The 56849-nt window shown below is 59.5% G+C and carries 53 protein-coding genes, 1 tRNA gene and 1 pseudogene (1 of these 55 running past the window's edge); 26 read left to right on the top strand and 29 right to left on the bottom strand.

The genetic code is table 11. The features are described from left to right. On the bottom strand, positions 1-212 hold the 5' portion of the coding sequence (locus MHK09_RS08655) for a hypothetical protein (RefSeq protein WP_250413270.1). The gene continues 1156 nt to the left of window position 1, outside the view; 212 of the gene's 1368 nt are visible here — the first part of the coding sequence; it begins with the start codon at positions 210-212; its stop codon lies beyond the left edge, outside the window. A gap of 92 nt (positions 213-304) precedes the next feature. On the opposite strand from MHK09_RS08655, the gene MHK09_RS08650 reads away from it, so the two are divergent. Next, positions 305-2113, top strand: a complete 1809-nt coding sequence (locus tag MHK09_RS08650) for an ABC-F family ATP-binding cassette domain-containing protein (RefSeq protein ID WP_250413268.1) — start codon at positions 305-307, stop codon at positions 2111-2113. Continuing rightward, a complete protein-coding gene (locus MHK09_RS08645) occupies positions 2080-3813 on the top strand; it encodes an alpha/beta hydrolase (RefSeq protein ID WP_250413266.1) in 1734 nt (577 codons plus the stop codon). The genes MHK09_RS08650 and MHK09_RS08645 overlap by 34 nt, the downstream gene beginning before the upstream one ends. 4 nt (positions 3814-3817) lie before the next feature. Here MHK09_RS08645 and MHK09_RS08640 read toward each other — a convergent pair whose 3' ends face one another. Further along, complete coding sequence (locus MHK09_RS08640; RefSeq protein ID WP_250413264.1) at positions 3818-4732, bottom strand: AEC family transporter; 915 nt, start codon at positions 4730-4732, stop codon at positions 3818-3820. A gap of 165 nt (positions 4733-4897) precedes the next feature. On the opposite strand from MHK09_RS08640, the gene MHK09_RS08635 reads away from it, so the two are divergent. Next, complete coding sequence (locus MHK09_RS08635; RefSeq protein WP_250413262.1) at positions 4898-5488, top strand: hypothetical protein; 591 nt, start codon at positions 4898-4900, stop codon at positions 5486-5488. Positions 5489-5576: 88 nt separating this feature from the next. Then, the gene (locus tag MHK09_RS08630) at positions 5577-5900 is read left to right on the top strand and encodes a putative quinol monooxygenase (protein ID WP_005323747.1); all 324 of its coding nucleotides are present in this window, start codon (positions 5577-5579) and stop codon (positions 5898-5900) included. A gap of 191 nt (positions 5901-6091) precedes the next feature. Here MHK09_RS08630 and MHK09_RS08625 read toward each other — a convergent pair whose 3' ends face one another. Together MHK09_RS08625 and MHK09_RS08620 are read right to left on the bottom strand one after the other, a co-directional pair. Beyond that, positions 6092-9844, bottom strand: a complete 3753-nt coding sequence (locus MHK09_RS08625; protein WP_250413260.1) for an acyltransferase family protein — start codon at positions 9842-9844, stop codon at positions 6092-6094. Between the two features lie 120 nt (positions 9845-9964). Continuing rightward, positions 9965-10807 carry an HAD family hydrolase gene (locus MHK09_RS08620; RefSeq protein WP_179386249.1) on the bottom strand — a complete coding sequence of 281 codons (843 nt, stop codon included), beginning with the start codon at positions 10805-10807 and terminating at the stop codon, positions 9965-9967. Between the two features lie 24 nt (positions 10808-10831). Between MHK09_RS08620 and MHK09_RS08615 the strand changes: the two genes are divergently transcribed. Next, on the top strand, positions 10832-11875 hold the full coding sequence (locus MHK09_RS08615; RefSeq protein ID WP_250413259.1) for a 3-hydroxyisobutyryl-CoA hydrolase: 1044 nt from the start codon (positions 10832-10834) through the stop codon (positions 11873-11875). On the opposite strand, the gene MHK09_RS08610 is transcribed toward MHK09_RS08615, so the two are convergent. Genes MHK09_RS08610 through MHK09_RS08600 form a run of 3 tightly spaced genes read right to left on the bottom strand, consistent with a single transcriptional unit; the run spans position 11852 to position 16043 of the window. Next, positions 11852-13030: a DUF6882 domain-containing protein gene (locus MHK09_RS08610; protein ID WP_250413258.1), complete on the bottom strand. Its 1179-nt coding sequence runs from the start codon at positions 13028-13030 to the stop codon at positions 11852-11854. The genes MHK09_RS08615 and MHK09_RS08610 overlap by 24 nt on opposite strands. Positions 13031-13072: 42 nt before the next feature. Then, a complete protein-coding gene (locus tag MHK09_RS08605) occupies positions 13073-13672 on the bottom strand; it encodes a TetR/AcrR family transcriptional regulator (RefSeq protein WP_250413257.1) in 600 nt (199 codons plus the stop codon). Then, positions 13665-16043 carry an MMPL family transporter gene (locus MHK09_RS08600; RefSeq protein ID WP_250413256.1) on the bottom strand — a complete coding sequence of 793 codons (2379 nt, stop codon included), beginning with the start codon at positions 16041-16043 and terminating at the stop codon, positions 13665-13667. Before MHK09_RS08600 ends, MHK09_RS08605 begins: the two co-directional genes overlap by 8 nt. A gap of 236 nt (positions 16044-16279) precedes the next feature. Here MHK09_RS08600 and MHK09_RS08595 point away from each other — a divergent pair, with 236 nt between their 5' ends. Beyond that, on the top strand, positions 16280-16933 hold the full coding sequence (locus tag MHK09_RS08595; protein WP_204609722.1) for a hypothetical protein: 654 nt from the start codon (positions 16280-16282) through the stop codon (positions 16931-16933). Here MHK09_RS08595 and MHK09_RS08590 read toward each other — a convergent pair. Continuing rightward, the gene (locus tag MHK09_RS08590; protein ID WP_250413255.1) at positions 16930-17469 is read right to left on the bottom strand and encodes a gamma carbonic anhydrase family protein; all 540 of its coding nucleotides are present in this window, start codon (positions 17467-17469) and stop codon (positions 16930-16932) included. The two genes, MHK09_RS08595 and MHK09_RS08590, sit on opposite strands and share 4 nt — an antisense overlap. Before the next feature lie 18 nt (positions 17470-17487). Further along, positions 17488-17865 (bottom strand): hypothetical protein, encoded by a 378-nt coding sequence (locus MHK09_RS08585; RefSeq protein WP_250413254.1) that lies wholly within the window; start codon positions 17863-17865, stop codon positions 17488-17490. 228 nt (positions 17866-18093) lie between these two features. Between MHK09_RS08585 and MHK09_RS11880 the strand changes: the two are divergent. The 3 genes and pseudogenes from MHK09_RS11880 to MHK09_RS11815 all read left to right on the top strand — a co-directional run. Next, positions 18094-18944 (top strand): annotated as a pseudogene (locus MHK09_RS11880) (IS1634 family transposase); the annotation flags it as partial. Between the two features lie 229 nt (positions 18945-19173). Next, complete coding sequence (locus MHK09_RS08575; RefSeq protein ID WP_250413252.1) at positions 19174-19560, top strand: hypothetical protein; 387 nt, start codon at positions 19174-19176, stop codon at positions 19558-19560. Between the two features lie 105 nt (positions 19561-19665). Further along, positions 19666-19797, top strand: coding sequence for a shikimate kinase (locus tag MHK09_RS11815; protein WP_366511721.1), 132 nt, complete (start codon positions 19666-19668; stop codon positions 19795-19797). A 57-nt stretch (positions 19798-19854) separates the two neighbouring features. Here the strand turns inward: MHK09_RS11815 and MHK09_RS11810 are convergent, their stop codons facing one another. Continuing rightward, positions 19855-20013: a hypothetical protein gene (locus MHK09_RS11810; protein ID WP_366511720.1), complete on the bottom strand. Its 159-nt coding sequence runs from the start codon at positions 20011-20013 to the stop codon at positions 19855-19857. Here MHK09_RS11810 and MHK09_RS11805 point away from each other — a divergent pair. Next, on the top strand, positions 20012-20146 hold the full coding sequence (locus tag MHK09_RS11805) for a carbohydrate kinase (RefSeq protein ID WP_005323710.1): 135 nt from the start codon (positions 20012-20014) through the stop codon (positions 20144-20146). The genes MHK09_RS11810 and MHK09_RS11805 overlap by 2 nt on opposite strands. A 197-nt stretch (positions 20147-20343) precedes the next feature. Here MHK09_RS11805 and MHK09_RS08565 read toward each other — a convergent pair whose 3' ends face one another. Next, a complete protein-coding gene (locus MHK09_RS08565) occupies positions 20344-20685 on the bottom strand; it encodes a hypothetical protein (RefSeq protein ID WP_150851700.1) in 342 nt (113 codons plus the stop codon). A gap of 25 nt (positions 20686-20710) precedes the next feature. Here MHK09_RS08565 and MHK09_RS08560 point away from each other — a divergent pair, with 25 nt between their 5' ends. Together MHK09_RS08560 and MHK09_RS08555 are read left to right on the top strand one after the other, a co-directional pair. Then, positions 20711-21580 carry a patatin-like phospholipase family protein gene (locus MHK09_RS08560; protein WP_005323708.1) on the top strand — a complete coding sequence of 290 codons (870 nt, stop codon included), beginning with the start codon at positions 20711-20713 and terminating at the stop codon, positions 21578-21580. Between the two features lie 152 nt (positions 21581-21732). Beyond that, a complete protein-coding gene (locus MHK09_RS08555) occupies positions 21733-23298 on the top strand; it encodes an aspartate-alanine antiporter-like transporter (RefSeq protein WP_005323707.1) in 1566 nt (521 codons plus the stop codon). Positions 23299-23370: 72 nt separating this feature from the next. Here the strand turns inward: MHK09_RS08555 and MHK09_RS08550 are convergent, their stop codons facing one another. Both MHK09_RS08550 and MHK09_RS08545 read right to left on the bottom strand, forming a co-directional pair. Continuing rightward, positions 23371-25005 (bottom strand): peptide chain release factor 3, encoded by a 1635-nt coding sequence (locus MHK09_RS08550; protein ID WP_179386259.1) that lies wholly within the window; start codon positions 25003-25005, stop codon positions 23371-23373. A gap of 24 nt (positions 25006-25029) precedes the next feature. Further along, positions 25030-25866 carry an SDR family NAD(P)-dependent oxidoreductase gene (locus MHK09_RS08545; protein WP_005323705.1) on the bottom strand — a complete coding sequence of 279 codons (837 nt, stop codon included), beginning with the start codon at positions 25864-25866 and terminating at the stop codon, positions 25030-25032. Between the two features lie 80 nt (positions 25867-25946). Here MHK09_RS08545 and MHK09_RS08540 point away from each other — a divergent pair, with 80 nt between their 5' ends. After that, positions 25947-27299: a TrkH family potassium uptake protein gene (locus MHK09_RS08540; protein WP_250413251.1), complete on the top strand. Its 1353-nt coding sequence runs from the start codon at positions 25947-25949 to the stop codon at positions 27297-27299. Then, the gene (locus MHK09_RS08535; protein WP_239277808.1) at positions 27292-27984 is read left to right on the top strand and encodes a potassium channel family protein; all 693 of its coding nucleotides are present in this window, start codon (positions 27292-27294) and stop codon (positions 27982-27984) included. The genes MHK09_RS08540 and MHK09_RS08535 overlap by 8 nt, the downstream gene beginning before the upstream one ends. Here the strand turns inward: MHK09_RS08535 and pth (MHK09_RS08530) are convergent. Next, the gene (gene pth, locus MHK09_RS08530) at positions 27981-28628 is read right to left on the bottom strand and encodes an aminoacyl-tRNA hydrolase (protein WP_250413249.1); all 648 of its coding nucleotides are present in this window, start codon (positions 28626-28628) and stop codon (positions 27981-27983) included. The two genes, MHK09_RS08535 and pth (MHK09_RS08530), sit on opposite strands and share 4 nt — an antisense overlap. Before the next feature lie 35 nt (positions 28629-28663). Between pth (MHK09_RS08530) and MHK09_RS08525 the strand changes: the two genes are divergently transcribed. Beyond that, on the top strand, positions 28664-29647 hold the full coding sequence (locus tag MHK09_RS08525) for a nitronate monooxygenase (RefSeq protein WP_250413247.1): 984 nt from the start codon (positions 28664-28666) through the stop codon (positions 29645-29647). Between the two features lie 64 nt (positions 29648-29711). Next, a complete protein-coding gene (locus tag MHK09_RS08520) occupies positions 29712-31166 on the top strand; it encodes a glyceraldehyde-3-phosphate dehydrogenase (RefSeq protein ID WP_436232110.1) in 1455 nt (484 codons plus the stop codon). A gap of 134 nt (positions 31167-31300) precedes the next feature. On the opposite strand, the gene MHK09_RS08515 is transcribed toward MHK09_RS08520, so the two are convergent. The 11 genes from MHK09_RS08515 to MHK09_RS08465 all read right to left on the bottom strand — a co-directional run bounded on the left by MHK09_RS08515 (position 31301) and on the right by MHK09_RS08465 (position 42494). Beyond that, a complete protein-coding gene (locus tag MHK09_RS08515) occupies positions 31301-32701 on the bottom strand; it encodes an ABC-2 family transporter permease (RefSeq protein WP_250413245.1) in 1401 nt (466 codons plus the stop codon). An 82-nt stretch (positions 32702-32783) separates the two neighbouring features. Continuing rightward, complete coding sequence (locus tag MHK09_RS08510) at positions 32784-33497, bottom strand: ATP-binding cassette domain-containing protein (RefSeq protein ID WP_250413244.1); 714 nt, start codon at positions 33495-33497, stop codon at positions 32784-32786. 86 nt (positions 33498-33583) lie between these two features. Next, complete coding sequence (locus tag MHK09_RS08505; protein ID WP_250409534.1) at positions 33584-34243, bottom strand: response regulator; 660 nt, start codon at positions 34241-34243, stop codon at positions 33584-33586. Between the two features lie 10 nt (positions 34244-34253). Next, complete coding sequence (locus MHK09_RS08500) at positions 34254-35414, bottom strand: sensor histidine kinase (protein ID WP_250413243.1); 1161 nt, start codon at positions 35412-35414, stop codon at positions 34254-34256. 29 nt (positions 35415-35443) lie between these two features. After that, entirely contained in the window at positions 35444-36331 is an 888-nt protein-coding gene (gene ppk2, locus MHK09_RS08495) for a polyphosphate kinase 2 (protein WP_005329034.1), read from the bottom strand. A 76-nt stretch (positions 36332-36407) separates the two neighbouring features. Beyond that, positions 36408-37268, bottom strand: a complete 861-nt coding sequence (locus MHK09_RS08490) for a fumarylacetoacetate hydrolase family protein (RefSeq protein WP_250413241.1) — start codon at positions 37266-37268, stop codon at positions 36408-36410. Positions 37269-37273: 5 nt separating this feature from the next. Then, positions 37274-37804 (bottom strand): aminoacyl-tRNA hydrolase, encoded by a 531-nt coding sequence (gene pth / locus MHK09_RS08485; RefSeq protein ID WP_250413239.1) that lies wholly within the window; start codon positions 37802-37804, stop codon positions 37274-37276. 92 nt (positions 37805-37896) lie between these two features. After that, positions 37897-38550: a 50S ribosomal protein L25/general stress protein Ctc gene (locus MHK09_RS08480; RefSeq protein WP_179386272.1), complete on the bottom strand. Its 654-nt coding sequence runs from the start codon at positions 38548-38550 to the stop codon at positions 37897-37899. A 243-nt stretch (positions 38551-38793) separates the two neighbouring features. Next, positions 38794-39768: a ribose-phosphate diphosphokinase gene (locus tag MHK09_RS08475; RefSeq protein WP_005323655.1), complete on the bottom strand. Its 975-nt coding sequence runs from the start codon at positions 39766-39768 to the stop codon at positions 38794-38796. Positions 39769-39783: 15 nt separating this feature from the next. Next, positions 39784-41229, bottom strand: a complete 1446-nt coding sequence (gene glmU / locus MHK09_RS08470) for a bifunctional UDP-N-acetylglucosamine diphosphorylase/glucosamine-1-phosphate N-acetyltransferase GlmU (protein ID WP_366511719.1) — start codon at positions 41227-41229, stop codon at positions 39784-39786. A 68-nt stretch (positions 41230-41297) separates the two neighbouring features. Further along, positions 41298-42494, bottom strand: coding sequence for an MFS transporter (locus MHK09_RS08465; RefSeq protein ID WP_250413237.1), 1197 nt, complete (start codon positions 42492-42494; stop codon positions 41298-41300). Positions 42495-42616: 122 nt separating this feature from the next. On the opposite strand from MHK09_RS08465, the gene MHK09_RS08460 reads away from it, so the two are divergent. The 3 genes from MHK09_RS08460 to mfd all read left to right on the top strand — a co-directional run bounded on the left by MHK09_RS08460 (position 42617) and on the right by mfd (position 47737). After that, positions 42617-43333 (top strand): trimeric intracellular cation channel family protein, encoded by a 717-nt coding sequence (locus MHK09_RS08460; protein WP_250413235.1) that lies wholly within the window; start codon positions 42617-42619, stop codon positions 43331-43333. A gap of 159 nt (positions 43334-43492) precedes the next feature. Next, positions 43493-44098, top strand: a complete 606-nt coding sequence (locus MHK09_RS08455; RefSeq protein ID WP_040425065.1) for a TetR/AcrR family transcriptional regulator — start codon at positions 43493-43495, stop codon at positions 44096-44098. Further along, positions 44099-47737, top strand: coding sequence for a transcription-repair coupling factor (gene mfd, locus MHK09_RS08450; protein WP_250413233.1), 3639 nt, complete (start codon positions 44099-44101; stop codon positions 47735-47737). On the opposite strand, the gene MHK09_RS08445 is transcribed toward mfd, so the two are convergent. Then, positions 47738-49213, bottom strand: a complete 1476-nt coding sequence (locus tag MHK09_RS08445) for an amino acid permease (RefSeq protein ID WP_250413232.1) — start codon at positions 49211-49213, stop codon at positions 47738-47740. A 57-nt stretch (positions 49214-49270) separates the two neighbouring features. On the opposite strand from MHK09_RS08445, the gene MHK09_RS08440 reads away from it, so the two are divergent. The 3 genes from MHK09_RS08440 (at position 49271) to eno (ending at position 51998) form a co-directional block, all read left to right on the top strand. Further along, positions 49271-49858 carry a MazG nucleotide pyrophosphohydrolase domain-containing protein gene (locus MHK09_RS08440; protein ID WP_198492789.1) on the top strand — a complete coding sequence of 196 codons (588 nt, stop codon included), beginning with the start codon at positions 49271-49273 and terminating at the stop codon, positions 49856-49858. 11 nt (positions 49859-49869) lie between these two features. After that, the gene (locus MHK09_RS08435) at positions 49870-50631 is read left to right on the top strand and encodes a lytic transglycosylase domain-containing protein (RefSeq protein WP_005323641.1); all 762 of its coding nucleotides are present in this window, start codon (positions 49870-49872) and stop codon (positions 50629-50631) included. 89 nt (positions 50632-50720) lie between these two features. Continuing rightward, complete coding sequence (gene eno / locus MHK09_RS08430) at positions 50721-51998, top strand: phosphopyruvate hydratase (RefSeq protein ID WP_005323640.1); 1278 nt, start codon at positions 50721-50723, stop codon at positions 51996-51998. On the opposite strand, the gene MHK09_RS08425 is transcribed toward eno, so the two are convergent. From MHK09_RS08425 to MHK09_RS08415, 3 genes are all read right to left on the bottom strand, one after another. After that, the gene (locus tag MHK09_RS08425) at positions 51988-53163 is read right to left on the bottom strand and encodes an HNH endonuclease signature motif containing protein (protein ID WP_250413230.1); all 1176 of its coding nucleotides are present in this window, start codon (positions 53161-53163) and stop codon (positions 51988-51990) included. The two genes, eno and MHK09_RS08425, sit on opposite strands and share 11 nt — an antisense overlap. 114 nt (positions 53164-53277) lie before the next feature. Continuing rightward, the gene (locus MHK09_RS08420; protein ID WP_250413229.1) at positions 53278-53862 is read right to left on the bottom strand and encodes a hypothetical protein; all 585 of its coding nucleotides are present in this window, start codon (positions 53860-53862) and stop codon (positions 53278-53280) included. Positions 53863-53897: 35 nt separating this feature from the next. Further along, on the bottom strand, positions 53898-54428 hold the full coding sequence (locus MHK09_RS08415; RefSeq protein WP_250413227.1) for a ribonuclease: 531 nt from the start codon (positions 54426-54428) through the stop codon (positions 53898-53900). A gap of 98 nt (positions 54429-54526) precedes the next feature. On the opposite strand from MHK09_RS08415, the gene MHK09_RS08410 reads away from it, so the two are divergent. The 4 genes from MHK09_RS08410 (at position 54527) to MHK09_RS08395 (ending at position 56737) form a co-directional block, all read left to right on the top strand. Next, complete coding sequence (locus MHK09_RS08410; protein WP_150850942.1) at positions 54527-55087, top strand: FtsB family cell division protein; 561 nt, start codon at positions 54527-54529, stop codon at positions 55085-55087. Between the two features lie 8 nt (positions 55088-55095). Next, complete coding sequence (locus MHK09_RS08405; protein ID WP_198492793.1) at positions 55096-55644, top strand: DUF501 domain-containing protein; 549 nt, start codon at positions 55096-55098, stop codon at positions 55642-55644. A 10-nt stretch (positions 55645-55654) separates the two neighbouring features. Continuing rightward, positions 55655-56620 carry a Ppx/GppA phosphatase family protein gene (locus tag MHK09_RS08400; RefSeq protein WP_200436290.1) on the top strand — a complete coding sequence of 322 codons (966 nt, stop codon included), beginning with the start codon at positions 55655-55657 and terminating at the stop codon, positions 56618-56620. 40 nt (positions 56621-56660) lie between these two features. Next, a tRNA-Leu gene (locus MHK09_RS08395) sits at positions 56661-56737 on the top strand. The last annotated feature ends 112 nt before the right edge of the window (positions 56738-56849 follow it).

Raw genomic sequence — 56849 nt, 5'->3', positions numbered from 1 at the left:
GCTTCGAAACCTTCGTGCGAGTGTCCGGCGTGGTCATGGCCGTGCTCATGCTCATGGTCATGGGCGTGCTCGTGAGCGTGGTCCTCCTCGCTGTGGGCGTGGTCGTGGGAGTGCAGGGAGTCCTTTTCCTCCTCGGTGGGGGCGGAACAGGAGGCAATGGCTACTGCCGCGGCAGAGAGCACCGCGCAGAGAGAAAGTGTGTAGTGCTTCATACATAGTCACACTATTGGACGTGAAAATCAAGAGCAATAGTTTGGAGAAATGCGGGGGTATGTGCAGGGAGGTATTAAGATGGACACTCGTTATGGCAAACCTGATTAACCTCGAGCAAGTCAGCAAAACTTATGGATTAAAAACCCTGCTAGACGGGGTATCCCTAGGTGTGCAAAGCGGCGATCGCATCGGCATCGTCGGCGTTAATGGCGGTGGCAAAACCACCTTGCTGGAGGTGCTCACCGGCATCGAGCCGCCCGACGCCGGCCGCGTATCCCATACCTCTGATCTGCGCATGGCTGTGGTCACGCAGCGCTTTGACCTGCCCGATGAGCTGACCATCGCGCAGGTGATTATTGAGCCGCTGGAATTGGAAACCTATGAGTGGGCCTCCAATGCCAAGGTGCGCGATGTCTTGGGCGGGCTTGGCATCGTGGATTTGGGACTGGAGACCCCGGTGGGTTCGCTCTCCGGTGGCGAGCGTCGCCGCGTGAACCTGGCCGCCGCGCTGGTGCAGGATTTGGACCTCGTGGTGCTCGACGAGCCGACCAACCACCTCGACGTGGAAGGCGTGCAGTGGCTCGCAGATCACCTGCTCAAGCGCAACCTGGCCGTGGTCGTGGTTACTCACGATCGCTGGTTCCTCGATACCGTGGCCACGTGGACCTGGGAGGTCCACGATGGCGTGGTCGATACCTACGAGGGCGGCTACAACGATTGGACTTTTGCCCGCGCCGAGCGTGCCCGCCAGGCCGATGCCATGGAACAGCGCCGCAAGAACCTCGCCCGCAAGGAACTGGCTTGGCTGCGCCGCGGCGCACCGGCGCGTACCTCCAAGCCGCGCTACCGCATCGAGGCCGCCGAGGCGCTGATCTCTGACGTCCCGGAGCCACGCAATAAGGTCGAGCTCATGGCCTTTTCCAAGCAGCGCCAAGGTCGCGTGGTTATCGAGCTAGAGGATGCCACCGTGCAGTCCCCGGACGGTCGCACCTTGGTAGATCACCTCACTTGGCGCCTAGCCCCCGGCGAGCGCATCGGTTTGGTGGGTGTTAATGGCTCCGGCAAGACCACCCTGCTGCGCACCCTGGCTGGCGAGTACGAGCTGGCGGCCGGCAAGCGCATCGAGGGCCAAACCGTGCGCCTCGGTTGGCTGCGCCAGGAACTCGATGACCTAGATCCGGAGCGCCGGCTTATCGACGCCGTCGAGGACGTCGCCACCTACGTCCAACTCGGCAAAAAGGAACTTTCCGCCTCCCAGCTGGCCGAGCGCCTAGGATTTTCCGCCAAGCGTCAGCGCACCCCGGTAGGCGACCTTTCTGGTGGCGAGCGCCGCCGCTTGCAGCTCACCCGCGTACTGATGGCCGAGCCCAATGTATTGCTGCTGGACGAGCCCACCAACGATCTCGATATTGATACCCTGCAGGAACTGGAGTCCCTCCTGGACTCCTGGCCAGGCACCCTGGTGGTCATTTCGCACGATCGCTACCTCATTGAGCGCATCGCGGATAACACCTACGCGCTCTTTGGCGATGGCAAGCTCACCAACCTTCCCGGCGGCATCGACGAGTACCTGCGCAAGCGCGCCGCACTTGAGGCCCAGCAGAGCTCCGGTGTGCTTAACCTGGGAGAAAAGAAGGCAGACAACGCTGCACCGAAGCCAGAAAAGAAGCTCTCGTCCCAGCAAGAGCGCGAAATCACCAAGAAAATGAACGCCCTCGAGCGCAAGATGCAGAAGCTGGAAAAGGCGGCCGCGCAGATTAATGAAAAGATGGCCACCGCCGCGGAAAAGGTTGATACCCAGGCCTTGACCGAATTGGATGGAGAACTAAAGGAAAACCGCAGCGCCTACGAGGAATTGGAGATGGAATGGCTGGAGTTGGGGGAGAAGCTCGAAGGGTAGAAGCCCGCATCGCCGATATTGTCAGCCACCTCGACCTGTGGGGCATTATCGGCGCCGCAGCGCTATTTACCCTGGGGCTTACCCCATCCATTCTGCCGCGCGATTGGCTCTACCAAGGGCTCGTTTCCGGCATTGCCGCAGGGCTCGGCTATACGCTGGGCATCGCCCTCAAGCTCGTGTGGTACCGGCTGGTGGTGCGCTATGTGGCGCCTCGGCATGCCTGGCTTGATGCCACCACGTGGCCAGCTCGGCGCTACCGCCTAGCCTCCCGCATCGCCACCGCCGCTTTTGTGGTGTGGATGATAGGCTTCGCGATCTTTGCCGTGCGGTGGCAGCGCCAACTTGCAGACGCCCTGTCCGCACCGGCACCCACCATTGCCAGCTATGTGCTGGTGGTTCCGTTGGCGCTTGCGGTATTTACCGCCTTCCTTTTCATCCTGCGCGTGCTGCGCTTTTGCGTGCGCTGGCTTTCTAGTCACTTCCCCCAGCGCTTCCGCGCCGCCTACCGCGTTGTGGGTGCGGTAATCATCGTGGCCTTGGTGGGTACGTACACCGTGGAAAACCTCATCCCCGGCGCCATTGTGGGTGTGGGCGAGAGAATCTTTACCGCCCAAAATGCCGAGCCCGATCCCGCAACGCAGCGTCCCACGTCTGCTGAGCGCAGTGGCTCCCCAGACTCCCGCGTGGACTGGAATGGGGTGGGGCTGCAGGGCTCACGTTTCCTCTCCTCCGGTGCGCACCGCGCGGAATTGGAAGAGGTAACCGGAAAGCCCGCCAAGGAACCCATCCGCGCCTATGCCGGCCTGGGCAATCGCGCCTCCAATGAGGAGCGAGCGCAGCTGCTTATCGACGAACTCGAGCGCACCCACGCCCAAGACCGCAAGGCCCTGCTTCTCATTATGACCACCGGAACGGGATGGGTGTCGTCCTATTCCGCCCAGGCCTTCGAGCTGCTCTACGGCGGCGACACCGCCATCGCGGCCGCCCAATACTCCGCCATGCCCTCAGCCCTGCATTTCCTGTCCGGCGGTGGTCAGGTAGAACGCGCCGGGCAGGAGTTCATCAATCCCATCGTGGACTGGTGGAACGGACTGCCGGAGGAGAAGCGCCCGAAGCTCTACCTGTACGGCGAATCCTTGGGCACCACGGGCATTGAAGCGGCCTTTTCCGGGGTGCGCGATATCGCCAATTCCGTTGACGGAATCCTACTTACCGGCCCGCCGCACTTCAATCGCCTGCGCACCCAGTTTGTGGAGCGCCGCGACCCTGGCTCTTCTGAAATTTCCCCTGAATACGCCGGCGGCCTCGTCGTGCGCTTTGCCAACGATGACGCGCAGGTGCGCCAATGGGGCACGGTGCCAGAAGAGGAGTGGGGACGCACCCGTATGCTCTATATCCAACACCCCTCGGATCCGGTGGCCTGGTGGTCCCCACAGATGGCCTTTAAGGAGCCGGATTGGATGCGCGAGCGGACACCGTATTCTGCCAAGCGCGTGATGCAGTGGATGCCTATCATCTCCTCCCTCCAAGTAGCCGCCGATCTGCCCGGCGCAAAGGACGTACCCGATGGACACGGTCATAACTACGGGGCATCGGTGCTCGACGGCTTTGCCGCCATCGCTGGTCCAGACGTGGCAGGAGCCATTGACCCCGATGAGCTGCAGCGCGAATTTGCCGCGCTCGACGTCGGCATCTACTAGGTGTTTAGCCAAATAAGGCAGCGATGACCAGCATCGCAGGAAGCGATAGGAAGGTAGTGAGAAAGACCGTATCGCGTGCCACGGTTTCTCCTACTTCATAGGTAGCGGCATAGTTATACACATTCTGCGCCGTGGGCAAGGCCGCCAGAATTAATGCCGCGTATAGCTCCGCCCCGTCTAGGCCCAGCGCTGCGCCCACGGCCAGCGCGACAGCGGGCATGCCCACCAACTTCAACACCGTCGCGGTTAGGGTGGGCAGACGGTCCTCCTCCAACAGCCCGTCGCCCTTTAACGAGGCACCAAAGCTCATCAGGATCATAGGAATGGAAGCGCCACCTAGTATCTCCAGCGGCTTCATCACCACATCCGGTACCTGCCACTGCGCCGCGGAGACAATAAATCCCGCCACCGCAGCCAACACCACCGGCGCGGTAACCCCCGAGACCACGGAGCTCCAGATCGATCGCAGGATCGTACCCTGCGCATTGAGCCCCGCAATGATAAACGGGGAGAGCACCGCCATCTGGAGAACCAAGGCTGGGATGACGTAGGTGGCATCACCGATGACATAGGTGGCAATGGGCAGGCCAATATTGACCGAGTTGTAATAGCTCGCCGCCGCGGCACCCGCCATGGTTTCGGCGCCGCTGCGTGGAAAGAGTAGCCGGCTGCACAGCCAGTACACGGCCATGGTGGCGACGGACGCGGCGGCGATCACGGCCACCACTGGGGACGCAAACGCGGAGGTATCGGATGTAGCCACGCTGGAAAAGATGAGCGCCGGCGTGGCCGCCCAGAAGGCCGTGCGATTGAATTGCAAGCGCGCCTCGCCCTTGCCAATAACGCCCCTGTGGGCCAGCACAAACCCGACGCCGATGACTACGAAAATGATCGCAAACCCGGTCAATACGTCCAGCAACAGTCAACAACCTTTCGCAGTACTCCAAAAATGCGCGGTGAGGATATTGTCCCACCATCCGTATTTCCTCAAGAACACGGGGACCATAACAAAGTTGTATCGAATTTCCTGCGCAGCCCGGAAACTCCTTCCAGACTGCCGGCCACTTATGGCACGGTGGAGGGCATGAAGCTTTCTTATCGTGCAACCGTAGCCGCCCTGTCCACCGCTCTTGTCATTACTGGTACTTCCACCGTGGCCTCTGCTCAGCCGGCCTTGCCGCCGCAGATTCAGCAGGCTTCTTCGCAGGCTCAGCAGCTTTCTTCTGATCCTTTAGCCGCTGTGAAGGATTTCCGCCTCACCTTGCCACCGCAGGCTTATGAGCTGGCCGAGAAGTACAATATCTCGCTGCCAGAATTCCTGGCCAAGCCAGTGGGCCACGCGCCCAAGGTCGCTGGTGAGTTGGGGGCCGCTACCGCCGCCCACCTCGAGAAGGCTGGGCACCGCAAGGACGCCCACGCCACCGCCATCGCCCAAGAATGGGCCAACCAGGGTGCCGCCGGCAAGCTCGACTACAAGGGCGGGGTAGCCCACGGCCTGAATCACAAGGACGAAGGACAGGGTTCTGTTCACCGCCTCACCGAGCAGCAAGCGCAAGAGCGCCTGAACTGGTTCAACCGCGATGTTCCGGTTAACGCTGGTTCCCAGCACGGCTTTGGCGTAGCAACGGCTTATGACGGAACCTACATCTACGTTGCGGAGTTCTTCCTCAACTAAACCGCATTCCACTAGCCCCGATTTCACCGCATCCGTGGCCTCCATCTGCGACGATGAAGAAGCTGCACGGTGCCGGTAGAATCGGGGCATGATTTTGATCAACGTACAGTTCCACGTCAAGCCCGAGTACGCAGAGACCTTCCTCGATGAAATCAATTGGTACACCGAGGCCTGCAATGCAGAGCCGGGCTGCATCGACTTCAAGTGGTTCCGCGATCCAGAAGATCGCCAGCGCTTCTTGCTGCTGGAGTCCTACGCAGACGGCAAGGACGTAGAGCATGTCCAGAGCGAGCACTTCCAGCGCTCCTGCGAGGAATTCCCGAAGTACCTCGTGGAAACTCCGGACATCATTAACGTTCACATCGAAGGCCGCACCGGCTGGGACAAGATGGGCGAGTTCTCCGTCGATTAATCCCAACGAATAAAGCTCGCCCTCTACCGCGATGTAGAGGGCGAGCTTTTTCTATGCCTAGGCGCACCAGCGCCCTTCGCGCTCACAGCGGATGCTACTGCCAGCGGAGCACACCTTCCGGTGAGCGCGAAGGGAGGGGAGGGGAGGGAGCTAAGCGCTTTCCGACGCCCCTCCTCGCGCCCGCCTGCGCTCTATTGCGGCACGCACTGCGAAGACACGGTCTTGTCGCCATTCGAGTACTGCTTTAGCGCATCGTAGAAAGCATCCGAGTACTCGCCAGCGCGTTCCGGAATCGGGTGAACACCATCGGAATAGAGGATTGCGGGGTCGCTCTGTGCATGTCCGCACCAGTCCGCGACATATACGTTGTCGTATTCCTTGGCTGCGTCGAGGACATCCTGTTGGGACTGGGCCATCCATTCGCGGTCACCATAGGGGACAGCCATGACAACGGTGTGGTCTTCGCCGATGATGTCTAGAGCTTCCTTGATCTGGTCCGGGAAGGCAGGGCCGTTAGTACCAAACCCGAGGAAGACGGTATCGCGCAGCTGGCCGGAATCCTTGAGCTGCTGCAGAATCTGGATACCCGCAGTGTAGTGGCGGGATACATCTGCATCGACGTAAATCTGCGGGAAGCGCTGCTTGAGGGCGCCACTAGAACCCAGCATCACGGAGTCGCCGACAGCGGTGATGTCTTTGCCCTGCGGCATCGGGCGGGTCTTCTTATCCTTCGCGGCAGCCTTATCGTCGTTGTCCTCAGCAGGCGGCTGTGGGGCAGCATCATTCGGCTGCGCCGGGGCATTATTGCTGCTCTGGTTCTGCTGCTGGAGCTGCTCCAGCTGCTGCTCCAACTCGGTCTTATCGCTGGAATTAACAACGCCGTAGACCACGCCGGCTACAGAGGCAATGACCAAGAACGGAACTACTGGCCACATGGTCTTGCCAAAGCCATCGCGCAATTCGCTAAATCCTGGGCGGGAGGACCAGTAGGTCTTCCACGTCTTCTTATAGCCGCCGCGGCGGAAAGGATTCTCAATGAACTGATAGGAAATCTCGGACAGAAGCAGTGAAATAGGCACGGCTACAAGGCCCAGGATCCAGGATTTATCGGAGTTCTGGTTGCCCTCGAAAAGCGCCTTGAGCATCATGATGACCGGCCAGTGCCAGAGATACAGCGAGAAGGATCGCTGGCCAAACCAGCGCATGACCTTGGTCCTAAAGAGCGGGGTCATCGGGCCGTATTCGCGAACCACGCCCCACACCATCAGGACACCAAGCACGCTGGTGAGGAAGAGCCCACCCCGGTAGGTGATCTCCGCGTCATCCGGCATGAGGAATAGCTGGGCACCGTAGCCGATGAGCGCCAAAGTGCCGATGATTCCGGCGATGCGCGATTCGGCTTTGCCTGCCGCCGCCCACGAGTCCGCCTGTGGATCGGACTTGGTAGAAGTCATCAGCAAAGACAGCACGGCGCCAGTGAGCAGGCCGAAAGCATGGGTATCGGTGCCGTAGTAGACGCGCGTCGGGTCTTCACCCGGCACGTAAAGAAGCGCCATGGCCACGGCGGAACCGATAGCTAAGACTGCGGCTACGAGGATGGGAAGCCGGCGCGGGTTACGGCGAGAAATCAGGAAAACGCCAGTGATAAGAAGCGGCCAGATGACATAGAACTGCTCCTCCACGGCCAACGACCAATAGTGGGCAAAGACCTGAATCTCATTGTCCGCAAAGTAGGACTGGGAGGTGGCGATCTGGGTCCAGTTATTGACAAAGAACAGAGTTCCCAAGAACTGCTGGCGCAAGCCGACCGCGAGGTCCCCGCCTATCCATGCCACCAAAGCGGTACACATGACCAAGACGGATACTGCGGCCGGTAGGATGCGTCGGAATCGGCGCACCCAGAAGTCCTTCAGGCTGATTGTGCCGGAGGTGCGGAATTCGCGCACCAGCAACGAGGTGATGAGGAATCCAGAAAGGACGAAGAAGAGGTCAACGCCCAAGTAACCACCGGGAAGCAGGGAAGGGAAGAAGTGGTACAACACCACGGCAATAACCGCGAGGCCGCGCAGTCCATCCAGCCCCTTGACCTGGCGCAGGCGGGCGTGGCGCTTCTTCTTAACGACCTTGCTCTCAGGCGGCGTAGCCAGCGCTTCAGGGTCCTTGGCCTGCTTTTGTAGCGGATACTTAGACTTAGTATCTACCTGCGTGCTCGAGGCATTCTGCGATGCTGGCTTCTGCGCAGCTTGTTGTGGCCGGCGCGGTGCCGCCTGAGCCTGTGGCTTTTCGGGCGCTTGCTGTGGAGATTTAGACGGCTGTGCCTTATTCCGCTTCTGCTCAGCAGCGGCAGCGGCGGCGGCTGTACCTGCTCCAGCTGCTACAGCGCCTGTAGCAGCGGACTTTCCCTTCTGCGCAGGCGGCGTCTTTGGAGCTGCTTGAGGCTCGGCCTTGTTTGGCTGGGGCGAATCAGGCTGTGGCTTTACCTTAGGCTTCTGGGCAGCTCGCGACGGCTTTTGCTGCGCTGTGGAAGGAGTGCCCACCTGTTGTGATTTGCGGGCCAATCCGCGACTAATATCGGAGGGCTTAACCTGGGGGCGGCGCTTTGTTGCCTTCTTGGTCTTGTTCTGCGGCGTCGCTTCCTTTGCCTTCGGCTGTGGCTGTTGCGTCTTCGCCTCTTGCTTGGGCAGGTTGCCCTTAGAGGGTGCGCCTTGCTGCGATTTCGGCTGGACTACCTTGTTTCCGTCCTGGGTAGTCTTGTTCTGCGTCGACCGAGCTTTCTGCTGAGAAGCATCGGCTGCAGTCTTTGGCGAAGCTACCTTCGGCGTGGGGGCAGTGGTGCCCTTCTTCGGCTTTGGAGCGCTAGGCGCCGAGGCCTGTGGGCCAGCCTTTTGCTTTGCAGTTTCCGGAGTACGCGCTGAGCCCTGGCCCTTCTGCGGTTGTGAAGGCTTAGACGGCTGCGCATTTTTCTTCGGCGCAGGTTGCGGCTGTGGTTGCTTCTTTGCCGAGTTTGCCGGTACGCGCTTGGGAGAGTCAGGCTTCTGCGCTTGCTGCTGGCCGGTGGCCGGCTTCGAATTAGCCGGCTGGGATTTCTGCGGCTTGGCCGGTTGCGGGGAAGCCTTCTTCGCGCTGGAAGAAGACGATGGTTTGGGTGTCTGCTTCGGCTTCTGGGTAGTGGGTTGAGCCTGAGGTGCGGGCTTTACCGCGTCTTTCTGAGAGGGTTGGGTGACAGGCTTCGCGGCCGGCTTCGGGGAATTACTGCGGGTAGATGGAGTCTTTGGGGAGGACTTAGACGGGGTAGTACTAAAGCTTGCACCGCGGCGCGGTCGCTGAACCGGTTCGTGCGCTTTGCGCTGCGGCTTCTTGTCCTGAGCGGGGGAGTCTTGTTGCTTTTTAGCAGCTGCTTTGGGGGAGGGCTCTGCCTTGTTTTGTTGTGCGGCGGTTGGCTTAGCGGAAGATTCTTGGGCTGCAGGCTTGGCTTTCGGCGCCTTGGCGGCAGGCGATGGCGAGGTCGACTTAGGCTGCTGCGGCTTTGCGGAAGTGGCCTTGCTTGCCTGTGGCTTTTCGGTGCTGGGGTGAGTGGTGTCCTTAGCCGCGGGCTTGGCGGCAGGCTTCGCATCCTTAGGCTTAGCAGCAGCAGGCTTGGATTCGGAAGCCTGTGCAGGCTTTGCCGGGGTGGGCTTGCGCGCAGGTGCCTGCTTAGCCTGGTTCTTGGTCTCGCTGTCCTTAGCGGTGCGGTCCTGAGGCTTGCCCTTCGGCTCGGTGGATTGTGCACCCGTGGTGGATTCGGTGTTGGCTGATTTCTGGGGCGCAGAATCCTTTTTATTAGGGGTCTGGGGCGCACTGGTAGAGCCAGCTTTGGGCTGTACTGGCTGATAGACCGGTGTGCGTGGTTCGTTCGAACGCCCAGGTTTCTTCTTCCCCAGCAGTGAGCGCAAAATTTGCTTCACAAAAACTCCCAAAGCACTACGTATATTTTCTAAACGGACTATTTTAGCCTGCGCACCAGCACTTCTCCCCATGCGGGGGAGTTATGGTGCGGCGCGCGGGGCGGAGGCGAAAATTCGAGTCTAGGACTCTTCGCTGTCAAAAAGCTGACGCAGAACTGTCATGACCCCATATTCGGTATTGGGTGGGGCAATGTGATCGGCGATTTCCTTCAACTTTGGGTGCGCATTTTCCATTGCGATGGCGGTGCCCGCCTCGCGGAGGAGCTCGTAGTCATTGAGGAAATCGCCAAAGGCGGCGGTGCGAGAAATGGGAACCGAAAGGAGCTCGGCCATGGTGTGTAGTGCTACGCCCTTGTTGACGCCAGCGGCCATGACATCGAGCCATACGGCACCAGAGATGGCGATATTGTGTTCCGGTACGGCCGCAAGGAGGGGCTGGTGGAGGTGTTTTTCACTGCCGTCGGCGCAGTAAGCGGCGATTTTGATGATGTCTGCATCCAGTAGCGCATCGAGGTCATCTACCCATTCCACTGACCTGTAGTACTTGGCAATTTCAGCACGGGCCTGTTCATTGGCGCCTTTGTGTACATAGGCGGTATCCGGCGTGCATAGCACTACGGTATGCGGGGTCTCGACGGAATGGAGTGCGGCCACGGCGGAGCGCACAGCTGCGTTGGGCAGGGTAGTGGCGCTGATGACGCGATTATCGTGCACGACCACGGATCCGTTTTCGGCGATGAAGGTGTCTTCGTGCGGAAACATCTCTTGTAGGGTGGCGAGCTGGCGGCCCGAGGCGGGTACTAGGATGACGCCGAGCTGGTGGGCACGGGTGCTGATCGCGGCGAAATCTGGTGGAAGCTGGCCGTTGCCGTCCAGTAGGGTGCCGTCCATATCCAGGGCGATGAGCTGTGGGAGCAAAATTCCGAACCTATCTGTGAATTGGCTGATGGTGGATAGGTGCATGCGTTTTGTGTCACACTAGGGGTTATGACTAATACTGCACCTATCGTTTCCTCAATCCGTAACCATACCGGAGTCATTGAGCTCAACCGCCCCAAGGCTCTCAATTCCCTCACCCCGGAAATGATCCACCTCATTGCGGAGTCGCTGGCGCAGTGGCGCGACAACGATGTGGTGGAACAGGTGTTGTTTACCTCGACTAGTCCCAAGGCATATTGCGCCGGCGGCGATGTTCGCTACGCCCGCGAAGGGGTCAAGGAGGGCAAGGTGGATGAGGTCGATGCTTTCTTCGCCACCGAATACACGTTGAACGGTGATATCGCGGAGTATCCCAAGCCCATCGTTGCGCTCATTGATGGCATCGCTATGGGAGGTGGTCTGGGCATTTCTGCCCATGGGTCCCACCGCGTGGTTACGGAGAAAACCTTTGCCTCCATGCCAGAGATGAATATTGGCTACGTCACCGACGTAGGCATGGCCTATGCCGCCCAGCGTGCGGTGGGAACGCGCGGGAAGGCCTCGGCCGAGCTGGCGAAATTCTGGGGGATTACCGGCTACCGCATGTATGCCGCAGACCTTGTGTGGAGCGGGCTGGCCACCCACTATGTCGCGGACGGCGAGGCCTTTGCAAGTGCGGTTATTGAGCAGGGACTAGCCACGGCGCTAGCCCAGCACGCCACCGCACCTGGCGGCGAGGCCCCCTTGGCCGAGCTTATCGACGCCATCGAGGACGCCTTTTCCCACAACACCTGGCAAGACATTTCTGCGGCCCTGGAAAAGTACCCAGAATTAAAGCAACTGGTAGAAAAGCTGACCGCGCAGGCGTGCCCCACCTCTATCGTGGCGGCCATGGAGCTATTCCACGCCGAGCAGGAGTGCAGCAGCATCCGCGAGGCCCTGGATATGGAGACCAGCCTGGGTGCTTATATGTACCGGCGTGGGGACTTTGCCGAGGGCGTGCGAGCGGTCTTGGTGGATAAAACCAACGATGCGGCATTTGAGCCTGCCGCGCTTGCCGACGTCGACGTGGACGCCCTCCGCAGCGCCCTACACCTCCACCCCGCGAAATGATCCATAGGCGGCGCGGGCGCGATCGGCGTTGATCCATGCAGGAGGGGGCACCGCCAAAGTAGCTTCGGTGGCGGCTGGGGTCGGCTCCGGAAGGTGCAGCTGTGGGGCGTCGAGCAGGACGAGGCCCACGCGGGCGTCGGCAAGCATAGTGCCCGCCAGCGTCCAGATCCCCAATATGGGCAAAGCTAGGTGCGGCAGCTGGTGCCCGCGCGCCAGCTCAAGCGGAAGGTGCGGGCGTACCAATTCAGGCACGGCCTCGTCGATACCGAAGCGCGCTAGGTTTCCTGCCAACCGCGCCGCCGCGGTGTCCTTGAGCTGCGGATCCGCCCAAGCCCATGTGAATTCCTCGTCCGAAATGGTCGCGATAAGCACCGCATTGGCCGTCATCTGCCCGTCACGATAGGACACCGTCGCGGTGGCCTTATCCACATCGAGATCTACCGTGGCATCTGGGAAGCTGCCTTGGAAAAACATCTGGCTTTCGGTGCTTAAATAAAAAGCATCCTCCAAGACGCGGGCGGCTGCCAAGCCTGGGGTGATGCCGGAAATCTTGTGTACTTCGGGGCTTGCCTGCTCAAAACGCACCGTGGTGCCATCAGAAAAATGCAGGTAGGGCTCTTCCGCGGTGGACTCCATGCCCAGGTAGCGGGCAAGTGCGAGGGCCGGCCGCTTCTCGTCCATGTCCGCGTTGCTGTGTTGGAGACCGCGCAGCAAGGTCTGGCGAAAGTCCAGGTAGGGGTGGAAATCTACCGCAACGATGGCCACGTGCTCGCCCTGCTGGGTGCGCAGCACCGGCATGTTGCCCACGATAAGGGAGGCATATGCAACCATTTGGTCAATGTCTGCGGGAACCGTACCTGACTGCGGAAGGTCAGCAAAGTGCTCGGTCGCAGCGGTAGTCCAGTGCCAGGTGCCTGCGGCGATGACGGCTAGGCGCACGCCACGAAAATCCGCCACGTGCTGCGCGGAGCTTACCCGTACCTCCACGAGTTGGTCCGTGGCATAGCTTCCTTCGCTATCGCCAGCCGAGGGGCCGAGGAAATTGAATTCCACATCGGTCGCCTCCCCGATGCGGTCTTGAAATGCGGCATTAACGCCCGCTTGAATGAAGCGGGCGTCTTGCGCGGTGCTCGATATAGGGGCTGTCTTATCCATAACTATTGCCGAGCATACGGATTAAAGCGCCCATTAGGCTAGCTAGTCGATGGCACGCACGGTGGCAAAGGCTGTGCGAACTATCTCATGCTTTGTGTGAGCGTCCAGTGATTCTTCGGCCTGGGAGCGGCGGTGGACTTCTTTCATGCTCATCGCACTGGCACCCGCACACGCTTGGAGAATGACCGCGATTTCAAAGCGCGACTTATCCGGGGCGCGTTGGTGGAAAGCTTCCAAAACTTGGTCAGCTACGACTTGGAATTGTTGGCGCTCTTTCGAGGTATGGCTCAAGTTTTCTAAAGCCTCGCCAATGGTGAAAAGAGAGGTAAAAGAATGTAGCTCTTTGCCCTCGTTTTCGGTGGCATCGAGCGTTACTTGTTCGAGGAATTCAGAAATGGATGAATTAGGAAAGACAGTGGGTACTTCCTTGGAAAACTTGGCAAGCACATCGGTGCTAAAGGACAGTAGCGCATCAGCCACCGAGGAGAAGTGGTTGTGAAAGGTGCGCGGGGAGACCCCGACGGCCGCAGTAATGCCGGAGACCGTGGCGGCTTCGGTACCGCCGTCGAGGACGAGGCGCGCTGCCGCATCGGCCATGGCCTGACGCGTAGCTCGCTTCTTTTCTTCGCGCAGACTAGTCACGGTGTGCTTCGCCTACCTTCTCTCGTTGGGTGCGCAGGAGTTCCTCGCGGTCGGAGTGCAGGGCTTCGCCTTCAATGTCCATATTAGGGGTGATCTTATCCAACCAGCGCGGGAACCACCATGCCTTTTTATCCAGCACAAACATGGTAGCGGGGATGATCATCATGCGGACTACGAAGGCGTCGATAAGCACGCCCGCAGCCAGGGCAAAGCCCATGGTCTTAATGAACGGCTCGTCCATCAAGATGAAGGCGGCAAAGACGGAAACCATAATGAGGGCCGCGGCGGTGACCACGCGCGCGCCGTGCTTAAAGCCATTCGAGGTGGCGTTGCCGGCCGTCTTGCCATTGACAAATCCCTCACGCATGCGGGTCACCAAGAAGACTTGGTAGTCCATGGCCAGGCCGAAGGTAAGGCCGATGAGCATGATGGGCAGGAAGGAAAGCAGCGGCTGTGGGTCGTCGACGATGCCGAACATGCCTTCTTGCCAAATGGCCACGGTGATGCCGAAGGTGGCAGCCATCGAAAGCGCGAATCCAGCAGCAGCGATGAGCGGTACCCAAATGGAGCGGAAGACCAGCATCAAGACGATGAAGGCCAGACCCAGCACGATGGCTACGTATGGGATAAGCACGTTATTGAGGCGCTCAGAAATGTCATCGAAGATCGGGGTGATACCGGTAATGCCGTAGGAACCGCCGGTCTTTTCAAACTCACCCTGGTAATCGCGCAAGTGGTTAAGGGTTTCGGTGGTTTCCTCATCGGTTGCGCCGGTGGTAGGCGTGATCATGATCTGCGCAGCATCACCGTTGTCAGTGGTCTGCACGATCTGGGCGTTTTCTACGCCGTCGTTGTCATTGAATTCTTGCAGCAGTTCCTGAAAGGCCGGCATGCGGTCCTGCTCAGGGACGTCGGCCACATCAACGAACGCGATCATCGGCGCATTGCGGCCAGGGCCAAAGGCGTCTGCCGTGATCTCATAGGCCTCGCGCTGCGGGGTGCCGGGCTTTGCGGTGCCATCGGTGGGCATGGCCAGGCGCAGCTGGGCAAATGGTACGGCCAGGATGCCCAGCACAACGACGCCCGCGATAAGGTGCAGCCACGGGTGGGCACGCACGCGGCGAACCCAGCGCAGGCCCATGGTGGGCTTTTCGTCCTCTGGGTCTGGAACCTTGGGGCCAGGCACGCGACCGGCGAAGATCTTGGTACCCAAGAGTCCCAGCAGGGCAGGGATGAAGGTATTGGCAACCAATACGGCGATGATGACCGTAGCCGCAGCAGCGATGGCCATGGTGCCCAGGAACGGGATGCCGATAATGGTCAGCGCGGCCAAGGCGATGACCACGGTGGTGCCGGCGAAGACAACGGAACCGCCCGCGGTGCCCAGCGCCATGCCCATGGCGTGGGCACGGGTGGCCTTATCCATCTTCTTGAGCTCTTGGGCCAGTTCCTTTGGCGAAAGATCGTTGAGGCCAGAGGAGGTGATGAGCTCGTTGCGGAAGCGGTTAACAATAAACAGCGCGTAATCGATGCCGACGGCCAGGCCAATCATGGAGGCCAATGTCGGGGTCATATCGGAGACGGTATCCGTAAAGACCGTGGATACTTGCACGCCGAGGATGCCGATGCCTACGCCGATAATGGCGGAAATGAGCGGCATGCCAGCGGCCACGAAGGAACCGAAGGTAATCAGCAGCACGATCGCTGCGACGATGAGGCCGATAATCTCAGCGCTGCCACCCATCTCTTGACCGGCGGAGCTAAAAGCATTGCCCTGGTACTTCACGGTGAGGTCGCCCTCGTCGTACTTATTGAGTACGTCCGTGACCTTGGTCATGTCCTCTTCTGGGATGTCCATGACGGTTTCCGCATCGAAGTTGATGGTGACGGTGCCGGTGGACTTATCCTCGCTCAGAGGGGAGAGCTGCTGCAGGTTCTTTTGAATCTGCTCGTCTGGCATGTGCTGGGCCTTCATCTTTTCGCCCATTTGCTTTTCCATGCCGGCTGCAGCCATCACCGGGCTGACCAGTTTGTCCTGGTCCTTGAGTGCGCCAGTGTCTTTGAGCTCGCCAAGGAGGTCATCTACCTTGCCGGCTACCTGTTTATCGGTGAGGTTCTTCCCCTCTGGAGCTTGGATGACCACGGTGCCTTCGGGTGCACTCATGGCATCGGTATCTTGGCCGAAGCGCTCCATCATCTTGTCTTGGGTGGTGGTGGAGTCCATCTCCGGCATGGAGAAATTAGGGTTGGGGGCCTTGGCAAAGCCGGCGGTAAGTCCCGCCATGGCCACCAAGACGATGAGCCAAAAGGCGAGGAATGGCCACACCTTGCGGTAGGACCAGCTGCCTAGCCGGTAGAGGAATTTAGACATAAAAAATGTGCTTTCTTGTGCAGTATGCGTGCAATTCTGTGCGCGCGTGAAGATGTATAAGGAATCCGTGGGGAGGAGAAATGTGCACCCCACGCGAAACATTGCATAGTGTACGCAAAATTGCGGAATGTGTGCAAAGACCTGTGCGGTGGACCATTGGAAGTTGCGCGTGAGATATGGGGCTTGTGCCCTCGGGCGTATCGGCGATGGCGGCATGGGGCGGTAGACTGACCGGCATGCTCCACGCCGTTAGTTTTGCCCTCCTGGATTCCGTCAATGCCTTACTCATCGGAATCCTCGTGGCCATTGGCATCATCTTGCCCCGCGGCAAGTACCGGCGCATTGCCTCCTTAGTGGTGATAGGAGACTGGATGGGAGTCCTTGCCGCGGCGGCCGTGGTGATGTTTGTGCTGCTGGGAGTAAAAGACCAGATCGAGGCCATCTTGAGCTCGCCCGTTGCCGGCTGGGTACTTGTCGCAGTCGGCATCGCGGTGGGGTTTGGCTCGTGGCGCTCTCAAGGCCAGCCCAATGCCTTGGTAAATCGGCTGCTCGAGCCGTTGCGTACTCCATCGCTGCTTACCGCGATCATCGGTTTCATTATGGGCGTGGTGCAATCGCTGACCTCGGTGCCGTTTTATTACGGGCTCATGCACCTGGCTACCGAAGATATCGCTCCGGCCGCTCAGTACGGCGGCTTGGTGTGGTACGCCAGCTTGGCGTTGTCCCTGCCCACTATCTGTGGCCTTTTTATTGCGGTGGTGCGCGCCCATCCCGAATCGGCCGCCGGTCGGCTCTTTGCAGCGGCGCGCGCCAATAGCACCCAGGTGGCCCTCTTCGGCGGCTACCTTGTAGCGGTCTTCCTCATCCTCATGGGCGTGCTTTCCCTTTAATCAAAGGTGACCTCATCCAGGCTCAACGCCACATCGGATTGGCTGCGCGCGCAGTCCACGTAGCGGGAAGCATGCGCAATGAAGGCCTGTGACTCTTCTGGGCTGAGCTCGCGGCGCACCTTCGCTGGCACGCCGGCGGCAAGGCTGCGCGGTGGAATGGCGGTTCCTTCCAGCACCACGGCGCCTGCTGCGATGAGCGAGCCGTTGCCAATAGTGCAGCGCGAGAGCAGTGAAGAGGACATTCCCACCAGGGAACCGGCTTCCACATACGCGGCATGGACCATTGCCATGTGTCCCACCGTGACATCATCTTCTAGTACGCATGGCGTGTCCTCTTCTACATGGAAGACGCATTTGTCCTGAATGTTGCACCTAGCGCCGATGCGAATTGCCCCCACGTCGCCGCGCAGTACGCTGCCATAAAAGACGGAGGAATCCGGTCCGATTTCTACATCGCCAATGATGGTGGCAGTGGGTGCAAGCCACGCACTGCGGTGAATGCGCGGCTTCTTTCCAGCATAAGGCAAAAGCAACATGTCAGTCCTTTCAGGAAACTATTCCACCACCACGGCTACGGCGGGGGAAAGCTCGTAGTCGCCGGGGTAGGGGAGGTTGTCTACGAGGGCGTCGGCAAGCGCGGGCGTTATCGGAATGACCCAGCCGCGCCGGGGATCTTTGATGGGCAAGGCATCTTTTTTCGCGGCGGGAAAATGCACCGTCGTGGTGGGGGAGGCCAATGTGGCTGACTCGCGGGCGCGGGCTACCTCGCAGAGCACTTCCGCGCCGGGCTGATTAGTGACCACAATGATAAGCGGGCCGGCGGTGTGGATTTCCAGTTTTTCTACCCGCGCGGTAGGGGCGGTGAAATCGGGGTGAGCTAAGCGCGGGGGCTGCGCGCCGGTAAGTCGGGCGAGGGCGTCTTTTAATCCCATAAGTCCTTAGTCTAACCTGACTTAGGTCATGGGCGGGTGAGTAACGTCACTCTTGACACTGTTACCTGGTGGTTTTGTTTGTGGGGTGGGATTTTTCCGCACTAAGTGGGTAGTTCCGGGGTGTTCAGTAGTCTGATTTTGGTGAGTCCTTATATTCGCACCGTCAAGACCGCCTCAGGAGCGATAGCGGTGCACGTGGTGTTCTCTGAACGCAAAAGTGCGAAAAGAATGAAGCATATCGGCTCAGCGCATTCAGAGTCTGAGCTTGTGCTTTTGCGGGCTGAGGCTCAACGCATCGTCGATGGTGACCAACTCGCAATGGACTTCGGCGAGGTTACACACCCCACCGGCAACAGGCAGTGTTTCCAACCCGCTGCCGGTAGCCGGTCAGCGGGTTGGATACTTGCTGGACTGTATTGATGCGTGTTTCAACGAGTTAGGCCTTGCAGCAGCAAGCGGCGATGATCCGGTGCTTCGTGTTCTGGTGCGTGCCCGGAACATCCATCCCAGCTCAAAGCTGGATTCCATCGAGACTCTTGCCGAGGTTGGCATCACCAGCGCAAGCTACCGCACCATCCAGAGGCGTCTTTCCTCCTTCGCCACCGAATCGTTCGGGGAGATACAAACCCAAGCGTTGGCCCATCATGCAGGTATTGGGCCAAGCGCATTTATCTTGTACGACGTGACCATCTTGTACTTTGAAGCCGATACTCCTGATGAGCTTCGCAAACCCCTATTTTCCAAAGAACGCCGTGTGGAGCCACAAAACCTTGTCGGGCTGCTTACTGATGCCACCGGGTTTCCACTGCATGTGGGTGCGTTTGCTGGCAACTCGACATAAACCCACACGATGCTACTGATGATCACACGGTTCCAAGATGCCTACCAGCTCGACGAGGTTACCGTTGTTGCTGATGCGGGCATGGTTTCAGCGGCGAACAAGCAAGCACTCATCGATGCAGGTCTGCACTACATTTTGTCGGTGAAACCTCCACCGTGCCTGAGGTGATTGAAACCTGGCGGCGGGAAAACCCGGTGAAGACTACGCCCACGGCCAGATCTGGACACAAGCCTCGGCTGGGACAACGGCGCCCATGATTGGCGGCCAGCCCCCGTTGGCGCGGCGAGCCTGGCTGAGGTCGTAACGAATCTCGTGGCTGCCGGTGCTAGCCTGCTGGGGGTGCTGCCGCGTGGGGCCACTGAGATACGCCAGCTGCGCGCTTTCATCCTTCGCGCAACAAGCGGTTCCTCTGGACAATAGCGAAGGAATACCAGGACAACCCCAATGCACGGGGATACAATATTGCTATGAAAAAGTCTTCTTTCCTCGCAGTATGCGCTGCGTTCCTCGTCGCATCTCTGTCCGTACCCGCCGCCAACGCCGAGTTGACCCAGACTGAGCGGGACCAATTCCGTACCGACCCCGTTGGCGCGATTGCCTGGCAGGCCATCAAGGGCTCTTCCGAGTATGTGCGTGCCGATGGTGACACCATGATGGCCGCGTCCTTCTTCTCCATGACTTCGCCGGGCGACGACATCGGCCTGCCGGCCTTGCAGAACTGCGCCGAGCGGGTCGGCTCCTCTGCTCCGGTGGGTGGCGTGCGCTACGTGGCGGCTGCCCTGTGCGCGACCTTTGACCCGACCACACGCGGCGAGGTGCAGCGCGCGAACCTCATGTACGCGCCGCTGGGTTAAACCGCGCTTTATCGAGCCGCACGGTGGTTGCGTCATGTTGCGTTGAATCGCGCTGCGTCAGGCAGTGCGCAGCGCGTTCGATTTGGTGGAATGCTGCAAGGAGGGATGATGCGCAAGCACGTGGTGATCAAGGGAGTCTCGAGCTGCGGTAAGTCCACGGTCGGGGAGTTGCTGGCGCAGCGCACCGGCCTGCCTTTTCGGGATGGGGACGATATGCATCCGGCGGCGAACATCTAGAAGACGGCCTCGGTGCAGGCCCTTGACGGCGCCGTCCGCAAGCCCTGGCTCGAGTCCTTAGGTCGCTTTCTCGCGGACCAGGACGCCGGTGCCATTGTGGGCTGCTCCGCGCTCAAGCGCTCCCACCGCGACATCATCGATACGATCTTTGTGGGCCTGCACGGCTCTTATGAGCTGCTCAAGGAGCGCATGAGTCAGCGCTCTGGGCAACTTCATGTCGGTCGTCCTTCTGGACTCGCAATTCGAGTCACTCGAGGAACTGCAGCCGGGGGAAGCGGGCATCGTGCTGGATGTCAGCGAGGCCCCAGAGGAACTTGCCGCCGCGGCGGCCGAATACTTACGGGGTTAGCTGGCGCTTCCCGACTTAGGTCATGTGTGGGTGAGTAACGTTTCTCTTGACACTGCTACCTGGTGGTATTTGACGGTGGGGTGGGATTGTTCCGCACTAAAATGGCCTAAGCCAGGTGGAATCGGGGCACGCCAGGCGCGGGGGTTGCGTGCCGGTCAGCCGGGCGAGAGCATCTTTTAATCCCATGGGAGCCTAGTCTAGTGAGCTCTCACGGTGATGGTGCGGCAGCGCTCCAGGTCGAAATAGGCACGTTGGCCGGTGGCGGCGACGCGCTCGCGGGCCACGGACTCATCGTGGGTGACGGCCGTGGCGAGGAAGACTAGCGGACCATCGGGCTGGCGCCATGTGCCGAGATACCGCGCGCCGTGTTCTTTGGCTAAGGCCAAGGCCTTGCTCACCGCGGCTGGGGTAGGCTCCGTCACCCGCAACAGCGCTTTCCCGGTGGGGTTATAGGCGAACCCGGTGCGAGGCTGCTGGCCGGTTTCGATATCGAAGGTGCCTTCTTCGTCCGCGAGCAATTGTCGGAAAATGCGCTTCATTGGGCCCAGCGTAGTATGGGGCACCATGATTGACGCCAGCAACACCGCACTCGTTATTGAAGGCGGCGGCATGCGCAATTCCTATACGGCCGCCTGTATGGTCAAACTCATCGAAGAGGGCGTGGACTTTGGCTGGGTAGGCGGCGTCTCCGCCGGGGCATCGCATACCGTTAATTACTTGTCGCGCGATGCCCGCCGCGCCGAAGAGTCTTTTACAGACTTTGCTCAAAGCCCCAGCTTCGGCGGAGTGGGTTCGCTGGTGCGTGGCACCGGGTATTTCAATGCCGAGTACATCTATGAGCGCGCCGCGGACAAGGATTTGCCCTTTGATTGGCAGGCTTACCGTGAGCATCCGGCCGATATGGTGCTTGCTGCAGCGCGCGCCGATACCGGCGAGTCTGTTTACTGGACGCGCGAGGACATCCACACCCCGGAAGATCTCTTCGTGCGCGTGCGCGCTTCTTCCACGCTGCCGCTGATTATGCCGATGCGATCTATCGACGGCGCGCCGTACGTGGACGGTGCTTTGGGCTCTTCCGGTGGCATTACCATTGCGCAAGCAGAAGAGGCCGGCTACGAGAAGTTCCTGTTTATTGGTACAAAGCCGCGCGGGTACGTGCGCCCTGCGGTCGCGCGCCCAGCCTTCGTCCGCCGCGTCTTCCGCAGGTACCCCGCTATTGCCGACGCCCTCGTAGCCCGCCCCGCCCTCTATAACGCGGCCAAAGACCGGCTTTTGGAGTTGGAGCGCCAAGGTAGGGCGCAACTATTTTTCCCGCAGGATATGCAGGTGACCTCTACCGAACGCAACGTGCACAAGCTGCGGGCGAACTATCAGGCGGGGAAAGCCCAGACCTATACGGAGTGGCCACGGTGGAAGGAGTTCCTCCTTGATTAGTTCACTATGAGCGTTTCCTGTGAGATGTGCCGCTGCTGGGGGTGGGTGGCCCCTGACGAAAAGGGCTTAAGCAGTAGCGATGCCATTGGTGGTCGTTAAAGAATGTGCCTTTCACGTGGCACTTTGGAGGAAAATGCCTAAAATATTCCAGCGTGTTAGCAATTTTTGATGGAAATATATGGCTGAGCATCTTTTTCATAGTGTTGCTCGGCACGCTATTTGGCATGATCCCCTTCGGTCCGCTGCGCTTTGGCGCGGCGGGCACGCTGTTTATGGGCTTGGCCTTCGGCTCATTTATTGATCTAGATAAAGACATCTTAAGCTCCCTGCAAGAGCTGGGATTGGGACTCTTTATTTATATGCAGGGCCTGTCCGCCGGTGAGCGCTTCTTCAAGGGCTTTTCTAAGCAGATGAAGCACATGCTCACCGCAGCCATTGCGATTGTGGTGGCCGCGGGCGCAGCCCTCCTCTTTGGCGGCATGCTGGGGCTGGATACCCTGGCCTCCGTTGGTGTATTCGCCGGCGCCACGACCTCGACGCCGTCGCTGGCAGTTGCCCAACAGCAAACCGGTGAAGAGCTACCCGCTGTGGGCTACTCGCTGGGCTATCCCGTGGGTGTGGCGGTGGCCATTTTGGTCGTGGCATTCCTGCTCAAGCAGAATTGGCCCGCCAAGCACGATAAGGACAATTCGGCCTCCAAGATCTTCCGTTCCCGTACCATTCGCGTTACCAAAGACGTGAACTACGATGACTTGGAAGAACAGTTCAAGGATCACTTTGTTATCGCTACCATTCGCCGCGGTAATAAGGTCCGGGTTGCCGGCGATCGCCCCGAATTGCACAAGGGCGATATCCTGCGCGTTATGGTCACCAAGGCTAAGGCCCGTGAACTGACCCAGATGCTGGGCAAGCGTCAGCCGCAAACTCCGTTCGTGGATAAACGCCTGGTCATCGAAAACGTGGCTATTTCTAACCAAGATATCGCCGGCCGCACCGTTGAGGAGCTCAACCTGTTCTCCCGCTATGGCGGTCGCATCGTGCGCGTGCAGCGCGGCGATGAGGAATTCTTGGCCAATAACGAAACCCACTTGGCTTCTGGCGATATGCTGGAGCTCATCGTGAAGTTTGACCGCTTGGGTGACATCAAGGATTACTTCGGTGACTCAATTAAGTCCTACTCCGAGCTGAACTGGGTGGCCTTGGGTGGTGGCCTGTTCCTGGGTTACCTGCTGGGCCAGGTCGTGGTTCCGATGCCGGGTGGCGCTTCCTTCGAGCTGGGCTTTGCGCTTGGCCCGCTGATTACGGGTCTTATCCTGGGCGCGCTGCACCGTACCCGCCGCATTCCGTGGCAGGTTCCGGCCTCCATTAATACTGCCTTCCAGCAGTGGGGCCTCGTCATCTTCTTGGCCTCTGTGGGCCTCTCGTCCGGCGAGGCATTCTTGTCCACCGCCTTCTCCTGGATGGGTCTGAAGTGCATGATCCTCGCCGCCATTGTCACCGTGGTGGTTTCGATCCTATTCGCTGTAGCGAATCGCTTCATGGGTCAGTCCGAGACCCGTACCTCCGGCGGACTCTCTGGCATCTTCGCTCAGCCGGCCGTGGTCAACTACGCCACGGGGTTGAGCTCCGACTCGCGCATCATGACCGGTTATGCGGCCACCATTGTGGTGGCGCAGGTGGTCAAGATTGCCGTTGTCCCTGTGATGTTGATGGTTTAACACGCAACGGAAAAGGCCGCTTCCCGTTCTGAGAAGCGGCCTTTCTCTCTGCCGTGTGAAGCTGTGTGGTTTCTAATCCGCCACGAGGGTTTCCATGGTGAGCTCTGGGTGTTCCTTCTCAATGAAGGCGAGCTTCCACTTATCACCAAAGAGCGCGATGAGCTCGCCATCTTGGCGGGTAAAGATTTCCACGCCGCGCTGACGGCCGAGCTCTGGGGCGGATTCGGCATCGGTGCGGCGAGCCACGGAATAGGGGATAGGCTCGGTGACGGTTTCCACGTTGTATTCGAACTCCATGCGGGCCTGCATGACCTCGAACTGCATGGGACCCACCGCCGCCATGACCGGGGAGGCATCGCCGCGCGCCTCGTTTTTGAGAATCTGGACCACGCCCTCGGCCGCCAGCTGCTCTAGGCCCTTACGGAAGGCCTTGTACTTGCCCAGCGACTTCGCGCGCAGAATGCGGAAGGCTTCCGGCGCGAACTGAGGCATGGGCTTAAATTGCACCTTCTTGCCGGAATAGATGGTGTCACCAGGGGCAAGCGAGCCGGCGTTGACCAAGCCCACGATATCGCCCGGATAGGCGGTGTCCACGGTATCGCGCGTGCGACCAAAGACAGTCAGGGCGTACTTGGTGGAAAAGCTGCGGCCAGATTGGGCGTGGTTGACCTGCATGCCGCGCTCGAATTCACCGGAAACCACGCGCATAAAGGCGAGATTATCGCGGTGCTTTTGGTCCATGCCCGCCTGGACCTTGAAGACGACGCCCGAGAAGTCATCGCTAACCTCGCGGACCTCATCAATGGCGCTGGTGGCTGCCTCAACTGCCTTTGGGTCGGATTCGCGCGAGTGCGGAGCCGGGGCGATGGCGCACAGGGTGTCCAAAATCTGGTGCACACCAAAGTTCAGCATCGCAGAAGCGAAGATGAGTGGGGAGGTCACGCACTGTTCAAAGAGCTCCTGATCGTGCAGGGCACCGTCGGCGGCAAGCAGCTCGGCTTCCTCGACGGCGGTCTCCCACACGTCTTCTTCCTTCTCACCGGCGGCATCCGGATCGAAGTGTTCCTCCGGGGCAATGGTAGAACCACCGGCAGTGCGGATGAAGTGGATATACTCATCGGCCTCGCCATCATCGTTGATATGCGCTAGGCCGCGGAAGTCACCGGCAATGCCTACCGGCCAGTACAGCGGGGTGGGCTGCAGTTGGATTTCGTTGACGATTTCATCGACAAGCTCCAAGGGCTCGCGGCCCACGCGGTCCCACTTATTGATCACGGTCACGATAGGCAGGCCGCGGGCCTTGCACACGCGGAAGAGCTTGAGGGTCTGGGGCTCGAGGCCCTTGGCGGCGTCGATAAGCATGACTGCCGCATCCACCGCGGTGAGCACGCGGTAGGTATCCTCTGAGAAGTCCGCGTGGCCCGGGGTATCGACCAGGTTAATCATGTAGGGCTCGCCTTCGTGGCCCTCCGGTGCATACTCGAACTGCAGCGCCGAGGAAGCCACGGAAATGCCGCGGTCCTTTTCCATATCCATCCAGTCAGACACGGTGGACTTGCGGTTGCCCTTGCCGTGGACCGCGCCGGCCTCATTAATAACGTGTGCGTGCAGCGCCAGCGCCTCCGTCAGCGTGGACTTACCAGCATCCGGATGGGCGATAACGGCAAACGTGCGGCGGCGCGAGGCCTCAGAAACGACAGAACTCATGCGGCATAGTCTAGTGGTTTCGCGCTACCACTCCACATTGAGGCGGCGCCCCAAATCATCAAAGACGCGGCGAGCCACCGACAGCTTCTTCGCAATGGGGCGCTGGAGACCAGGTTTGCGCTTGTCGTTGTAGTATTCGCCGGATTCAAAGTGGATTCCCTCGGTGCCCGTCAAAAAGTAGGCGAGGTTTTCGCCGCCGTCGGCAGGCTTGCCAAAGGTCTTGCCAATCAGCCCGGAATACATCTTGGACATCATGCCGGTTGAAGACTTGGAAAAGTCAGTGGCAAGCACGCCAGGGTGGAAAGACACCGCGTTAATCCCGTGGGCATCGATATAGCGGGTGAGCAGGATATCGCCCAGCTTGGCGTTGCCGTAGGCGCGCTCGGGGCTGAAGTGCTCCAGCGTAGTGGGATCACTGAGGTCGAATTTAGACATAAGGAAATTGGCTAGGGAAGCCGTTTGCACCACGTTCGCGTTATCCGCGCGCAGCTTGTCCTGTAGCAGCGAGGTCAACAGGAAGGGCGCGACCACGTTGACCTGCCAGGTGCGCTCAAATCCATCGGCGGTGGTGGAGGGGCCATCAAAAATGCCGCCGGCATTATTGCCCAGGGCGTGGATATGCTCCAGGCCTTCCAAGTCCTGTGCCAAGCGGCGAACTTGGCCCAAGGACTCGAAGTCCGCCAGGAAGTACTGGCCTTCGACTTCCTCGGCCACCGCGCGGGTCTTTTCCGGATTGCGGCCGACGATAACCAGATTGTCTTGTGGCCGGGTGCGGTGCAACTGACGAGCAGCCGCGGCCCCCAACCCGCCGGATGCGCCGGTAATCACAATGGTCTTGGCAGTGCTATTTGGCGAAGTCATAGCACCAATCCTAACCGCCCACCGAGGGCAGCGCCGGCCAGCAGTTTCCCTGCGCCTTAAGCAGGTCTATACTTCCGCTGGTGAAACAATTGCTTTCCATACGGCAGTGGGGCCCGGCGCGATTGACCGCGGCTGGCTTCCTCGTGCTGATTCTGGTGGGAACGGTTTTGCTCATGCTGCCGTTCGCCGAGGCCGGCACCGCCCGCGCTTCCTTCCTGTCTGCCCTGTTTACCGCTACGTCTGCGGTCTCGCTTACCGGCCTTATCGTGGTGGATACCGGCAGCTTCTGGAGCCCGGCCGGCCAGGTCGTCATCTTGGTGCTGATCCAACTGGGCGGCCTGGGCATCATGTCGCTTGCCTCGCTATCTGGTCTGCTATTTACCGGCCGGATTAGCTTTAAGGCGCGCAAAACCGGTGCCTATGAGGGGCGCCCCATTGCCCCCGGTGGAATCCGCAAGACGCTGATTTTTACCTTCGCATTTACCGCGGTAGCTGAGATCATCATCGCCATCATTGTGGCCGCACGATTGATGATTGGCTATGGGCACTCCTTTCCGCGCGCGGTGTGGGAGGGCATCTTCCATGCGGTATCTGCGTTTAACAATGCCGGCTTTAGCACCAATAGCGATAACCTAGTGCCCTTTGTTTCTGATGCCTGGATTTTGCTGCCCTTGGCCGCCGCATTGATCGGTGGCGGTTTAGGTTTTCCGGTGTGGGCGGAGCTGGTGCGCTTGGTACGCCGCGATCGCCATGTGGTTCACCGCATTTCCATTACCGCCCGCATGACCCTAGCGGCCACGACCGTGCTTTTGCTCGCCGGCGGCGTCTTTTTCGCGTGCATGGAATGGACCGGGCTTTTGTCTTCGATGTCGCTGGGGGATAAGTTGCTCAACTCTTTCTTTGCCAGCGCGTCCCCGCGCACGGCGGGCTTTAATGCCATCGATTATGGGCAGGCGCACCCCATCACGCTGATGGGCACCGACATTTTGATGTTTATCGGTGGTGGCTCGGCCGGTACGGCCGGCGGTATTAAAGTCACCACCGCCTGCGTGCTCTTGGCTGCCATGGCCGCGGAGTTTTCGGGCCAGGAAACCACCACCATTGGCCACCGCAGCCTTCCGCGATCGGTGACCCGCCAGGCCCTAGCCCTGAGCTTTGCCGGGGTTCTGGTGGTCACGCTGGGCGTGGCGGCGCTGCGCTTTTTTGATCCGGAGTTTAGCGGTGATCAGGTGTCCTTTGAAGTGCTCTCCGCTTTCGCTACGGTGGGCTTGTCCACCGGAATTACCGCAAGCCTGTCTGCGCCTTCGCAGATAGTGCTATGCCTCATCATGTACTTGGGCCGCGTTGGCCCAACCACCTTGGTAGCAGCGCTGGCGGCGAAATCCGTCAGCCGGCGCTATAGCTTCCCCGAAGAAAGGCCGTTCCTTGGCTAATATTCTCAAGGCGCTGGGACGCACCCGCGCCGGCATTGACATTCCACCCGTCGTCGTTATTGGATTAGGCCGATTTGGCTCCTCGCTTGCGCATGAGCTGATGGCCAATGGCGTCGAGGTCCTCGGCATCGACTCCAGTGAAAAGCGCGTGCGCGAAGAAGCGCCCTACCTCACCGAGACCATCGCGGCCGATACCACCGACCCAGAGGCTTTGCGCCAGCTGGGCGTGGAGGAGGTCGAGCGCGTCATCGTCGCCATCGGCTCTCACTTGGAAGATTCCATCCTCACCGCGTCCAACCTGGTGGAGTTGGGGGTCAAAGACATCTGGGCCAAGGCTGATTCGGAGGCACACGCGCGTATTCTCAGCCAGATTGGTACCCACCATGTCATCCGACCAGAGCGTGATACCGGCCGCCGCGTGGCTTATCTTTTGGGCGGGCGCTTCCGTGATTTTGCGGAGATTGCCACCGATTATGGCGTGACCCAGATGGCCGTTCCTAGTTCATTGGTGGGCCGGCCGCTCGACCTTTCTGCCATCTGGCGCACGCACCGCGTGCAATTGGTTTCCGTGCGCCGCGCGGAAGGGGAGTGGGCCCCGCTTGCCGACGCCACCGAGCTCACCCCCACCGATTTCATTGTCGCCGCCGGCAGCCCCAAGGCGCTAGAAAAATTTTCCCAGTGCTAGCGCGAGTGGATCTGGTTCTGGGCCTTGCCTAGCCCGTCCGTCACGATGAGGCGAGCGGCCTCGGCCGCGGTGGCGATGGCGTCATCAAAGCCTGCCCCCGCATCCACCGGGCCCAATACATAATCCGGAATGGACGAACCTTTGGGCGGCCGGGAAATACCAATGCGCACGCGCAGATAGTCGCGGGTGCCCAAGCGCTCGGTGAGCGACTTGAGGCCGTTGTGCCCATTTTCATTTCCACCCTGCTTGATCCGGATCTTATTGGCCGGAAGATCCAGCTCATCGTGGAGAACAATGACGTGATCTGCGGCGATGCCAAGTTGTTGTGCCAGTGGCGCTACTGGATCGCCAGAAAGGTTCATAAACGTGCCCGAACGCACGGCAAGTACTTTCTGTCCCTCCCAGCTAAGCGGCGCGACCTGCACATCCATCCCACGAACCGGCTCCAGCACGTCACCGCCTGCGGCTAACAGATCATCGATGGCCATATAGCCCACATTGTGGCGGGTAGCGGCATACTTCGCGCCGGGATTGCCCAAGCCCACAATAAGCCACTCCGCCTCTAGCTCATCCGGATTGAGGCCTGGTGTGGGTTTATTCTTCGAGCCAAAGAACCGCGCGAAAAAATCTCCTAAAGGTGCCACTGCACTAGCTTCCTCTCTCAGTAAGGTGGGGTGCTATGAGTCAGGTTATAAGCTCCCTTTCCCGTAGCGTAATCCCCGCGCCCATGGCCGGCGGTCCCACCACCCCGGAACTAGTGCGCGCTGCCCATGCCGCCGGCTCTTTTGGCACCTTAGGTGTGGGCTCTGCCAGCATAGACGCTGCCCGCACACAGATTGACCAGTGTGGCGGCATTCCGTTTGGAGTAAATCTCTTTTGCCCACAACAGCCGCTTTCCAGGGCGCACCTAGCAGCCGCACGCGATCTGGCGCAAGCAGAAAACCAGCCACTGCCTGAGCCCGATTACTCCTTTGGCTTCGAAGAGAAGCTGGAACTAGCGCTGCGCGGTGGCGCCCGCGTGGTGTGGTCCATGTTTGGAACCTTTACACCCGAACAGATAGAGCGAATCCACGCCGCGGGCGCAGAGGCCTGGACCACCGTCACCACTACTGCGGAGGCAACCGTCGCCGCAGGTCGGGGCGTCGACGTGCTCTGCGTCCAAGGCCCGGCCGCCGGCGGCCATCGCGGAACCTGGGATTTAGCCGCGACTCCCGATTCCCGGGATCTGGAAGAACTAGTGGCCGACGTGCATACCGCAGCCCCAGATCTTCCTCTAATCGCCGCTGGCGGCCTGCGCACCGCAGACGATATAGCCACCGCTATGTCCTGGGACGGCGTCGGCGCATGTTCCTGCGGTTCCGCATTTTTGCTCACCGAAGAGGCGGGAACGAGTGACTACAACCGGCAGCTACTGCGCCGTGGTGGGCAGACCGTGTCTACCCGTGCTTTCTCGGGCCGCTTCGCCCGTGGACTAGAAACTCAGTACACCCGCAGTCACCCCAACCTTCCCCCGGTTTATCCGCTCTTGAACCCTGTGCTTAAGGAACGCCGTGCGCAGCACGATGATGCCGTAGCCTACTGCCTCGTAGGTACCGACGTGGCAAAAATTAACGGGGGTACTGTGGCCAACATCCTGAACGAACTATGCCAAAACCCACAGTAGTAGGCGCTAATATTTATGTTTGAAGATTTAATGCCACCCCCGTGACAGAAAAGGAATGAATTACGTGACTGCGAACGCACATGTTGGCCATGATGATTGGAACGAGCGCCTCGAGCTGGCGCAGCAGATGATTCCGCTCATCCACCAGCTGCACCGCAACAATAACGTTGTCACCACCATCTTCGGCCGCCCACTGGTGGGGCAGACCGATATCGACATCATCAAGTCTCACCGCTACGGCCGCCGCATCGCGCAGCGCCACCTGTCCACGGCGGAGACCCTGCCTATCCTGGTGGAATTGGCAGACATGAACCTGGGCGCGGCAAGCGTCGACCTCGGCCGCTTGGTCCTCGGGTGGGAGGAATCCAATGAGGAAAACCTCCGCATGTACTTGGAAGGCGAGCTGTGCCAGATCGTCGGTGCTGGCGTTGACCTAGAGACCACCGACGTCGTCCTCTACGGCTTCGGCCGCATCGGACGCCTGCTGGCCCGCCTGCTCGTCGCCCGCGAGGCAGCATACGGTGGCGTTCGCCTGCGCGGCATCGTCCTGCGCAAGAAGGGCGACGGTGACATCCTCAAGCGCGCTTCCTTGCTGCGCCGCGATTCCGTTCACGGTGCTTTCAACGGCACCATCTCAGTGGACGAGGAAAATGAGGTCATCTGGGCTAACGGCACCAAGATCCAGATGATCTACGCCAATGATCCCGCCGAGATCGACTACACCTCCTATGGCATCAATGACGCCATCTTGGTGGACAACACCGGCGCATGGCGCGACCGCGAGAGCCTGTCTCAGCACCTCAAGGCCAAGGGCATCTCCCGCGTGCTGCTGACCGCACCGGGCAAGGGCGATATCAAGAACATCGTCTACGGCATCAATAACGACAACATCAGCGATGAGGATCAGATCCTCTCCGCTGCATCCTGCACCACCAACGGCATTACCCCGGTTCTTAAGGTCATCAATGACCGCTACGGTGTAACCCACGGTCACGTGGAGACCGCGCACTCGTTCACCAATGACCAGAACCTCATCGATAACTACCACAAGGGCGATCGCCGCGGCCGCGCCGCAGGCCTGAACATGGTGCTTACCGCTACCGGCGCAGCCAAGGCTGTGGCCAAGGCTCTACCGGAATTTGAGGGCAAGCTCACCGGCAATGCCATCCGCGTTCCTACCCCGGACGTGTCCATGGCCGTGCTCAACCTCGAGCTGTCCAAGGAAGTAGAGCGCGATGAGGTCAACGACTTCCTCCGCAACGTTTCCCTGCACTCCGACCTGCGCCAGCAGATTTCCTACATTGCCTCTCCAGAGGTTGTTTCCTCTGACTTCATCGGCAATACCCACGCCGGCATCGTCGACGGCGTTGCTACCATCGCCTCCGGCAAGCACCTGGTGCTCTACGTGTGGTACGACAACGAGTATGGCTACTCCAACCAGGTAGTACGCATCGTAGAAGAGCTGGCGCACACCCGCCCGGTTGTTCTGCCGAAGCGCGTATCTCCGTCTGAGCTTTAAGCTCATAAAGCTCTGGCCCGCGGTTTCCGCGGGCTTTTGCCGTTTTCCCTGCTCCAATCACCCCACCCCGAAAGCAGCCACGCTATCGGCCTGGAAGCACGCCAATGGAGTTGAAACGTGGCCGCTTTATGTGGTTAGTCCATTGGCTGCAGTGCCTTCGTCCGCAGCAGTTGTTTCGCCATCCACGAACCAACGGCGGCGATGAGCAGTGTTAAGAACGCTGCGACAGCGTAGCGTGCAGGAGTATCGGCATTCATTGGCCACGCCGAAAAGGCAACTAACCACAGGTAAGTCTTGGCGAGGACATCACCGCCGAGAGTTACGGAAACAATGGTGCCCATGATGGTGAGGGCGAGTGCACTTATAATCCCGAAGCGCACCACGATGCACAGGGAAATCACCGCAATACTGAAACCCACACCTACGGCCAGCGGCAGTCGTCCCAATACAGCAGGAGCAGAAGAACCGGCGCTGATTGAAGCGAGCGATGCAGCCGTGCACACGAATACTACTGCCCCAAAGATCCAGATGAGAAGGGCGTTAGGGCTATGACGTGATTCGCTGTAGCTTAGCGGCCACGCCGCCGCTAGCAGTGGCCACACTATGCAAGGGAGGACTCCCGCGCCCACAGGCAGTAGCGCAAAGACGAAGAAGCCGTGGACATAATCGGCAGGGTAGGTGAGGGCAATGACGGCTAAAGCCACGATGCTCAGTACTAGACACCCAATGAGCAAGGGGCTCGACGCCGCACGGTGCAGCCCGATCAGCGCGCCAGGTAGTGTGGAGCGAGCGGCAGCTCTCGGTGTAGCAGTTGGGGTCCACACCTCACCAGTGGTGATTGCGGCCGTATCTTCAGCGGTACCGCCCTGGCGCAGACGCAACCTAAGAGGTCGTATGCGGCGAGGAGTAAAGATTGCCGCGCACGTACCTACAGCCGCAAGAACTAGGCATAGTAGTGCGGCGGGCAGTGGACCTTCTTGCAGTAGCGGATCACCTGGATCGAGAGGAACAGAGTTCTGATGAATCCGCAGGGCAGGAAGCAATAACCTCATCGGCCACGCAGGTGGGAACGCCCACCACGCGTTGCCCTCGACAGTGCTCGGTAAAATTCCAATTTCTTGCCAGGCAATGCTTCCAGCTAAGGCGGCGACGAGGCCGCAGCGGCGCGCGCACCCTGCAGCGAGCCCGGCGATCCCGATAGCCCCTAGGAAGGAATAGAGCCCAGACACCACTAATAGTTGATGGTTGGCACGGCCCTGAAGAGCCACGATTGCCCAAGAAAGACCGAAATTGAGGACATGAAAGATCGCCAAGCTAGAAAGGACGGCAAGATAGCGCGAGGCCTGTTCATAGTGGGCGTTGATCCGGCGCCACAGGGTACCGCCGCCGCGCGTACGGGCTTCTCGGCGCTCGGGAATGGCGGCAAAAAGCGCAATGAGAGGTGCATACATGCCCGTGATGAACATGGACTGCCATCCCAAAACGCCGGTGGCGTCTTGTGTGGGAGAAGCCAGCGCGGAAAACAACGCTGTCATCACCACTAATGGTACGGCCAGTAGAGGGAGCCATTGCAGCGCGCTCCCGCGACTGCGAAGGACCTCGGCAGAAAGGTAACGCTTAAACATGAGCTTCACCATCCGGGGAGGTCAAGCGGAAAAACTCGGCTTCTAGCTGGCCACTGGGAGCCAAATTCTTAAGAGAACCAGAATAGCGAATGGTGCCCTCGGCAAGGATGGTGATGTCTTGGGCTAAGTGGACAACCTCACCGAGCTGATGGGAGCTGACGATGACGGTATGACCGGCGCCAGCCAGCTTCTGCAGGAGCTCACGAAGCTCTACGATGCCCTGCGGATCAAGGCCATTTTGTGGTTCATCGAGAACGAGGATTTCGGGATCGCCAAGCAGTGCTTGGGCTAGGGCGAGGCGTGCCTTCATGCCAGTAGAAAATGACTTAGCCTTCTTCGACCCAGCTCCATTGAGACCGACGATGGCAAGCACTCGCTCTATCTCGGATTCTGGTAGACCAAGCAATCGCGTATGGACGCGAAGGTTGGCTGCTGCAGAAAGGTGCCCATAAAAAGCTGGACCGTTAACGGAAGCCCCCACGTGGTCGAGAACCTCGCGTGACCAGGGCGCACCAGCCACGCGAATAGTCCCGGAATCGGCGGCAAGAAGGCCTAGAAAGAGGGAAAAGAGCGTAGATTTACCGGCACCGTTACGCCCCAAAAGAGCATGGACGCGACCAGGAGTGATGCGAAAATCTACGTCCCGCAAAACTGTGTGGGCGCTAAAAGACTTCGAGACGCGCTCAAAGGAGATTTCATAATTCATACTGCAAAGTCTCGCGTGCCGGGGCGCGAATATCTTCCGTCCACAATATGGACTTCGCAGTGAATGTCTCCTACCGTCGTAGGAGACTAGGCAATTCCAGCGCGCTGGGCCACCAGGACCAGCGCCACGCGGTCGCGCGCCGCAAGCTTAGACATGAGCGAAGAGACGTGCGTCTTTACCGTCGTTTCCGCAATGACCATCTCGGCGGCGATCTCGGAATTTGTAGCACCGCGTGCGATGAGCGAAAGAACTTCCATCTCGCGCCGGGTTACCAGGCTGAGCCCTTGGCGCTCCTGCGCGCTCAACTGGCCGCGGGTAAGGGCGGTGCGATAGGCCTCCAAAACTGGTCCGGTGACCTGAGAGGCCAGCACCGATTCGCCCTTGGCGACGTCCCGTACTGCTCCCACTAGCACCTCCGGATCTGCATCTTTGAGCAGGAACCCATGCGCGCCGGCGGCGATAGATTGAGCCACCAATTCTTCTTCATTAAACGTGGTGAGCATGATGATTCGGCACTCGGGGACGCGGGAAAGGATCGCTTGGGCCGCAGCGATACCGTCCATTCCCGGCATTCGGATGTCTAGGATGGCTACGTCAGTGCGGTGGCTCAACGCTGCGGTGACGGCTTCGGAGCCGGTATTGGCGGTGGCCACGACCTCAATGTCATCCTGAGCGTTAAGGATGGTAGACAATGCGGCAACTAGCATCGCTTGGTCATCGGCGAGTAGGACACGAATCTTAGACACGGCTTTCCTTCTACAAGGGTAGTTCGGCATGCAGGATGAACTTTGTTGCATCACCCGAGCACTCTAGTCTTCCACCCAGCGCGTGGGCGCGCTCTTCGACGCCGATGAGGCCAACTCCGCTGCCAGTAACTTCGCTGGGAGTCGGGGAGGGATTGGTAGAGGTTAGGGTGATCCGGGCGGCGTCGGCAAGCGCGAGCTCTACCTCTACCTGCGTGCCGGGGCCTTGGTGACGCAGTGCATTGGTCAAGGCTTCAGAAATGATGCGTACCAAGGCCAATTGCGTCAGTGCAGGCGTCTCATAGGTCTCCGGTAAGTCCGCTGCAATTTCTAAGCCCGCCGCGCGGAACCCATCGATAATGCCCTCGATGTGCTCAAGCTGCTCTGTCGGCTTGAGAGCGGAAGGACCGGTGCTCCGCAGTGCCGTGACGATGCCGCGAACCTCTTCCAATGCAGAATCCGCGCCATCACGGATAGCGGCCAGAGCATCCTGGGCAGCCTCACTATTTACACGCCCGGCGATGATCCCGGCATTCGCCTGAACCTTGATCAAAGTTAGGGAATGAGCGAGTACATCGTGCAATTCCCTAGCAATGAGCAGGCGCTCTTCTTCTTGGGCTTGGTGGAAACGCTCCTGGGCCAGCCGCTCCTGCTGGCGCGCCAGGTCGAAGTAGCGTGCGGCGATGAAGTAGGTGCTGCCCAAAACTGCCCAGTGCACCACCAGCATGGCCAGGAAGCGGCGGTCTAGCTGGTAGTGCAGCAGGAAAGACTCCGGATCAATGCGCCACATGACGGGCGAGATGAAGGAGCCCAGAATCGTCAGCGCCAGCACCGTGCGGGGAATAATGCGGCGCCCCACGTAGCGGGAGGTCGCATACACCGCCATGGGTGCAGTCAGGGCCCAAGGGGTAAGCCCTAGATTGGTGGGCAGCTGGCTCATCCAAGCCATGGCCCATGCCGCGAGCAGCACAATGAAGCCCGTGGCGCTGAGCACGGGACGGCTCCGCCAGATCCACATAAATGGCAGGAATAGCAACGATAGACCTGCCTGAATAATCTCAATTATGCTGGGATTCTTCGCGGCAGAAATCACATAAAACAGCGCAATGAGCACCGCCACCGCGGTGAGGATTTTATCCCCTAAGCGCGCTCGCGCGGCGGTGTCAGTGCTCATAAAAGAAGATAGTAATACAGCCCTTGCTGCTACTTCTTCTTATCCTTCTTCTTGCCCTTCTTGGAGGTCTTCTTCGCTGTCTTCTGCTCGGACTTGCGCTCTAGCTTGGCAGCGACGTCCGGCACGTACCGGAACTCTTCGCGGGCAGGGCGTTCATAGGTTTCGCCATCGGAATCTGGGCGCGGCGGAATCTCCGGCATCTCGCGCTCGAGCTTCTCGTATGGAATGGTGCTCAAAAGGTGCGAAATGACGTTAATGCGCGAGCGCTTCTTGTCTTCTGATTCCACGGTGTACCACGGCGCCGTTGGGGTATCGGTATGGATGAACATCGCATCCTTGGCACGGGAGTAGTCCTCCCAGCGGGTAATGGACTGTAGATCCATAGGGGAGAGCTTCCAACGGCGCAGCGGGTCGTTGCGGCGGGATTCAAAGCGCTTGATCTGCTCCTCATCGGAGACGGAGAACCAGTACTTGCGCAGCATGATGCCGTCTTCGACCAACATCTGCTCAAAGGTGGGTGCTTGGTGGAGGAAACGGACATACTCCTGGTCGGTGCAAAAGCCCATGACGCGCTCGACACCGGCACGGTTGTACCAGGAGCGGTCAAAGATGACGATTTCGCCCTTGGTGGGCAGCTTTTCCACGTAGCGCTGGAAGTACCACTGGCCCTGTTCGCGCGAGTTCGGTGCGGGCAGCGCCTCGATGCGGCAGGTACGCGGATTGAGGTACTGGGTGATGCGCTTAATCGCGGAGCCTTTGCCGGCGGCGTCGCGGCCCTCCATGATGATGACTACGCGGGCGCCGGTTTCAACGACCCACTGCTGCATGTCCACGAGCTCTGCTTGGAGGCGCTCGAGCTCCTTCTCGTAGGCCTTCTTGTTGAGTTTCTTAGGGGCTTTACTGCTTTTTGTGCTCATTAATCCAGCTTAACCGGCGCAAGCGGCTGGGATGAAAACGGGACCGCCCACTTTGGAGTGAGAACCTGGGCACAGCTTAGGAACAAGTACAGCCGGGGCCGCAGCCGGGCTCTCCATAGCGGGTGGTATTAGAAATATGCCCCAAGCCTTCGATGGCGATGGTGACGTTTTGGCCATCCTCGATAAATTGCTGCGGGGTGCGGGCAAAACCCACGCCTTCTGGCGTGCCGGTAACGATGACGTCGCCCGGATTGAGTGGATAGAGCTGCGAGCAGAACTCAATGAGCTCAGCTACGGAAAAGATGAGGTCATCGGTATTATCGTGCTGCCTCTCTTCACCGTCTACGGTAGTGGTGAGCACAGCTCCGGACCCCGGTGACCACTCATCCGCGGTGGTAAGCCAAGGGCCGAAGCCGGCGGTGCGATAAAAGGATTTACCGGCATGGAACTGGCTAGTCTGGCGTTGGAAGTCACGCAGCGTGTAGTCATTCATGATGGCGTAGCCCGCCACATAATTTAGCGCCTCGTCGCGGCTGACACGGTGGGCACGCTCGCCGATGATGACCGCCAACTCACCTTCATAATCCAGCTTCTGTGTGCCATATTCGGGAATGAAGACATCATCATAGGGGCCGGTGAGGGCGTCGGCGAACTTGATGAACAAGGTGGGATGTTCGGGGAATTCGCGTCCCATCTCGCGGATGTGCTTGGCGTAATTGAGCCCCACGCAGATGACCTTGCCGGGAGCTGGCACGACGGCTTCCAAATCAGCGTGGTCAAAGACCACGGGCTCGCCGGAAAGCTGGGCGGCCTTGCGCCAATCTTCGCTGCGCAGCAGCTGGCCCACGTCCTCATAATCCAACTCAACTCCCACGTTATCGCCGTCGATGCGGATAGCGGAAGTTCCAAAGCCAGTGCGTAGGGTAGCCAATTTCATGGCGACTATCCTACGCGCAAGATTTCCTCGACCGCGTCGGCGCAAAGGATGGGGATTTCTGCCTTTTCTTGCTTTGCCCAAGGCTTGAGCACAAACGAAGCAGGGTCCATGCGCCCCGGCGGGCGCCCGATTCCTACCGAAAGGCGCTGATAGTCTTTGGTGCCCAGGGACTTTGTGGTTGAACGCAACCCATTGTGGCCATGGTCGCCGCCGCCTTGGCGGAGCTTAATGGTGCCGAAATCGAGCTCTAGCTCATCGTGAACAACGATGATGTCGGCGGCGGAGAGATGAAAGTATTGGGCCAAAGCCTTGATCGGCCCGCCGGAGAGGTTCATAAAGGAGCGTGGCTTTGCGCAGATAATCTTGCGGCCGCCAGCTATGCCCTCGGCGACTTCGGTGTTGGTCTTTTTGTGCACTGAAAAGCTGCTCATGAGCTCTCCTGCGAGTTCATCTGCCACATCGAAGCCGATATTGTGCCGGGTGCCTGCGTACTTGGGGCCGGGGTTGCCAAGGCCTACTACGAGAAGTGGAGTCACGCGCTCAATTGTCTCATAGGCAGAGAGAAAAACGGCAAGGCCGCCGCGAGAAGCGAATCTCACGGCGGCCTATGCGTGTGAAGGGGAGGGGATTACTCCTCGTCAGAGTCAGCGGACTCCTCGGAATCCTCTGCGGACTCGGCGCCAGCGTCAGCGCCGCCTTCCTCAGCAGCCTCGGCTGCTTCCTCGAGCTCCTCATCAACCTCAGGCAGGGAGATGGAAACGATAACGGTGTCTTCCTCTGCCACCAGGGTGGTGTCTTCCGGCATGGTGACGTCGCCAGCGGTGATAACCGCGCCGTCCTCGAGGCCCTCGATGGAAACCTCGATCTCCTCCGGAATGTTCAGTACGTCTGCCTCAACCAGCAGTACGTCAGCATCCTGGATGTGCATGGTGCCTGGGGCCGGCTCGCCGGTCAGGGTAACCGGAACCTCAACCTCAACCTTCTCGCCGCGCTTAATAGCCAGCAGGTCAACGTGGTCGATGTCGAAGGTCAGGACGTTCTGGTCAACGTGCTTAACCATGGTCAGGTACTGCTCGCCGTCGATCTCCAGCTCCAGAACGGCGTTGACGCCGTTGTTGCGGACGAGGGACTGGATGTCCAGCAGCGGAACTGCGAAGTGAACCGGCTCCTGGTGGGAACCGTAGATGACGCCTGGGACCTTCCACTCGCGGCGCAGGCGGCGTGCGACACCCTTGCCAAATTCGGTACGTGCTTCAGCCTTAATTACTGGGCGCTGTGCCATGCTTCATTCTCCTTAGTTAAAGTAGTGCGGCGCGGCCAACGCGATAAAAACGACGAAAGCCTGCCGATGGACGTCTTGGACGAGTCATCGCAGGCGTATATAAAAAGCAACATGCTCTAACTTCAATCGCGTCGATAACGGCTTCCTCATCCTGAGGTCGCCCTCGCCGAGACTGAGTTAGATTAGCACGTGCGCCAGGGGCAAATCAAAAGCCGCCGAGGGCAATCTCGGCGGCCATACGCTTTAGGCGCGATCGAAAAGGGTGGTCACGGAACCATTCTCAAAGATCTCGTGGATGGTCTGTGCCAATAGCGGTGCAATGGACAGCACCGTGAGGTTGGACCAGCCCTCGGTGGACTGCGGGAGGGTATCGGTGGTGATAACTTCCTCCGCGCCGCACTCGGAGAGGCGCTCGCGGGCAGGATCAGAGAAGACGCCGTGGGTGCAGGCGATGATGACCTTCTTCGCACCGGCGTCCTTCAGAACGCGCACGGCGCCGGCGATGGTGCCACCGGTGTCAATCATGTCGTCGAGAAGCACGCAGTCCTTGCCCTCTACATCGCCGACCACGCGGTTGGACACCGTCTTATTGGCCTCGGTGTTGGAGCGGGTCTTGTGCACGAAGGCCAGTGGGGCATCGCCCAAGTCGTGGGCCCACTTTTCTGCTACCTTCACGCGGCCAGCATCTGGGGAGACCACGGTGATGTTATCGGTGGCGTACTTGGACTTGATGTAATCGGTCAGGATGGGCTGAGCGTGCATGTGATCGACCGGGCCATCGAAGAAGCCCTGGATCTGATCGGTGTGCAGGTCCACGGACACGATGCGGTCTGCGCCGGCAGCCTGCAGAAGGTCTGCCACCAGGCGGGCAGAAATAGGCTCGCGGCCCAGGTGCTTCTTATCCTGGCGTGCATATGGGTAGAAGGGCAGGATGGCGGTGATGCGCTTAGCGGAGCCGCGCTTCAAAGCATCGATCATGATGAGCTGCTCTACCAGCCACTTATTGAGCGGCTGGGTATGAGACTGCATCACGAAGCAGTCGGCACCACGCACGGACTCTTCAAAGCGGATGAAGATTTCGCCGTTAGCGAAGTCGCGGGCGGTGGTAGGAACCAGATCGGTCTTGAGCTCCTTGGCCACAGCCTCCGCCAACTCTGGGTGTGCACGCCCAGAGAAGAGCTTCATGTTCTTGCTGCTACCAGTTACCTTGCCAGTCATGGGAGAATATGCCCCTTACTTTTCGTTGTCCTGCGCACGGGCTGCGGCCTCAGCCGCGGGAGTACCCGGACGCTTCTTTTGAACCCAGCCCTCGATGTTGCGCTGTTTGCCACCGGAGACTGCGAGTGCTCCCGCAGGAACATCGTCTTTAATTACTGTACCCGCACCGGAGTATGCGCCATCACCGACATTGACCGGAGCGATAAACATTGTGTCAGAACCGGTGCGCACGTGGCTGCCGATGGTGGTGTGGTGCTTGTTCACGCCGTCGTAGTTCACGAAGACCGAGGAGGCACCGATATTGGATTGCTCGCCCACGGTGGCGTCACCGATATAGGTCAGGTGCGGAACCTTGGAGCCGCGGCCAAGCTGGGCGTTCTTTGCCTCTACGAAGCCGCCGAGCTTTCCGTCCTCGCCAACCACGGTCTTCGGGCGGATATAGGTAAACGGGCCGACCTTAGCGTTGGTACCAATGACGGAATCGCTGCCATGGGTGCGCACGACGGAAGCGCCCTCGCCCACCTGCATATTGGTCAAGGTGGTGTCGGGGCCAATCTCGGCGTTATCGGCGATGCTGGTAGCGCCCCACAGCTGGGTGCCCGGGTGAATAATGACATCGGAGCCCACGGTGACGTTGACGCCAATCCAGGTGGTCTCCGGATCCACGATGGTGGCGCCGCCGCGCATCGCCTTTTCTACCATGCGGCGGTTGAGCTCACGGCCGGCAGAGGCGAGCTGCACGCGGTCATTGACGCCCGCGAGTTCGGCCGGATCCGCTGCTACGTGCGCGCCGACGCCGTGTCCTGCGGTGCGGGCAATCTCGAGCACATCGGTGATATACAGCTCGCCTTGAGCGTTATTGGAGTCGAGCTTCTGGAGGGCGTCGGCAAGCACGCGGCCGTCAAAAGCGAAGACGCCGGAGTTAACCTCGTTGACCTGGCGCTGCTCTTCGGAGGCGTCCTTTTGCTCGACAATGGCGGACACGCTGCCGTCCTCAGCGCGGATGATGCGGCCGTAGCCGGTGGGATCCTCTAAGCGCATGGATAGCACCGTTACCGCATTGCCCTGCTCGGTGTGGGTAGCGCGCAGGCCCTCGATGGTCTCTGGGGTAAGTAGCGGTACGTCGCCATTAGTGACGATGATGGTGCCCTCGAACTCCGGAATCGGCTCCAAGCCGCAAGCCACTGCGTGGCCGGTGCCCAGCTGTTCTTCCTGTACCGCCTGCAGCACCTCGCAGTCCAGCTCCTGGGAGATGGCATCCACAGCGGGGGAGACCTGGTCGCGTTGGTGGCCTACCACCGTGACAATGCGTGCCGGATTAATCCCTGCCGCGGCATGCAGAGCGTGGCCGAGCAAGCTGCGCCCGCCAATCTCGTGCAAGGTTTTTTGCTTGGTGGATTTCATGCGGGTGCCGGCACCAGCCGCAAGGACGACTACGGCACACGGGGTTGTTGCTACCACGGGTTATTGAGCTCCTGGGGGTCGAGTCTGATTCTTATCCGGACTACATCCTATAGCCCGAGTGCGATTTATGTGTGAGAAACCTCTTTCAGGCCGCGGGCGCGCCACACCCCGAGAAAGCCGATGAGGGCGAGGAATAGCAGGGCCGCCTCTGGCCCGGCCAGCGCGACCACGGAGGAAATACCACCGACGATGAGCAAGATGATGCCCATCATCGTATTAGCTGCACCTACGTACTGGGTACGCTTATCGCCACCGGCCATATCCACCACGTAGGTCTTTCGCGCCACTCGAATGGCCGTGTGCGCCAGATTCACGGCGAAGAAACCAATCGGCATGACCCAGGCATTGACAGCATCTGGGGCCCAGTGCGAGCTGGCGACCAAAAGCACCAGCACGACGGAGGCCACGGCCGCGCCTACGGCCATGGTGTTCTTAGAGGACTTATCCGAATACACCCCGGAGATACGCCCGCCCACCAGTGAAGCCAGGCCTGCGGCAAGCACGAATCCGTAGAGCCCGGAAAGGTTGCTGCTGAGCAGCACAATAAAAGAGGTAGATAGCGCTGAAACGAGCAAGAGCGCGCGGACGATGACGAAGTTGCGAAATTGGCCGTCGCTAGTAAAAAGCTGCCAGGTATCCTTCCACCAGTGCTTATCGATGCCCCCTTCGGCTTCCTCTGGCACCGGCTCGTCCACGTGCGAAAAGACCCACGCGGCAATGGCCCACGTGGCCGCACCAACGGCGAGGACCGTGCCCATCATGGGAATGCTGAGCTCGCCCAAAAAGTAGAGGATAATGCCGGTCAGCAAAGTAGCACCGCCACCGAGGGCTGCCGCGCTACCGGTCACTCGGCCGCGCGCACCCTTAGAAATGGTGCGCGCCTGCACGTCCTTGCCCGCAATCGAGCACAGCGCGCGGAAGAGGGACAGCGCCGCCAAGGCCATCAGCACCACCACGCCCAGTACCGCCCCGCGGATAAAAAATGCCGCGAGCGCGATGACCGCGGCGGATACCGCTTGTCCCAGCGAACCGATAATCCACAGGCGCTTGCGGGCCCTATGCGTAGTCACCCACGGCGTCAGCGCCGCCTGCGGCAGCATCGAGCCGGACTCGCGGATAGGGGTGAGCAGGCCGGTAAAGAACGCAGGCACTCCGGCCGCACTAAAGAGCGCGGGCAGCACCGTCTTGGCAGCAACAATCTGATCGCCCAAGTTTTGCAGGCCATTGGACCAAATGAAATACCGGGCATTGGATTTAGACATGAGAAATGCGAGCTTTCAGAGAAACGAGTTGGTTAAATAAGAGCCATGCTGACACGCCGGAGAGTAAAAGACGGCCGCAGTCACGCCGAAATTCTACCCGCGCGGCAGGAGGCCTAAGAATCATGCACGATGTCGATCCCCTCATCAATTCGCTCTACCAAGCCTTCGATCTTCTCGGCGTAGTTTTGAACGGCATCATTGGCGGCACCCTTGCCCGCCGCCGCGAATTCGACATTGTGGGCTTCGTATTCCTCGCCCTCTTTTCAGGGCTGGCCGGTGGCATGATCCGTGACATGCTCATCGGGGATGGAGCAGCGGCAGCGATCTCAGACCCGTGGTACCTCGGCCTTGCGTGCGGAGGTGCTCTCATAGCGTTTCTTATCGATCTCAAGGGCAAGGCGTGGGAGCTATTCCGCGAACACGGCGATGCCATTATTCTCGGCGTGTGGTCCACTACCGGCTGCGTTAAAGCGCTCACCCACGGCATGCCCCTTATTCCCTGTGTCTTTCTGGGCGTGCTGACAGCAGTGGGCGGCGGAATGGTCCGCGATATTGCGTCTGGGGAAATCCCGTCCATCTTTGGTGGCAGCCCCCTGTATGCCGTGCCCTCTATCCTCACCGGCATCGTTATGGTTACCTTTGCCGGTTACGGACAGTTTGCACTCGGCATGGTGGTCTCGCCGATCGTCGGCAGTGGCATGGCGATTTTGTCCTATTGGCGCGGCTGGGTCCTGCCCCGCGCCGGTGTAGCTCCCGTTAACTACACCGCCGCCCAAGTGGCGGCGATTGCGAAGAAAGCCGAGCTCAAAGGCTTTCGCCGCGGCAGGAAGAAAAACTAAAAAAGCTTCCCCACCAGGACTCGAACCTAGAATGACGGTACCAAAAACCGTAGTGTTGCCGATTACACCATGGGGAAACACAGCAAAAGCTGTAGGCATAGCGTACCTGACGCCCCCGGGTAAATCACAAATTGCGGGGCAAAGGATAGGGTAGAGGGTATGGCTCGACAAAGGATGACCGGCCGGGAACGCCGCGAACAACTCATTTCCATCGGACGCGCCGCATTCGCGGAATTAGGTTTTGAAGGAACCAGCGTCGAAGAGATCGCGGCACGCGCCGGGGTGTCCAAACCCGTTGTCTATGAGCACTTCGGGGGCAAGGAAGGCCTCTACGCGGTGGTTGTTGACCGCGAGATGCTGGCCTTGGAAAAGGTCATTACTGATTCCTTAGAGACCGGAAGCTGGCGCGAGCGCATCGAGCAGGCCGTCATGGCCATTTTGACCTATGTTGAGGAAGAAACTGATGGCTTTCTCATCTTGGTACGCGATGCCAAGCCCGGCGATGAACGCAGTTTCTCCACGCTGTTGAATTCCGCGGTGGGCCAGGTTTCCTATATCCTGCGAGAAGCGTTCGAGCACCGCGGCATTGACCCGGATTTGGCGGATATTTACGGCCAAGCGCTGGTGGGAATGGTATCGACCACCGCGCAATGGTGGCTGGATGAGCGCAACCCGGACAAGGAAGTCGTCGCCACGCATATTGTCAATCTATGCTGGAATGGTTTGTCCGGTATGGAAGTAAAGCCCAAGCTAGGAGGCAAATAAATGGCGACCCCAATGCTGGCCGGCCTGCTCAAGGTAGCGGCCTCAGATCCCAAGCTTAAGGGCATGATTTCTCATGTGGGCGAAGACCTCCACATCACAGGCTTGGATCAGTCCCGGCCGTGGGCCTTGGGCGCCTTGGCTCATCATGCCCCAGTGCTCGTGGTAACCGCTACGAGCCGCGAGGCCGAGGATCTCACGGCGGAGCTTACGGCGATGCTGGGGGAGAAGGTGGCCATGTTCCCCGCATGGGAGACTCTGCCGCACGAGCGCCTGAGCCCCGGCGTAGACATCATCGGCCGCAGGGCGGAAGTTCTGCACAATCTCGATAGCCTGCAGGTCATCGTCACGGCTGCCCGCGGTCTGTCTCAGCCCATCCTGGAGGAGGTGGAGGGCCGCGCTCCCGTCCACCTCAAAGAAGACAATGAATATGACTTTGATGAGGTAGTCCGCGAGCTCGAGTTCCGCGCCTATAAACACGTAGACATGGTGGCTAAGCGTGGCGAGTACGCTACGCGCGGCGGCATCATCGATATTTTCCCTACCACGCTGGATTATCCGGTCCGCGTGGAGTTTTGGGGCGATGAGATTACCGATATCCGCCAATTCTCCGTGGCTGACCAGCGCACCATTCCGGAAATCGAGGTGGGCCGCGTAGACATTTTCCCTGCCCGGGAGCTGCCTATTACGGACGCCATTGCCAAGCGTGCGGCCGATCTCGCCGTTAAGCACCCCGGCAATCCCGCCTTGGTGGAGCTTCTGACCAAGGTAAGCGAGCACATCCCGGCCGAAGGTATGGAGGCACTCCTGCCCGCGCTTTCCGACGCCCCCATGATCACCCTCCCCGAAATCCTGCGCCCCACCACCCACGTGGTGATGGTCGGTCCGGAAAAGATTCGCCGCCGCGTGGCAGATCTAGAAAAGACCGATGCGGAATTCCTCGCCGCCGGCTGGGAGGCCGCAGCCATGGGCGCCGATGGCCCGCTGGCTACCGAAGGACTCGATACCGAGGCATCCAGCTACCGCTCCTATGAGTCGCTCGAGGTCTCCATTAGCGAGTCCGGCCTGCCTTTGTGGACTTTCTCTCCACCGGGAATGCTCGCCGCGCCGGAAGAGGAGACCCTCCCGCTCGAATTCGAACCAGGGCCTACCCCGCGCGGCAATATTGAAGAAATCGACGCCATGATGGCCCAGCTTCTCGCGCACACCAACGCCGGCGGCCGGGCAGCCTTCATCGCGCCGGCGCAAGGTGCCATCAAACGCATGGTGGATCGCTTTGCAGAAAAGGGCATCCGCACCAAGGTGGCTACCCCTGGCTGGGAACCCACCGCCGGCGAAGTCACGCTCTACCAAGCACTAAGCCACGCCGGCCTGGTATTTCCCAAGGTGAAAAAGCCCAAGGACGCCGAGGCCCTCCCACTGGTCGTTGTAACCGAGACGGATCTGACCGGTAACCGCGTAGGCGATATCGCCGAAGCGAAGCGCCGGCCCGCCAAGCGCCGCAACAAGGTTGACCCGCTCGCCCTTAAGCAGGGCGATTTTGTGGTGCACGAGACCCACGGCATCGGCAAGTTTCTCAAGATGGCCGAGCGCACCATCCAATCCGGCGATGAAACCAGCCGCCGCGAATACATCGTGCTCGAGTACGCGCCCTCCAAGCGCGGCCAACCCGCCGATCAGCTCTGGGTTCCCATGGACTCGCTGGATCTGCTCAGCAAGTACACCGGTGGCGAATCGCCGCACCTGTCCAAGATGGGCGGTTCCGACTGGAAGAACACCAAGAAGAAGGCGCGCGCCGCCGTGCGTGAAATCGCCGGCGAGCTAGTCGAGCTCTACGCCAAGCGCCAGGCCGCACCAGGGCACCAGTTCTCCCCGGATAATCCGTGGCAGGCGGAGATGGAGGATAATTTCCCCTTCGTCGAAACCGAAGATCAGATGCTGGCTATCGACGCCGTCAAGCACGATATGGAGTCCACGGTGCCGATGGACCGCGTGGTCGTCGGCGATGTGGGCTATGGCAAGACCGAGGTGGCCATCCGTGCCGCCTTCAAGGCCGTGCAGGACGGCATGCAGGTGGCAGTCCTCGTGCCCACCACGCTGCTGGCGCAGCAGCACTTTGATACCTTCAGCGAGCGCATGACCGGCTTCCCCGTCAAGATTGAGGTGCTTTCGCGCTTTACCTCAAAGAAGGAAGCGAAGGACATCTTCAAGGGCCTGGCCGATGGCAGCGTCGATATCGTCGTCGGCACCCACCGCCTCCTCCAGACCGGCGTGCACTGGAAGAACCTCGGCCTCATCGTCGTGGACGAGGAGCAGCGCTTCGGCGTGGAGCACAAGGAGCACATCAAGGCGCTCAAGGCCAGCGTGGATGTGCTCACCATGTCCGCAACACCTATCCCGCGCACCTTGGAGATGTCCATGGCTGGCATCCGCGAGATGTCCACCATCCTGACCCCACCGGAAGACCGCCACCCCGTGCTGACCTACGTCGGCGCTTACGAGGACAAGCAGGTAGCTGCGGCCATCCGCCGCGAGCTGCTGCGCGATGGTCAAACCTTTTTCATCCACAACAAAGTCTCTGATATCGAAAAGAAGGCCCGCGAGCTGCGCGACCTGGTACCGGAGGCCCGCGTCGTCGTCGCGCATGGCCAGATGAACGAGGAGGTGCTCGAGCAAACCGTCCAGGGTTTCTGGGATCGCGAGTACGACGTTTTGGTATGTACCACCATCGTGGAAACCGGCCTGGATATCGCTAACGCGAATACCCTCATTGTGGAAAACGCCCACCATATGGGCCTGTCCCAGCTGCACCAGCTGCGCGGGCGCGTGGGCCGCTCCCGCGAGCGCGGCTATGCCTACTTCCTGTACCCCAAGGGGGCCACGCTCACGGAAACCTCCTATGACCGCCTGGCCACTATCGCTCAAAACAACGACCTTGGTGCCGGCATGGCCGTAGCCATGAAGGACTTGGAGATGCGCGGTGCCGGCAACGTCCTCGGTGCCCAACAGTCCGGCCACATTGCCGGTGTGGGCTTCGATCTTTACGTGCGCCTCGTTGGCGAGGCGGTCGAGACCTTCAAATCGCTCGCCCGCGGCGAGGCCCCCACCGTTACCGATGAGGGCCCGAAGGAAATCCGCATCGATCTCCCCGTGGACGCGCATATTCCGGAAGGCTATATCGACTCCGAGCGCCTGCGCCTGGAGGTCTACCGCAAGCTTGCGGCTTCGCAGAATGACGATGATCTCAAAGCCGTCATCGAGGAAATGGAAGACCGCTTCGGCCCGCTGCCGCAAGAGGTGTTGCGCCTGCTTTCCGTTGCCCGGCTGCGCCATCAAGCACGCCGCGCCGGCATTTCCGATATCACCGTGCAGGGCACCCGCGTCAAGTTCCACCCAGTGGAGTTGCCGGATTCCAAGCAGGTGCGTCTCAAGCGCCTATATCCGGGCTCCAGCTTCCGCGCGGCGGCGAAGGCAATCAACGTGCCGTTCCCCAAGGCGGGGCGCAATGTCACCTCCCCGAAGCTGCGCGATACCGAGCTCATTCAGTGGGCGGCGGACTTCCTAAGCGCGCTTTTCGACGTCGACCCCATCAACGTCAGCGGCGCCAAGCCCACCTCGAACGTGGTCAGCGTAGGGGAGTAGCTAGAGGGTGAGCCAGCCGGTGCTCAAGCCCCAAATGGCGGTGGCGGCACCGGCAAAGACAATAGCCACCACGCACCACTCGAAGGTGTTGAAGATGCGTTCTTTCTTCCACAAACGGGTGCCGACATACGGAATAAGTCCCGGTACCACGGCCAATGCGCCGAGCAGGACGTAGACGAGGTCGGCCGCATAAATCAGCCACAGGGAGTAGATAAACGCGAGCAAGGCGATCACCAAGTGCTTGCGGTTTTCCTTGCGGCTGACCTCTGGTCCGGAAAGATCGAACTTGATACCCGCTTGCGGGTGAGACAGCCCCTTGCCCCGCAGCGCCAGTAGCAGCAGGTACAGGGAAGAGAAGATATAGGGCAGCAAGTACATGATGGTTGCCAGCTGCACCATGGCGTTATAAGACGCCTCGTTGAGGTAGAAGACGATGATGAATAGCTGAATCGCCATCGTGGAAATCAGCTGCGCTACCCACGGCGCACCCGCCACGTTAATGGTACCGATGCGGCGGGGAATGAGGCCGTCGATGGCCATCATCACGATGGGCTCGGCACACAACATCTGCCAGGAGACATAGGCACCCAAAACCGACAAGCACAGTCCAATAGACACCAGCGCGCCGCCCCAGGGGCCGATGACCTCGGTGAGCACGGAGGCCATGGAATTATCTGGCAATGCGGCTAGTTCTTCTTTGGTCATCACGCCAAAGCTCAAGGTAGACACGGAAACCAGCAGTGCCAGCACGGCGAAAAAACCGATGACGGTCGCGCGGCCGACGTCGGTGCGCTTAGAAGCCTGCTTGGAATAAACGGATGCTCCCTCCACGCCGATGAAGACCCACACGGTAAAGAGCATGATTCCCTGGACCTGCTCGAAAACGCTGGCCTCAGACGCGCGTCCCCAGAAATCCAAGGTGAATTTATCCCAGCTGAACCCGAGGAACGCAATGAGCACCACAAAGGCCAGGATGGGCACAATCTTGGCAATTGTGGTGATGAGGTTCATGAACGCGGCCTGCTTAATGCCGCGGGCAAGTACCGCAAAAATGCCCCAGGATAGGAGGGAGACGGCGATGGCGGAGGTCCAGTAATGGTCGGCGTCGAAAAGCGGCAGGTAATGGCCCAAGGTATTGAAAAAGAGGGTGGCATAACCCACCTGCGCCATAACGGAGCCCAGCCAGTAGCCCCAGCCGGAGGTAAAACCAATAAAATCGCCGAGGCCGGCACGCACGTAGGAATAAACGCCAGAATCAAGGTGCGGCTTGCGGCGGGCCAGAATCTGAAAAACAAACGCCACAGAGAGCATGCCGATGCCCGCTACCAGCCAGCCAATGAGCATCGCGCCTGGGCCGGCAACGGAGGCGATGTTTTGGGGCAGCGAGAAAATGCCCGCGCCCACGGTGGAACCGATGATCAGCGCGACGAGGGTCCACAACGTCACGGAGTGGGATTTATTCTGGCTGGAGGTCATTGGCCTAAAATACCTTGAATAGCCCCATAATGGGAACTCGGGCTAGACTTTGTGCACATGACTGTGCTGTTGCTCGATGAACGTTGGCCCACCATGATCCCCATGCAGGCGCATGGGAAGCTGCGTGGCCCCGTCCACTTCACGGGTGAGGTACCCGTGTCCGTGCGGTGGAATTTTTCCGATCTGCTGGTAGGGGAGGACGCCACCGGCACCTTGGTAAGCACCGACGAACACGATCCGGAAACTCGCGCCCGCCTCGCTAGCGGCGAGTCCGTCATTCGCGCCGAATCCCTCGCGGATCCCATCATGCAGGCGCGCCAGACCATGGCCACGGCGCGGCGCATTGGGGAGTGGGAGCGCGAGCAAACCCATACCTCACTCTTGCCTTATCTCGAGGAGGAATCCGCCGAATTCGCCGCGGCCGTGCGCAACCGCGAACCGGAAAGCGAGATGCTCAAGGAATTGGGCGATATCTTCCTCCAGGTGCTCTTCCATGCGGAAATCTCCACCTTTTCGCTTGACGACGTCGCCCAGAGCTTCCTCACCAAAATGCGCGCCCGCGCCCCATACCTATTTGATGGCACCACGGAGATTGTCGACGTTGACACGCAAGAGAGGCTGTGGCGCGAAGGCAAGGGAATGTAGGATGGCTTCTCATGAAGAGGCTGCTGCAGATATTCGGGGGCTGCGGGGTGGCCGTAGCCGTGATAATCGCGCTGGTGGCATGGCTGTTGACGGGGCACGGCACTTCACAGGAGCCCGTACCGGAGAACATTCCGCCCGTTGAGGGCAAAGAGGTCGCGCATATTGACGTCAATGCCCCCGGCCGCACCGCCGATAAGCTCACCTACTGGGCCTCTGACCTAGCTGAGCAGACGGGTATCCCACCGGCAGCCCTGCGCGCTTATGGCAACGCCGAACTCATCGCTCAGCAAAAATGGCCGAATTGCCATCTGCGGTGGAATACCCTTGCCGGCCTGGGTTACGTGGAGACACGCCACGGCACCTACAACGGCAATTGGTTTAAGCCCTCCAAGCTTGACGACGCCGGCTACCCCCAACCACCCATCAACGGCATCGCCCTCGATGGCCTGAACAATACGGCGCACACCCCAGATACCGATAACGGCAAAATCGATGGGGATTCCGAATATGACCGCGCCGTCGGCCCGATGCAGTTTATCCCGACCACGTGGGAATCGGTGGGCGCTGATGCCAACGGCGATGGCAAGGCAGATCCCAATCAAATTGACGACGCCGCAGTTGGCGCCGCCGGACTTTTATGTTTTGGTGATAGAGATCTCTCTAACCCAGAACAGTGGGAGGAAGCAATCCTAAATTACAATCAGTCCAGCGAGTATTTGCATAAAGTTGCACACGCCGCCAATGCCTACTCGGTTCCGCAAAGTGCAAAGTAGTGTCACACAGTAAAGTTTTCTGCAACAATTGACAACGTAGCTGGGCCGGCTGGTCCAGAGCGAACTTTTTATGAGGAGTGAAAAACAGCATGGCTGACATCATCCACACTTTCGCCCGCGAAATTCTTGATTCCCGTGGTAACCCAACCGTCGAGGCCGAGGTCTTCCTTGATGACGGCGCCCGCGGTGTTGCCGGCGTTCCTTCCGGTGCTTCTACCGGTGTGCACGAGGCTCACGAGCTGCGCGACGGTGGCGAGCGCTACCAGGGTAAGGGTGTTCTGAAGGCTGTTGAGAACATCAACGAGAAGATTGCCGACGAAATTGCTGGCTTCGAAGCCGACGACCAGCGCCTCATTGACCAGGCACTGATTAAGCTGGACGGTACCGATAACAAGTCCGAGCTCGGCGCTAACGCTATCTTGGGCGTTTCCATTGCCGCAGCCAAGGCCGCTGCAGAGTCCGCTGCACTGCCTCTGTACCGCTACATCGGTGGCCCGAATGCACACGTACTGCCGGTGCCAATGATGAACATTCTCAACGGCGGCGCACACGCTGACTCCGGCGTGGACGTCCAGGAATTCATGATCGCTCCGATTGGTGCGGAGTCCTTCGCCGAGGCTCTTCGCATGGGCGCCGAGGTTTACCACGCACTGAAGGCAGTGCTGAAGGACAAGGGGCTGTCCACTGGTCTGGGCGACGAGGGCGGCTTCGCTCCGTCCGTTGACTCCACCAAGGCTGCCCTCGACGTCATCGTTGACGCCATCAAGAAGGCCGGCTTCGAGCCCGGCAAGGATGTAGCCCTGGCACTCGACGTTGCTTCCTCCGAGTTCTTCAAGGACGGCAAGTACCACTTCGAGGGTGGCGAGCACACCGCTGAAGAAATGTCCAAGGTCTACGAGGACCTCATCGACCAGTACCCGATCGTCTCCATCGAGGATCCGCTGCAGGAGGACGACTGGGATGGCTACACCACCCTGACCGCCGCAATTGGCGATAAGGTACAGATCGTCGGCGATGACTTCTTCGTCACCAACCCTGCCCGCCTGCAGGAGGGCATTGAGAAGAAGGCTGCCAACGCCCTGCTGGTTAAGGTCAACCAGATCGGTACCCTGACCGAGACCTTCGACGCAGTCGAGCTGGCTCACCGCAACGGCTACCGCACCATGATGTCCCACCGCTCCGGCGAGACCGAGGACACCACCATTGCGGACCTGGCTGTTGCTCTGAACTGCGGCCAGATCAAGACCGGCGCACCGGCACGTTCCGAGCGTGTAGCTAAGTACAACCAGCTGCTGCGTATCGAGCAGGAGCTTGGCGACGGCGCAGTTTACGCCGGCCGCTCCGCTTTCCCGCGCTTTAAGGCTTAATCGCCTCCTTTCGTAGCGCCCTCGCATTGCCGCGGGGGCGCTTTCGCATGTCTAGGTATTGCTGCCAGGTTTGCTTCCAATTCACGGTTCGCGGCGCTAAAGGCCCTTGGGCACGGTCAATTTCGAAGGTGCCGTCCGAAAAGAGCCACGCAACGTCTCCAGTGATGGGATCCATGATGTAGCGTGCCCTACCATCGGTCTTCACGTTGTGGTGGTGTTGACAGAGAGTGACAAGATTATCGACGCTCGTCGGTCCGCCGTCGGCATACTCCACTCGATGATCAAGCTGGCAGTAATGTGCAGGCATGGAACACCCTGGCCAACGGCACGTGGCATCGCGACCGTGGACCCATGTCCTGATTTGTTCGGTGGGAACGTAGGAGGAAGTTTCTTCTGGGCACAACTCGCGAGTCATCGAGTAATTGCTTAAATGCTCCGTAAGAACGCACCATCCCGCCGAAGGTATGTATACCCGAGAAGCATCGTCACCCGCTGCATAGGTGTTTATAACTACTTTTGTCTGGGTGCGATTAAAAATCAGCGCTTCCAAAGCCTCTGACTTAGTGATGTTCTTCTTTCGCGCTGCTTTATCGATGTGCCGTGAAATAGCACTGGCGGTAGCCTTATCCGTCTTCAGGGTGATGGTGGCTTGGCCTTTGGAATAAGAAATGGAAACGGAGCGCTCGATTTCCTTCTCAATATCTGGCTTGAGAATTCCGTCGATGTAGTCGCGCAAGAATCTACGGATTTCAGATTCCGTGGGGACATGTTGGGCAGGTTCCTTTGGGGTGAGGAAGTCTGCAAGGGCGGCATCGACTAGTTGGATGCCCTCGGCGTCGTCGCCAAGCGGGGCAAGCTCGGCATCAATAACGTGCAGCCGCGGGAGGTCAAGAATCCAATGTTCGGTCTGTACCGCCGTGGTTAACGGCAATTCTCGCATGCGCAGGTGAGAGCGCAGCGCGGATAAGACGCGCCAGTAGCTCAAGCCCACCCGCTTAGCTAAAGCAGTGGTAGTGCATTCGACATCGTTTTCTAATCGCGGAAGCACGGATTGGTATAGCTGCCAGGATTGAATGCGTTGGAGCATGCCCAAAACGCAAACCGTATCGTCGAGGTTATTGGTAGAAAAATAGGCGTTCTTTGGTGGTGCGTCGCTGGCTGTCACGGAAAGTTCCCCCTCTGGAATAAATCGCACACCCAATCGAATTTCTGCCCCTAGTATAAGCCGCCTTTCCGGCGTGCGCAAGGGGAAACGAAAGAGTGTGCGAAATTCCGGGGGTTAGTAACTGAAAACGTTGTCAGCTACTGCTTCGAGTTCCTTATCGTCATATTTGTCACCGCAGGTGGCTAGGGAACCCACGCCAGCCATGTACATGGTAAAAAGCTTGTCTAGGACGGGAGAAGCCGCTGATATTTCAAGCTTTTCGTAGACGGGAGCGTATTTCCTATCGAACTCCTCAAGGCTAGGGACGAGTTCTTCAAATGCGCTGTCGCCATGGGTTAGCAAATACTTGGCGTCGTCCAGGATTTGCTCATTCTCGCAGGCAACAGATCCAGCCTTCTTCAGCGTCGTGGCATTGACCTCGTAGCTTGTAGGGCCGTCTTCCTCTTCGGAAGCCCCAGCGCCGAACACATCTAGGTAGAAGTCCGGGATCGTGCCGTGTTCCTTTATGTGGTAAATGAAGCCGCTTTTGGTATTGAGGTCGTGCTTTCTGCTTGTGGTGGTGGGGGTTTCGCTGCTGGTAGGGCTTTCGCTAGTGGGGGATTCCGCTTTGGTGGCTGCTTCTTCTTTGTGGTCGGTCGAGCTGGACCCGGTAAGTAGGGTGCCTACGGCGGCTAGGAGGAGGAGACGCTTGAGGGGCATAGCTATTCCTTAAGTAGGGAATCTGGTTCGAAGCTCTAGCTGGAATGGATGGACTCAGCGACTTTTTCCAGTTCTTCATCGCTGAATTCATCGCCGCAAGCCATCACGGCACCGAGTGAGGTCATCGCTGCAGCCATGATCTTGTCATTGTCTGGTGCGTCATCGGGGATGTTCAGTGCTTCAAAAACATCACTGTATTTATCATCAGAGCCGCTGACTGATGACATAACAGCTTCCCCAAATTTGTCGGTGTTTCCTCGGAAATATTCCTTTGAAATGTCGAGCAACTCGTCATTCTTGCAGGTAGCTTCGCCGGCCTTCTTTACGGAATCCGCGTTGGTTTCAAAGGTCTCGGGCTGATCGTCGCCCTCGAGCTGGTCAGCATCGTGGTTGACGTAATCATCCGGCAGGGTTTTGTACTCCTTGAGATAGTCGGCCATGCCGTCTTTGGTGTTCAGGTCGTAGCCGTCTCCGTAGACGGGGTACTCGCCGTCTTGGGCGGAAGGGCTGCAGCTGGCAAGGAATAGGGTTGCAGTGAGAACGGGGAGGAGGCGCTTGAGGGACATGAAACTTCCTTCCTGGGAGGGAGAATTTCTTTTAGTGTATCCAAATTGCGCGTGCCACGTCCCTGTTACAGGAGTGACGGCGCTAGGATTAGAAGCCTATGGCACGCGAAAAGAAGACGCAGCGAAACCGGAGCCGCACTAGGGTTCCGGTGGCCTCGCGTGCTGCGGATATCCGCAAAGCTCAACGTGCACAACTGAAGCAGAAGCAGAAGCCGGACCGGATGAGTATTGCCGGAGTGGGCGTGATCGTTGCCATCGTGCTTGTGGTTTTGTTTGCCATCGCTATTCCGCTGCGCAATTACTACCACGGCCGGTCCGAGATTGCCCGCCTCAATGAGTCAATCGCCGCCAAGCAGGATGAGAAGGCTGCTTTGCTGGAGAAGATCGATAGATATAAGTCTGATGAGTACATCAAGCAGGAGGCGCGGCGCCGATTCGGGGTCGTCGATGAGGGCGAGACCGCCTACCGCATCATCGACCCGCAGATTAAGCCGGATGACCAGCTCACCACAGATGGTCAGAAGGAAGAAGATTCCCGCGAATGGTACGAAGTTTTGTGGGATTCCGTAGCCGAGCCGCCTGAGGAAGAAGCTCCGTCCGAGCAGGTAAATCATCTTCCAATTGAGCCGGCGCCGGAAGAGAATCCAGATGTGCGATAATTGTCCGCATGACCGTCACTGATGCAGATATCGCTGTAGTAACTGAGCAATTGGGCCGCACCCCGCGCGGGGTCCTAGAGGTTTCTTATCGCACGCCGGATGGGCAGCCCGCGGTAATTAAGACGGCGCCCAAGCTTGCCGACGGCACCCCATTCCCCACCCTCTACTACCTCACCGACCCACGGCTTACTGCCGAAGCCTCACGCTTGGAGGTTGCCCACGTTATGAAGTGGATGGAAGCCCGCTTGGGTGAGGACGAGGAATTGGCTGCCGACTATCAGCGCGCCCACGAATACTTCTTGGCCAAGCGCAATGACATCGAAGACCTTGGCACCGATTTCTCCGGTGGCGGCATGCCCGATCGGGTCAAGTGTCTGCATGTGCTCATCGCATACGCGCTAGCTGAAGGTCCACAGCATTTCCGTTTGGGAACTGAAGCGGTTGCCATGGCTGCTGACCACGGCAAGCTTCGAGGCTCTGCCATCCCGCAAGATTGGCCCAGCGTCGAGGATCTGGGGATTGACTTGGCCCAGTTCGATTTCTCTAACGCGGAATAGGAGGGCTGCTATGACTCGCGTTGCTGCGATTGATTGCGGTACGAATTCGATTCGCTTGCTCATTTCGGAGATTCAGGAAGACGGCAAGGTTCGCGATATTACCCGCACCATGGAAATCATCCGCTTGGGAGAGGGAGTCGATGCCACTGGCGAAATAGCCCCTGCGGCCCTAGACCGCGCCCGCGTGGCCTTGGAAGGCTACGTACGCCAGATGAAGTTTGAGAAGGTCACCCGCGTGCGGATGGTCGCTACCTCCGCTACTCGCGATGCCAAGAACCAGCAGGAATTCTTCGACATGACCGCTGAGTTGCTCGGCCAAATTCAGCCTGGCGCACAGGCCGAGGTCGTCTCGGGCGAGGAAGAGGCTCTGCTGTCCTTTAATGGCGCCGTGGCCGATGTGGAGCCAGACCGCGGGCCATTCTGTGTCATCGACCTGGGCGGCGGTTCGACCGAGTTCGTCGTAGGCACGGCCGATGGCGATATCTTGGGCACCCACTCTGCCCGCATGGGGTGCGTCAGGCTAACCGAGCGCATTATGCGTACCGATCCGCCTACCGAGTCGGAGATTGAGATCGCTTCCGAGTACGTCGGCGAGCGCACGGCAGAAGTGGAGAAGATAGTACCTATTTCTAAGGCCCGTACCATCGTCGGCTGCGCAGGCACGTTTACCACTCTTTCTGCATTGGCTCAGGGCCTTGAGCGCTACGACGCCGATGCCATTCACGGGTCTGAGCTCCGCTTCGATGCCCTGCGCGTGCTTTTGCAGCAGCTTATTGGCCTGCCTTCCGACGTCCGCGCCCTCAACCCCGTCATTCACCCCGGCCGTGCCGACGTCATTGGCGGTGGGGCGGTAGCCGTCGAAGGCATCATGCAGCTTATCGAGCGAAATTGCGATGCGCGCAGCTTTTTCATCAGTGAAAAGGACATTCTCGACGGCATTATCGCTGGTCTGGCTGCTGAGGGTACCCCTCGTTAACTCCCGTAGGGTGGGGTGGCCTAAAATATTCCTTGCCCTTGCCCCCATAGCCCAATCGGCAGAGGCAGTCGACTTAAAATCGATTCAGTGTGGGTTCGAGTCCCACTGGGGGCACCATGTGAAGTCTCGAGACATCGTTCCGGTCGGTGTCTCGAGATTTTCTGCTTTTGGTTGCCCCAGACTCCCGAAAACCAGGCATTCGCAACGTCGCGAGTACTGCGAGGGTCAG

Source organism: Corynebacterium tuberculostearicum, from assembly GCF_022347235.1.
Taxonomy (GTDB): domain Bacteria; phylum Actinomycetota; class Actinomycetes; order Mycobacteriales; family Mycobacteriaceae; genus Corynebacterium; species Corynebacterium tuberculostearicum_F.
The sequence above is the reverse complement of the archived record's forward strand: the minus strand, read 5'-3'. Positions and strand labels throughout refer to the sequence as shown.

Excerpts from the sequence above, each read along its gene's own strand:
- MHK09_RS08560 (WP_005323708.1), top strand. The coding sequence starts at position 20,711 with ATGATTGACGCCAGCAACACCGCACTCGTTATTGAAGGCGGCGGCATG.
- MHK09_RS08645 (WP_250413266.1), top strand. The coding sequence starts at position 2,080 with ATGGCTGGAGTTGGGGGAGAAGCTCGAAGGGTAGAAGCCCGCATCGCC.
- MHK09_RS08480 (WP_179386272.1), bottom strand. The coding sequence starts at position 38,550 with ATGGCACAGCGCCCAGTAATTAAGGCTGAAGCACGTACCGAATTTGGC.
- MHK09_RS08420 (WP_250413229.1), bottom strand. The coding sequence starts at position 53,862 with ATGCCCCTCAAGCGTCTCCTCCTCCTAGCCGCCGTAGGCACCCTACTT.
- eno (WP_005323640.1), top strand. The coding sequence starts at position 50,721 with ATGGCTGACATCATCCACACTTTCGCCCGCGAAATTCTTGATTCCCGT.
- MHK09_RS08405 (WP_198492793.1), top strand. The coding sequence starts at position 55,096 with ATGACCGTCACTGATGCAGATATCGCTGTAGTAACTGAGCAATTGGGC.
- MHK09_RS08650 (WP_250413268.1), top strand. The coding sequence starts at position 305 with ATGGCAAACCTGATTAACCTCGAGCAAGTCAGCAAAACTTATGGATTA.
- MHK09_RS08600 (WP_250413256.1), bottom strand. The coding sequence starts at position 16,043 with ATGTCTAAATTCCTCTACCGGCTAGGCAGCTGGTCCTACCGCAAGGTG.
- MHK09_RS08415 (WP_250413227.1), bottom strand. The coding sequence starts at position 54,428 with ATGTCCCTCAAGCGCCTCCTCCCCGTTCTCACTGCAACCCTATTCCTT.
- MHK09_RS08525 (WP_250413247.1), top strand. The coding sequence starts at position 28,664 with ATGAGTCAGGTTATAAGCTCCCTTTCCCGTAGCGTAATCCCCGCGCCC.
- MHK09_RS11810 (WP_366511720.1), bottom strand. The coding sequence starts at position 20,013 with ATGAAGTTGCCCAGAGCGCTGACTCATGCGCTCCTTGAGCAGCTCATA.
- mfd (WP_250413233.1), top strand. The coding sequence starts at position 44,099 with ATGGCGACCCCAATGCTGGCCGGCCTGCTCAAGGTAGCGGCCTCAGAT.
- MHK09_RS08575 (WP_250413252.1), top strand. The coding sequence starts at position 19,174 with ATGAAAAAGTCTTCTTTCCTCGCAGTATGCGCTGCGTTCCTCGTCGCA.
- MHK09_RS08635 (WP_250413262.1), top strand. The coding sequence starts at position 4,898 with ATGAAGCTTTCTTATCGTGCAACCGTAGCCGCCCTGTCCACCGCTCTT.
- MHK09_RS08515 (WP_250413245.1), bottom strand. The coding sequence starts at position 32,701 with ATGACAGCGTTGTTTTCCGCGCTGGCTTCTCCCACACAAGACGCCACC.
- MHK09_RS11815 (WP_366511721.1), top strand. The coding sequence starts at position 19,666 with ATGATGCGCAAGCACGTGGTGATCAAGGGAGTCTCGAGCTGCGGTAAG.
- MHK09_RS08510 (WP_250413244.1), bottom strand. The coding sequence starts at position 33,497 with ATGAATTATGAAATCTCCTTTGAGCGCGTCTCGAAGTCTTTTAGCGCC.
- MHK09_RS08435 (WP_005323641.1), top strand. The coding sequence starts at position 49,870 with ATGAAGAGGCTGCTGCAGATATTCGGGGGCTGCGGGGTGGCCGTAGCC.
- MHK09_RS08410 (WP_150850942.1), top strand. The coding sequence starts at position 54,527 with ATGGCACGCGAAAAGAAGACGCAGCGAAACCGGAGCCGCACTAGGGTT.
- MHK09_RS08630 (WP_005323747.1), top strand. The coding sequence starts at position 5,577 with ATGATTTTGATCAACGTACAGTTCCACGTCAAGCCCGAGTACGCAGAG.
- MHK09_RS11805 (WP_005323710.1), top strand. The coding sequence starts at position 20,012 with ATGTCGGTCGTCCTTCTGGACTCGCAATTCGAGTCACTCGAGGAACTG.
- MHK09_RS08550 (WP_179386259.1), bottom strand. The coding sequence starts at position 25,005 with ATGAGTTCTGTCGTTTCTGAGGCCTCGCGCCGCCGCACGTTTGCCGTT.
- MHK09_RS08490 (WP_250413241.1), bottom strand. The coding sequence starts at position 37,268 with ATGAAATTGGCTACCCTACGCACTGGCTTTGGAACTTCCGCTATCCGC.
- MHK09_RS08615 (WP_250413259.1), top strand. The coding sequence starts at position 10,832 with ATGACTAATACTGCACCTATCGTTTCCTCAATCCGTAACCATACCGGA.
- MHK09_RS08590 (WP_250413255.1), bottom strand. The coding sequence starts at position 17,469 with ATGTTGCTTTTGCCTTATGCTGGAAAGAAGCCGCGCATTCACCGCAGT.
- MHK09_RS08595 (WP_204609722.1), top strand. The coding sequence starts at position 16,280 with ATGCTCCACGCCGTTAGTTTTGCCCTCCTGGATTCCGTCAATGCCTTA.
- MHK09_RS08475 (WP_005323655.1), bottom strand. The coding sequence starts at position 39,768 with ATGACTGGCAAGGTAACTGGTAGCAGCAAGAACATGAAGCTCTTCTCT.
- ppk2 (WP_005329034.1), bottom strand. The coding sequence starts at position 36,331 with ATGAGCACAAAAAGCAGTAAAGCCCCTAAGAAACTCAACAAGAAGGCC.
- MHK09_RS08585 (WP_250413254.1), bottom strand. The coding sequence starts at position 17,865 with ATGGGATTAAAAGACGCCCTCGCCCGACTTACCGGCGCGCAGCCCCCG.
- MHK09_RS08445 (WP_250413232.1), bottom strand. The coding sequence starts at position 49,213 with ATGACCTCCAGCCAGAATAAATCCCACTCCGTGACGTTGTGGACCCTC.
- MHK09_RS08440 (WP_198492789.1), top strand. The coding sequence starts at position 49,271 with ATGACTGTGCTGTTGCTCGATGAACGTTGGCCCACCATGATCCCCATG.
- MHK09_RS08465 (WP_250413237.1), bottom strand. The coding sequence starts at position 42,494 with ATGTCTAAATCCAATGCCCGGTATTTCATTTGGTCCAATGGCCTGCAA.
- MHK09_RS08620 (WP_179386249.1), bottom strand. The coding sequence starts at position 10,807 with ATGCACCTATCCACCATCAGCCAATTCACAGATAGGTTCGGAATTTTG.
- MHK09_RS08400 (WP_200436290.1), top strand. The coding sequence starts at position 55,655 with ATGACTCGCGTTGCTGCGATTGATTGCGGTACGAATTCGATTCGCTTG.
- MHK09_RS08500 (WP_250413243.1), bottom strand. The coding sequence starts at position 35,414 with ATGAGCACTGACACCGCCGCGCGAGCGCGCTTAGGGGATAAAATCCTC.
- MHK09_RS08455 (WP_040425065.1), top strand. The coding sequence starts at position 43,493 with ATGGCTCGACAAAGGATGACCGGCCGGGAACGCCGCGAACAACTCATT.
- MHK09_RS08610 (WP_250413258.1), bottom strand. The coding sequence starts at position 13,030 with ATGGATAAGACAGCCCCTATATCGAGCACCGCGCAAGACGCCCGCTTC.
- MHK09_RS08565 (WP_150851700.1), bottom strand. The coding sequence starts at position 20,685 with ATGAAGCGCATTTTCCGACAATTGCTCGCGGACGAAGAAGGCACCTTC.
- MHK09_RS08545 (WP_005323705.1), bottom strand. The coding sequence starts at position 25,866 with ATGACTTCGCCAAATAGCACTGCCAAGACCATTGTGATTACCGGCGCA.
- MHK09_RS08460 (WP_250413235.1), top strand. The coding sequence starts at position 42,617 with ATGCACGATGTCGATCCCCTCATCAATTCGCTCTACCAAGCCTTCGAT.